Below are 56,402 nucleotides of genomic sequence, written 5' to 3'. Positions count from 1 at the left end.
ATGGTCCGTACGGGATCTCGTGAACCATGTGACCGTGGAGCAGCTCTGGGTCCCGCCCCTGGTCGGCGAGGGCCGCACCATCGCCGACGTCGGCGACGCCTTCGACGGGGACGTCCTGGGCGACCACCCCGCCGTCACCTGGGACCGCGCCGCCTCCGCCGCCAAGGCGGCCTTCAACGAACCCGGCGCGCTGGAGCGGACGGTGGAACTGTCGTACGGGGACAGTCCGGTCACCGCGTACTGCGCGCAGATGGTGGCCGACGCGGTCGTCCACGCCTGGGACCTGTCCCGGGGCATCGGCGCGGACGAGACGCTCCCCGACGAGCTGGTCGACTTCGTCCGGCGGGAGGTGTCGCCCTACGCCGCCGACCTTGTCAAGAGCGGGCTGTTCGCAGCCCCCGTGGAGCCCCCGGCGGGAGCGGACGCGCAGACGAAGCTGCTGTGCATGCTGGGGCGCCACCCCTGAGCCGGGTGAGTCGCGAAAGCCGCTGACGGGGCGGGCCGGGCGGCCTAGGATCGCGGCATGGTCGTCGACAGGCAGGACTCCGCCGCTGTTTCGCGCCGCCTTGTGCCGCCGCGCGGCTGTTGTCGCTGACGACCCCTCTCTTCTCTTCTCTTCATTCTTGTCTTCTTCCTTGCTTTGCCACGCCCTTCGAGGAGCGCCGTGACGATTCAGCCTGCCCGCATGCCCGACCGACGTTCATTGCTCAAGCTGTTCGCCGCCGCACCCGTGGCCGCCGGTGCCCTCGCCGGCGCGGCTGCCCCGGCGGCGGCCGCCGCCACCGGCATCGTCAAGCCGCTGCCGCCCGCTCTGTTCACCGTCCGCGGCACCAACGCGGAGTCGAACTTCGCGTCGTTCCACGACACCGGCCCGCTCACTCCCGCCGACCGTTTCTTCGTACGCAACCACACCTCCACCCCCGTCCTGAACGAGACGGACTGGAGGCTCACGATCTGGGGCAGCGGACTACACGGGAGCCGCCCGGTCGAGTTCAGCTACGGCCAGTTGCGCGCGCTGCCGTCTGTCACCCGCACCGCGTTCCTCGAATGCGCGGGCAACGGCCGCAGCCTCTACACCACCCAGCAGGGCGAGACCGTCAGCGGAACCGCCTGGACCCTGGGCGCGATCGGCGCCGCCCGCTGGCGCGGCGTGCGGCTCGCGGACGTGCTGCGACGCGCCGGGGTCGCCTCCGACGCGGTGGACGTGATGCCGCGCGGCCTGGACGACGAGTACGTCACGGGCGGCGTCAGCCTCGGCCGGGTCCGCCGCCCGCTGCCGCTCGGCAAGGCGCTGGACGGCGTGATCCTCGCGTACGAGATGAACGGTGAGCCGCTGCCGTACGACCACGGCTATCCGGTCCGGGTGATCGTGCCGTCCTGGATCGGGATCGCCTCCATCAAGTGGGTCGGCGACATCGAGGTCAGCACGGCTCCGCTGAGCTCGCCCTGGAACACCGAGAACTACCGGCTGTTCGGCGCGGCGTACCCGCCCGGGGGCAGCGCACCGCTGACTCGTCAGACCATCAAGAGCGTGTTCGAGCTGCCGTTCGGCGCGACGGTCGAGGCGGGGGAGCCGCGGCTGCTCACCGGCCGCGCCTGGTCGGGTGCGGCGCCCGTACGCCGGGTGGAGATCAGCACGGACGGTACCCGCTGGCGGCCGGCGCGGTTGCGGGACACCCCGCGTCGCGACGGCTGGGTGCGCTGGACGGCCCAGTGGCGGCCGCGGCGTGCGGGGGAGGCGGTGCTGCTCGCGCGGGCGACGGACGCGGCGGGCAACACGCAGCCGGTGCGGACCGTCCACAACACCCAGGGGTATCTGTTCGACGCGGTCGTGCGTCATCCGGTCACGGTGATCTGAGCGGCGAAACCTCCGGAACCTTCGTATAAAGGGCACAAGGGCGGGCCGGTACGGGAGGTGGACGCATGCGCAGGACGGACCCTGAGCGTCCGGATCCGGAACCGGCGGACCGGGAGCCGGTGGACCGGGAAGCCACGTACCGGGAGCCGGTGGAGCGGGAGCCGGCGGGCGGTGAACCGGTGCACGGGGAGCCGGCGGACGGTGGACCGGTGCACGGGGAGCCGGCGGACGGTGGACCGGTGGATCCGGAAGGCCGTGGTCCGGTTCGTTACGGTCCCCCCGCACCCGACCCCGGCCTGCCCGTGCTCCCCGAACTCGCCGACGTCCTCGCGGGCGCCGCGGGCCGTACCTCGCCCGAGCCGCCCGGCGGAGGACCGGTCCTGCGCCAGGCGGCCGGCGGGTACTGGCTGCGGCGAGGGCTGCACGGCCGCCCCGAGGACATCGTGGCCGCGCCCGGTGTGCAGCCCCTGCTGCTCGCCCTGCTCGCCGCGCACGGCGGCGACGTGCTCATGCCGCGCCCCTGCCCCGCCTGGTGGACACCGCAGGCCCGGCTGCTGGGCCGGCCCGCCTACCATGTGCCGACCCCGGCGGAGTGCGGCGGCGTGCCCGACCCGTACGCGCTGCTGGAGACCGTACGCCGGGTCCGCCACGAGGGCGGGACGCCCCACGTGCTGCTGCTGTCCGTCGCCGATGACCCCACGGCCACCGTCCCCCCGCCCGAACTCGTCCGCGAGGCCTGCGAGGCGGCGGTCGACGAGGGGATGCACATCATCAGCGACGAGACCTGGCGGGACACGCTGCACCGGCCGCACGACACGGTGCTGCTCAGCCCCGCCGAGATGTGCCCCGACGACGTGACCGTCATCAGCGATCTGTCGGGCGCGCTCGCCCCGGCCGCCTGGCCGGTGGCGATCGCCCGCTTCCCCGCCACCGAGAGCGCGGCGGGGCGGCGGGCCCGGGTCCTCGACATCCTCACCGCGCTCGGGGCGTTCGTCGCCGGCCCGGTCGCGGCCGCCGCCGCGCACGCGCTCGGCGAGCCCGCGCACGTCACCACCCGGTGCGCCGGGGCGGCCGCGCTGCACGCCCAGGTGGCGGCCGCGGCACACCGCGCGGTCCTCGCCGCCGGCGCCCTGGCCCGGCCCCCGCAGGCTGGCCGTCATCTGTACGCCGACCTCGGCCCGCTGCGCTCCCGCCTCGCGTCGCGGGGCGTGACCGACTCCATGGAACTCGAGGAGTACCTGAGCGACCGCCTCGGCACCCAGGTCCCCGGCGGCCACCGCTTCGGCGACGAACTCGGCGCACTGCGCGTCCGCCTGTCCACGGGCCCGCTCCTCGGGCACAGCCGCGAGGAGCGCCTGGCGGCCCTCGCCTCGGCCGCTCCGGTGGAACTTCCGCATGTCGCCCGGGCCTTGACATCCTTCGGATCGGCATTCGACGAACTCCGATGACCACCACCCGCGAACCGCGAACCGCGAGGAGCCGACCGCGCTGAACGGAGCCGCAGATGACGGATCAGACGGATCGAACCGACCGGACGTACCCGACGGGTCACCCCGGCCCACCGCAACGGCCCGCCCCGGCGCCGCAGCCACACGACGCGCGGGCCGAGCGGGCGGGCGCAGAGCCTCCGTCTGGCCATGCCGCCCATGCCGCCCATGCCGCCCATGCCGCGCACGCCGCGCACGCCGCGCACGCCGCGCACGCCGCGCCTGAGCATCCGGCCGTCCCACGGACGGCCGCACATCAGCCGGGACCCGTCCAGCCCGTCCCTCCGGCCGAGGGCGAGGCCGCGGCCTCGCCCTCGGCCGAGCGGGAGGTACCGATGGGCGTGCACGAGCCTCCGGCCGGGCCGGCGAGGTACGAGCCTCTGGCGGAAGGACCCGCGTCGGACCTGCCGCACGTGCCCCCGCTCGGGCCGACGGGGCACGGGCTCCCGGCGGAGCGGCCCGCGTCGCGCCCCCCGCACGAGCTCCCGGCGGAGCGGCCCGCGTCGCGCCCCCCGCACGAGCCCCCGGCACAGCGGCCCGCGGCCGTACCTCTGCCGCCCCGGACACCGCCCGCCCTGCGCCCCGTCGGGATGCCGCGGCGTTGGCCGAGGTCGTTCGCCGACCGGCTGAGTGCGCCGTTGCCCGGGGTGCGGACCATGGCCAGGCTGGCCAGGGAGGGGGCGCTCAGGCCCGCCGCCGCGGGGCTCGTGGGCATTCCGCAACTGCCGTTCGCGCCGGGGCCGCTGCCCGCCGCCGGGCCCGAGACCGTTGCCGTCACCTGGGCCGGGCACGCCAGCTGGGTGGTCACGATCGGCGGGCTGACCGTGCTCACCGACCCCGTATGGTCCCGCAGGATCCTCGGAACGCCGGCCCGGCTCACCCCCGTGGGCGTGCGCTGGGAGGATCTGCCGACCGTCGACGCGGTGGTCATCAGCCACAACCACTACGACCACCTCGACGCCCCCACCATCGCCCGGCTGCCGCGCCGCACCCCGCTGTTCGTCCCCGCCGGCCTGGGCCGCTGGTTCCGCCGCCGCCGTTTCACCCGGGTCACCGAGCTCGACTGGTGGGAGGCGGCCGTGCTGCCCGCCCCCGGTGGCGGGGCGGTCCAGTTCGCGTTCGTCCCCGCCCACCACTGGTCCAAGCGGTCCCTCACCGACACCTGCCGCTCGCTCTGGGGCGGCTGGATCCTCAGCGACGCGCGGCACCAGCAGGTCTACTTCGCGGGTGACAGCGGATACGGCCACTGGTTCAAGGAGATCGGCCGCCGCCACCCCGGCATCGACCTGGCGCTGCTCCCCATCGGGGCGTACGTGCCGCGCTGGTGGCTCAGCACCGTGCACACCGACCCCGAGGAGGCCCTCCAGGCCTTCGAGGACCTCGGCGCGCGCAACCTGGCCCCGATGCACTGGGCGACCTTCGTCCTGTCCGCCGAACCGGTACTGGAGCCGATCACCCGCCTGCGCGCCGCCTGGGAGCACACCGGCCGCCCGCGCGACGAGCTGTGGGACCTGCCGGTCGGCGGCTCACGCGTGCTGACCCCCGGATGAGCCGCGCCGCCGCACCCGGCGCCAGAGCATCGGCAACCCGCTGATCACCACCGTCAGTGCCACGGCCGCCACCACCCCTTCCCACGGCTCGTCGAACAGCGAGCCGCCGAGGATCCCGATCAGCTGGTACGTCGCCGCCCACGCCAGGCACGCCGGGGCGTCCGCGCGCGCGAACCGGGCCAGCGGCATCCTGGCGAGCAGGCAGGCCAGCATGACCGGGGTCCGCCCGGCCGGGATCAGCCGGGACAGCACGAGAACGGCCGACCCGTGCTCGTCGAGAGCGCGCTGCGCCCGCGCGAGCCGGTCCGGCGCCGCCCGCTCGCGCAGCCTCTCCAGCCACTTCGAACCGTTCTTCGAACCGACACCCCGCTGCCCGAGCCAGTACAGCGACACGTCCCCGAGGAACGCCGCCAGCGCCGCCACCAGAAAGACGAACAGCAGCGACATCGGCACCGTCTGATGGAGCGCCACCACCGCCGCCGAACTCACCACCGCTCCTGTCGGCACCACCGGCACCAACGCGCCCAGAGCCACCAGCAGAAACAGTGACGGATAGCCGACGGCCTGCTGCGTCGACTCCGGCGGCAGCTGCCCGACCATGTCGCCGACCACGCCCCCCACCACCTCCACGGCTGTCACCGCGGCCGCCTCCCCGAGCGCGAGCCTCACCAGGCGACCTCCGGCCGGACACTCTCGCCGTGCCCCAGCCGGTGCACCGCGACCTCCGGCGCCATCCGGGCCGCCTTCCGTACGAACTCGTCGCCGGGCGAGTGGAACTCGTGCGGCCGGACCGCGTCCATCCCGATCGGCCAGTACGTGCCGTAGTGCACCGGCACAGCCGCGCGCGGCGCCAGCGCGGCGAGCGCCCGCGCAGCCCGGTCCGGATTCAGATGCCCGTGCCCGAGGAACGGCCCCCAGCCGCCCACGGGCAGCAGTGCCACGTCCACCGGACCGACCGCGTCCGCCATGCCGTCGAACAGACCCGTGTCCCCGGCGAAGTACGTCCGCGCCGTACCCCGGATCACATAGCCCAGGGCGGGCGAGCGATGCCGCCCCACCGGGTGCCGCCGCCCGTCGTGCAGCGCCGGTACGGCCCGTACGAGCAGCTTTCCGACCGCCACTTCGTCGCCCGGCACCACCTCGGTGATCCGCAGCCCGCCCAGCCTGCCCAGCCCCGGCACGGCGACCGTCGCCCCGCGCGGCACGATCAGCCGCGTCCCCCGGGCGAGCCGCGCCAGCGACGGCAGGTGCAGATGGTCGCCGTGCAGATGGGAGACCAGCACCACCTCGGCGACCGCGGCGCGCGGCGGCGGCAGCGCGCCCCGCCTGCGCCGCAGATGCGCGAGCCGCCACACGAACAGCGGGTCGGTCAGCACCCGGACCCCGGAGTCCTCGACCGTGCAGGTGGCGTGACCCCACCAGGTGATCTCCACCGGCACGCACCCGCCTCCCGCTCGCTCCGAAGAAGCCGCCGTAAGGAGCCCTCGTAAGAAGCCCTCGTACGAGGGTAGGCGCCGCAGGGCCCGGCGGCCGTCCACCGGACACCCCCTGGCCCCCCGATACGCGCCTGTCTCGCGCCGTGCCCCCCGGAGTAGGGTCGGGTTCAGCAGCCGGACGCAGGGGGTTGGGGTCATGGACGACGTACGAGTGGCGGCGATCGCCAGCCTGACCCCTCTGGAGGAACTCGACAGCGACCCGTTCCTCGTCGACACCCGCAGCCAGCACGCCATGTGCGCACGCTGGGCCGCCGACAAGGGCTATGTCGTCACCCGGGAGCTGCTGTTCTACGGACTGCGCCCCGACCACGGCATCCTGTGGGCCGATGTCGAGGCCGGACTCGTCGACCTCTTCGTCGCCCCCAACGAACGGGTCCTCGCCCGCGCCCTGACCTCCGTGCCCGACTTCTCCGCCGAATGCGAACGGCGCGGTGTGCGCCTGGAGACCGCCGGGCTCGACGAGCCGGCGTACGACGCGGCGAAGAAGGCGAGCGTGCACCGCAGGCTCTCCATGCCGACGGCCGGATACGACGGCTGCTGAGCCCCTGCCCGGCCCGGCCCGACCGCCCGCTTTGTGCCACGCTGGACACGGAGCGACGCGAAAGGCAGTGACGGCGCGTGGGCGAACGGCGCGTGGGCGAACGGCGATGGCGGACCGCTGGCAGCGCCTTCCTGCGAGTGCTCGTGGTGTGGGCGGTGTCCACCGTCACGATGCTCGTGCTCGCCGTGATCCTCCCGGACTTCGAGCTCCAGTCGCACGGCGGTGACAGCGTCACCAGGACGGCGATCACCGCGGCCCTCGGTGCCGGGGTCTTCGGTCTGCTCGGCGCGCTGGTCTGGCCCGTGCTCGTCCGCGCGCTGCTGCTGGTCCCGGCCCTGGTCATCGGGCTGCTGGTGTTCTTCCTCAACGGCTCGCTGCTGCTGCTCGCGCTCTGGCTGATCCCCGACGGGCGCGGCGCCGCCGCGCCGGAGACCGCGGTCATGGTCGCCGCCGTCATGTCCGCCGTCGCCTCCGCCACCTCCACCGCGCTCGCCGTCCGCGACGACAACGCCTACCGCCGCAGGCTCTACCGGCTCGCCGACCGGCGCCGCCGCAGGCGCGGCGGGCTAATCGAGGGAGACGCCCCGCCCGGCACTCTGTTCCTCCAGCTCGACGGGGTCGGACACGCCATGCTCGTACAGGCCGTCAAGGACGGGCTGATGCCGACCGTGGCGCGCTGGCTGGACGAGTCGCACCGGCTCACCCGCTGGCGCACCGACTGGTCCAGCCAGACCGGTGCCACCCAGCTCGGCATCCTGCACGGCTCCAACCACGACGTCCCCGGCTTCCGCTGGTACGAGAAGGACACCGGCCGGCTGATGGTCAGCAACCGCCCCGCGAGCGCCGCCGAACTCCAGCGCCGCGCCGCCGCCCGCACCCGCGACGCCGGACTGCTCGCCCCGGACGGGGCCAGCCGCGGCAACCTCTTCAGCGGCGGCGCCGACCAGCTCGCACTGGTCCTCTCGATCACCGCCCGGCGCGGCCGCGCCAACCGCTCCCGGGCCGGCTACTTCGCCTACTTCTCCGACCCCGCCAACGCCGTCCGCACCGCCGTCTCCTTCGTCGCCGAAGTCGTCCGCGAGATCGGCCAGTCGGTCCGCTCCCGGCTGCGCGGCGACCGGCCACGGGTCTCACGAGGCGGCCTCTATCCCTTCATCCGGGCGTTCGCGACCGTCGTCGAACGCGACGTGGTGGTCGCCGCCGTGATCGGGGACATGCTCGCCGGACGCACCGCCGTCTACGCCGACCTCGTCGGCTACGACGAGGTGGCCCACCACTCGGGACCGCACAGCAGGGACGCGGCGAAGGTGCTGGCCCGGATCGACCGGGCCGTCGCGCTGATCGCCAAGGTCGCCGAGCACGCTCCCCGCACCTACCGGATCGTGCTGCTCTCCGACCACGGCCAGAGCCCCGGCGAGACCTTCGAGGCCGCGTACGGCCTGACCCTGAAGGACCTCGTACGAGCGGGCTGCGGGCTGCCGGTGTCCCGCAGGGCCGGTCATACCAAAAGCGGCGCGGAGGCCAGGGACGCGGCCCGCGACGCCGTGCGCAGCGCACTGCACCGGCCGCTGGAGGCGGAGGCCATGGCGGAGGGCGGGTCCGACCCGATCGTCCTCGCCTCCGGGAATCTGGGGCTGATCTCCTTCCCCGGGCTGCCCGGACGGCTCAGCCAGGAGCAGATCGACCGCCGTCACCCCGCCCTGCTGCGCACCCTGGCCAACCATCCCGGCATCGGCTTCCTGCTGGTGCGCAGTGAACGGCACGGCTCGGTGGTGCTCGGCAGGGACGGGGCGGAGCTTCCCGTGGACCGGCTCGACGGCTCGGGGCCGCTGGCGGCCTTCGGGCCCGGCGCGGCGGACGCCGTCCGGCGCACCGACTCCTTCCCGCACGTCGCCGACATCATGGTCAACTCGATGTACGACCCCGAAACGGGCCGGGTGCACGCCTTCGAGGAGCAGATCGGCTCGCACGGAGGGCTCGGCGGCGAACAGTCCTACCCGTTCCTGCTGTCACCGTGCGCGCTCTCTGAACCGGTGGCGGGCGGCGGGGACCTGGTCGGAGCCGAGCGGGTGCACGAGGTCCTGCGGCGCTGGCTCGGCGAGTTCCCCGGCGAGGCGGTGGGCCCGCAGGTGCCGCTCGGCGCCGCGGAGGACCCCCGATCGCCCAGCGCGGCCGATTCGGCGTAACGGGCGAACGGGCGTACTCCGGTCGAGCGGATCTCCGGTGCGGAAGGCCGGGGCGGAGCGCCGCGCGGGAAAGGGCATGTCCAGGAGGTCGTGCCCGTGAACCGTTGCGTCCTCGGCGGGTCTGCCGCGCATGCCGTGAGAACGGCGCTGATCGTGCTGCTGACGCTCGCCGCCGTACTCGGTCCGCATGCAGCCGCAGCGACCGCCGCGCCGGGCGCCGCGGAACCCCGCCCTCCGGCCTCCGCGCCCGCCGACCCCGGCGGTGAGGGCCAACAGGACACCGCCGAGACGGAACAGCCCGCGCCCGGCCGCGCGGAACGCCGGCGCGGGAGGGCGGCCCGGGGGTGCACCCCGGCCCGGCCCCCGGCCGCAGGCCCGGCCCGCGCCCGCGCCACGCCCGCGCGCACACCGCCGCCCGCCCAGCCGCACATGACGAGGTCCATGGTCCTGCGCTGCTGAGGAGCCGTGGTCCCCCACGACTCCTCACCCCCCCACGCGCACAAGGACCACAGCCATGCCCATCGACCCCTTCGCAGCCCTGAACGCCCTGATCCGGGCCGAGGCCGCCCGCACTCGCCCGTCGTCACCCGAGCCGCACCCCTCCCCGTCCGCCGCCCCGGAACCCGAACCGGAGGAGCCCCGGGAACGCCCCGGCGCGGAGTGACGGCCGCTTCCGTCGGCTCCCCGTGTGGCTCTCCAGGAGAGCCACACGGGGAGCCGCGCACGCGTGGATGTCGGGGTGGCGGAACCCTGGGGGTGAGCGCCACCGGGATGCCCAGGAGCGCACGGTCCGCGTGCGCCGCGCACCGCACCATCGCAGTCTGGACGCATGACCCATCGGTGTGCGAACGAAAGGTGACCCATGAAGTTGGCAGTCATCGGCGGTACCGGCCTGATCGGGTCGCGGGTCGTGAAGAATCTGAACGCGGCCGGGCACGAGGCCGTGCCGCACTCGCTGTCCACAGGTGTCGACGTGATCTCGGGGCAGGGCCTGGCGGAGGCGGTGGCCGGCGCCGACGTCGTCGTCAACCTGACGAATTCGCCGACCTTCGACGACGCCTCACCGGCGTTCTTCCGGACCTCGATGGACAACCTTCTGGCCGCCGCCCGGAAGGGCGGGGTGGGCCACGTCGTCATCCTCTCGATCGTCGGCGTGGACCTGGTGCCCGGCCTCGACTACTACCGGGCCAAGCTCCTGCAGGAAGACATCCTCAAGGCCGGACCGATCCCCTACTCGATCGTGCGCGCCACCCAGTTCATGGAGTTCATGGACGCGGTCCTGTCCTGGACCACGGAGGGCGACACCGTCCGCCTGCCCACCACCCCGCTCCAGCCGATCGCCGCCCAGGACGTCTCCGACGCCGTCGCCGAAGTCGCTGTCGGCGCCCCTTTGAACGGCACCCTCGACATCGGCGGGCCCGACGTCCTTCCCCTCGACGAACTCGGCCGGATCACCCTCAACGCCCGTCCCGACGGCCGCACGGTCGTCACCGACGACACCGCCGGCATGTTCGCCGTCGTTCAGGGCGACGCCCTGATCGCCAAGGGCGGCGCCCGTATCGCCCCCACCCACTACGGCGACTGGCTCTCCTGAACCAGCCGCCCCACCACCGGAGGCCTCACCATGTCGAACGACGAGCCGGCAGCGGACAGCACTGAGAGCCGACCACGCTCGGAAGCATGGAAGACGGCGCTCACTGTGCTGCAGTCGGTGAAACCGCCGTCCGTTCCGGAGGGGGCAGAGGCGATGACCGTCCTCATCGAGTTCCCTCCCGGCGACCCGGGCACCCCTCCGCACCGGCACTCGGGACCCGCTTTCGGCTACATGCTGGAGGGCGAGATGCTCTTCGAGCTGGAAGGCGAGCCCGAACGGGTGATCAAGGCCGGGGAGACGTTCTGGGAGCCGGGCGGCGATGTCATCCACTACCAGGACGGGAACAACCGGTCGGACTCCCGAAGCCGCTTTCTCGTCACCATGATGTGTGCGCCGGGGCAGCCCATGCTCACCCTGGTCGACGACGAGGAGCTGGCCCGGCGCCAACACCTGCGCGCTCCCCGCCCAGGCACCTGATCCGCCACTGATGCCGGATCAGACTGCCGAGAACCCGAGGTGCTGGACGGCCCGGAGCCGCGAACAAGCTTCGACCAGCGGCCCCGGCGACCTGCGCGCAGAGGCCCCACCGCCGCCATTACCTCCGCGGTAATCGACCCCTCCACGGCCGCAGGGCATCGTTGCGGTACCGGGACCCGGGCGGCGCACTCCGCCCGGGGGCCGGGATCCGACCAGCTCGTACGACCTCGATGGAGGCTGATCCGTCATGTCCCAGGCCCTGCTCGCCGGCATTTCCCGCACCACCGAGCCGCGGACGATGCTGCGCCGCTTCCTCGCGCTCGACGCCGTCGTGACGGGCGGCAACGGACTGGCATACCTCACGCTCTCCGGGCCGCTCGGGCGGCTCCTCGGCATCGACAGCGCGCTGCTGCTGGAGCTGGGTGTCTTCCTCAGCCTGTACGCGGCCGGCGTCGGCGTCCTCGCCGCGCGGCGCCGGCCGCCCGTCCTGGGCGTGAAGCTCGTCGTCGACGTCAACGTGGCCTGGGCGCTGCTCAGCGTGGTCGCCCTCCTGACGGTCCTGGAGCCCACCACCGCCGGGGCCTTCTGGGTGCCGATGCAGGCCATGACCGTCGCCGGGTTCGCCGCGCTCCAGTGGTCGGCCCTGAGGGGCACGACCACCGCTACCGCGTGAGCGACTGCAGGTACGTCGCCGTCGCCGGATCGGCCGGGAGCATCGTCTCGATGGCCAGCTCGGCGACGGTGACGTCCATCGGCGTGTTGAACGTGGAGATCGACGACACGAAGGACAGCACCTGCCCCTGGTGCTCGATCCGCAGCGGAAGGGCGAAGTACGGGTAGGGCTCCGGGTCCTCCCGGTCCTCCGGGTCGCCGCCCGGCGGCAGGGGATACGCGGAGACCTCCTCGTACAGCTCACGCAGCTCCTGCGAGCGGGCCAGGCCGATCTGGCGCTCCATCTGGGCCAGCAGATGCCCTCGCCACTCGCGCAGGTTGCGGATCCGCGGGGCGAGGCCCTCGGGGTGGAGGGTGATCCGTATCGCGTTCAGCGGGGGAGCGAGCAGGTGCTCCGCGACGCCCTCCAGCAGCATCGTGATCCCCCGATTGGCCGCCACCACCGAGTACGCGCCGTCGACGACGATCGCCGGATACGGCTCGTACCCTTGGAGCAGCCGTTCGATTCCCTCGCGCAGGGAGCCCATGGCCGGGTCGTCCAGCGGTGTCTGCGCGTACCGGGGCGCGTAACCCGCTGCCAGCAGAAGGGCATTGCGGTCACGGACCGGCACGTCCAGATGCTCGGAGAGCCGCAGGATCATCTCCTCGCTCGGCCGGGACCGGCCCGTCTCGATGAAGCTGATGTGGCGGGCGGAGGAGTCGGCACGCAGTGCCAGCTCCAGCTGGCTGAGCCTGCGCCGCTCCCGCCAGCCGCGCAGCAGTGGCCCTACTCCCGTGTCGGGCGCGACAGTTGTCATACGGAAACCGTAACGTCGCGGACAGACACCGTCGGAGGGAGCCCTGCTCATGGCCACAGAGCCGTTGTCGCAGAAGGAGATCGAGGACCGGCTGCGCGAGCTGCCAGGCTGGTCCCAGGAGGGCGACCGGATCGCCCGGACGTACCGGTTCCGCACGCACTTCGCCGCGGCCGCGCTGGTCGTCCACGTCGCGCAGATCCAGCAAGAGCTGAACCACCACTCGGATCTCACCCTGGGCTACAACACGGTCGAGCTCACCGTGAACACGCACGACGCGGGCGGCGCGATCACCGAGCACGACTTCGCCCTCGCGCACCGCGTGGAGGACGTCGCCCCGAGTCACGGTGCGAGCTGACCGTGCTGAAGGACGACGAATCCCCCGAAGGCCACGGCGGCACCGGCGTCACCACCGAGGTCCCCGCCGTGCGGGAGACGATCCTCGACTACGACATCGAGGCCGCCGTCTACGACGCCACGCGCGGCGGCGTTCCCCGCGCCGCGGCGGCCGCCGGCGCCGTACTGTCCCTGGTGCCCGCGGACGCCCGCTGTCTCCTCGACATCGGCTGCGGCACCGGTCTCGTCACCGAGCGGCTGAGCCGTCCGGGGCTGCGGGTGCTCGGCGCCGACGCCTCGCCCGGCATGGCCAGGGTCGCCGCGGGCCGGCTGCCGGCCGTCGTGCTCGCCGACGCCCGCAGCCTTCCGCTGCCCGACGCGTCGGTCGACGCGGTCAGCGCCGTATGGCTGCTGCATCTGGTGCCTTTCGCGAAGAGCGTCGTCGCGGAGGCCGCGCGAGTGCTGCGCCCCGGCGGGGTGTTCGTCACCACCGTCGACAAGGACGCCGCGCACGACGTGGGCAGCGACATCGGCGCCGTGCTCGCCCCGTACCGCACGTCGGAGGCCTTCGACCGGGCCGAGCGGATCGAGGCGTTCGGCGCGGCGCACGGCCTCGCCCCGGCCGGCCTGGGCCACTTCACGGGCCACGGCCAGGGCCGTTCCCCGCGCCGCACCGCACAGGCCCTGCTCCGTGGCGAGTACGCCTCCCGCCTGACCGCGCGCGGTCCGGTCGCCGAGAGGCTCGCCGCCGAACTGACCGATCTGCCCGACCCCGACGAGCCGCGCCCCGAGCCCCGTTACCGGCTCCTCGCGCTGCGGCGGGCAGGAGGCTCACCCGGACGCCGGTGACCGTTCGCCCGGTCCGGGGCGGTCACATACGGTCCGAAGTGATCACGCTGTGCCGTCGCCCGGTGGCGGGCGCAGACACCGATGGCTCGGAGGCCCGTATGACCCGTCACCGCTTCACCGTGCCCGTGCTGACCGCCGCCCTCGCGCTCACCCCGGTCCTCCCGGCCACCGGCGCCCACGCCGCCGCGGCCGCCGTGGCCACCTGCCTCGGCCGCCCCGCGACGATCACCGGCTCGGGCGCCGTCGTCGGAACCCCGGGCAACGACGTCATCGTCGGATCCGGCCTCGCCGACGTGATCGACGGCCGCGGCGGCCACGACGTCATCTGCGGCCTCACGGGCGAAGACGTCATCAGCGGTGGCCTCGGGAACGACCTGATCGACGCCGGGCCCGGGGACGACGTGGTCCAGGGTGATGTGGAGACCCTGGGCGACGGCGAACACGCGATCGGCGGCGGCAACGACGTGCTGATCCTCGGCGACGGCCATGACCGCGCGTTCGGTGACAGCGTCGCCTTCGGCGTGGGCGCGAACGCGACGGGGGGCGGCAACGACCGGATCATCGGTGGCCTCGGCAGCGACGGCGTGGCGGGAGACAGTACGTCGTTCGGGGGCTCCGCCTCGGGCGCGGGCGACGACGTCATCGACGGCGGGCCCGGCTTCGAGGATCTGCGGGGCGACAGCGAGGCGTTGGTGCACGTCAGCGGCTCGGGCGGCAACGACCGCATCGACCTGGGGCCGGACGGCGGTTCCTTCGCCATCGGGGACCACAGCACCCTCTTCTCGCCGGGGGGCAGGGCGACCGGTGCGGGCCACGACCTGATTCTCGGCGGCAGCGGCGGCGACCTGCTGATCGGTGACAGCTCCGCGGACGTCGTCACGGGCGCCGGTAACGACCGGATCGCGGCCCGGGGCGGCGACGACACCCTCTTCGGCGACAACGTCGGCTTCAACGCCGACGCGACGGCTCCCGGCTCCGGCGGGCGGGACACGCTCGCGGGCGACACGGGCAACGACACGCTGCGGGCGGGCCCGGCCGACGACGTACTCCTCGGGGGAGCGGACACCGACGACTGCGACGGCGAAGCCGGCACCCCCGACATCGCCGTCGCCTGCGAGACGGTGGCCGGCGTCCCGTAGACCGCTCCCGCCGTGCGCCGTGCGTCGTGCGCCGTGCGCCGTCCGCTGTCCGCTGACTGCCGTCCGCCGAGCCGCGACCCCCGACCCCCGAGCGTCGTCCGTCGTCCGCTGTCCGCTGTCCGCCGACTGCCGTCCGCGCGAACCGCCGTCGCGTGCCTCAGCCCGACCAGGCGCCCGACGCCGCCGCGTCCTTCGCGAAGGCGCCGAAGTCCTTCGGGGCGCGGCCGAGGACGCGCTCGACACCGTCCGTCAGTTGGGCGTTGTGGCCGTCCATGAGCATCAGGAACAGGTCCGTCAGCCACGCGGCGTCCGCGGCCGGGAAGTCGAACTGCCGGAGCATCGCGATGTACTCGTCCCGGGAGGTCGCCGCATAGCGGACCTCGCGGCCCGTCGCGGCGGCGAGCTCGGCGGCCGCGTCGTCGAACGTCAGCAGCCGAGGGCCCGTCAGTTCATGCGTCAGCCCCTCGTGACCGTCCTCCGTGAGCACCGTGACCACGACATCCGCCAGGTCGTCCACGTCGAGGAACGGCTCGGCGGTGGTGCCCGCGGGGAAGGGGATCTCACCGGCGACGACATCGAGGGCCATCACGCCCTCGCTGAAGTTCTGCGCGAAGAACGCGGCCCGTACGACCGTGACGGGGACCCCCGCGGCCCGCAGCGCGTCCTCCGCGTGCACCGCCTGCGGCTCGCCGCGCCCCGACAGGAGCACCAGCCGGCGCACCCCGTTCTCCGCCGCGAGCCAACCGAGGTCGCGCATCGCGTCCACCGCGCCCGGTCCCGCCAGGTCCGGGTAGTACGTCACGTACGCGGCGTCCGCGCCCCGCAGCGCGGGCCCCCAGGTCGCCCGGTCCTCCCAGTCGAACGGCACCTCTCCCTTGCGTGAGCCCGCCCGCACGGTCACTCCGCGCTGTGCGAGCCGCTCCGCCACCCGGCGGCCGGTCTTCCCGGTCGCGGCCGTCACCAGCACCGTCATCTGCTGCGTGCTCTGCGCGTTCGCGTTGTTCGCGTTGTTCGTTGTCATGACTCAAGATTCGCGGCCGAGAGCTGGACTCTCCATGCGTCAGAGACTCAGGGCCATACGTCTGCGTCTACGCTCGGCCGTATGGACGCACTCGCCGGACTGCTCGACGGACCACGCGCCAGAGGCGCGTTCCTGCTCCGCATGGTGATGGAGCCGCCCTGGTCGGTGCGGGTCGAGGACCACGCCCCGCTCTGTCTGATGACCGTCACGCGCGGCGAGGCGTGGATCGTGCCCGACACCGGCGAGCCCGTACGACTGCGCCCCGGGGACGTCGCGATCGCCCGCGGCCCGGAGCCGTATCTCGCGGCGGACTCCCCGACGACACCGCCGTACGCGCTGATCGGCCCCGGCGGCAACTGCACCACCCTCCAGGGCGAACCGCTCGCCCAGTCGATGAGTCTGGGCGTACGGACCTGGGGCAACGCCCCGGACGGCGCGACGACCGTGCTGATCGGCACGTACCAGATGGACGGCGAGGTCAGCCGGCGGCTGCTGGACGCCCTGCCCGGGTTGCTGCACCTGCCCGCCGATGTGTGGAACTGCCCGCTCATGCCGATGCTCGACGACGAGATATCCAAGGACGACCCCGGGCAGCGCGTGGTGCTCGACCGGCTTCTGGACCTGCTGCTGATCGCGGTCGTACGGGCCTGGTTCTCGCGGCCGGGCGCCGAGGCGCCCGCCTGGTACCGGGCGATGGGCGACCCCGTCGTCGGGCAGGCGCTGCGGCTGATGCAGAACGATCCGGCGCACCCCTGGACGGTCGCCTCGCTCGCCGCCAAGTGCGGGGTGTCCCGGGCCGGGCTCGCGCGGCGCTTCACCGAGCTGGTGGGGGAGTCCCCGATGGCGTACCTCACAGACTGGCGGCTCGCGCTGGCCGCCGATCTGCTCCGGGAGACGGATCGGACCGTCGAGGCGGTGGCCCGGCAGGTCGGCTACAGCGGCGCGTTCGCGCTGAGCGCCGCGTTCAAGCGGGTACGCGGAGTCAGCCCGCAGGAGCACCGGACCGGCGCGGCTGTTTTGCCGAAAGCGCAACAAAGCTCGCCGTGACGGCCTCCCTGCCCGCACCCTGTCGCCATGAGCCATCACCACCACCACGACACCACGCACATCGACTGGAACGACATGGGCCCGCAGCTGGAGCGCGGTGCCGAGCTGCACCGGCCGCTCTACGAGCAGGCCGCGGCCTGGATCGGTGAGCAGGTGCCCGCGGCCGCGGTGCGCCGGATCCTCGACATCGGCAGCGGGCCGGGGGTGATCAGCAGCATGCTCGCCGACGCGTTCCCGTACGCCGAGGTCGTCGCCGTGGACGGCACGCCCGAGCTGCTCGAACGCGCCCGCGCCCGCGACGGACGCCTCCACACCCGAGTGGCCCAACTGCCCGACGACATCGACGAGCTGGGCGAGGCCGACCTCATCTGGGCGGGCAACGCGGTGCACCATCTGGGTGACCAGGGCGCCGCCCTCACGACTCTCGCACGGCTGCTGCGCCCCGGCGGACTGATCGCTGTCGCCGAGGGCGGCCTGCGGCCGCGCCATCTGCCCCGGGACCTCGGCTTCGGCCGCCCCGGCCTCGAAGGCCGCCTCGACGTGGCCCACGCGGAGTGGTTCGCCCAGATGCGCGAGAGCCTGCCGGGCGCCACGGCGCAGACCGAGGACTGGCGTGCCCTGCTCGCCGCCGCCGGCCTCACCCCCGGCGCCACCCGGTCCTTCCTCCTCGACATCCCGGCCCCGGTGCCGGCGGCCGTACGCGAGCACGTGGTGGCCACGTTCGCCTGGCTGCGCGAGGGTCTGGCCGGTCAGCTGTCCGCCGACGACACCGCCGCCCTGGACCGCCTCCTGGACCCGGACGACAAGCAGGGCCTGACGCACCGCCCGGACTGCTACCTGCTGGCGGCCCGTACGGTGTTCACGGCGCGGCGCGCCTAGGCCGTGTCTGACAAATACCGCCGTCCGCCCGCAGGGCGGGGGCGGGATTTGTCAGACACGGCCTAGGCCCGTCACTTCCTGACCTATGCCGTCAGCAGCACGCCCGCGTACGACGCCGTGGCGATCAGCACCCAGGCGGTCAGCCCGACGGCGGCGACCCGCACACCGGTGCGGGTGAGGGACGGCAGATGGACCGCGCTGCCCAGGCCGAAGAGGGCTGCGGCGAGCAGTAGTTCCTGTGCCGTGCCGGCGGCGGTCAGGGCGGACGATGGCAGCAGTCCCGTCGAGCGCAGCGCCACCATGGCGAGGAATCCGAGGACGAAGAGCGGCACCAGCGGGGGGCGTCCGGTCGCGGGGGCGTCGCGGCCGCGGCGCCTGGCGGCGATCACGAAGCCCGCGACCAGCGGGGTCAGCAGCGCCACCCGCATGAGTTTGACCAGGACGGCCTCGCCCAGCGCGCCGCTTCCGGCGGTCTGGGCGGTGGCCACCACCTGCCCCACATCATGGACACCCGCTCCCACCCAGCGTCCGAACTCCACGTCGGTCAGCCCCAACGGGCCGTGCAGCAGCGGCAGTACGGCGATGGCGAGCGTGCCGCACAAGGTCACCAGCGCGACCGACGTGACGGCGTCCTCGTCGTCGCTGTCGCGTACGGCGCTCACCGCGCCGATCGCGGAGGCGCCGCAGATGGAGTAGCCGGTGGCGATCAGCAGCGGCTGGTCACCGGGCAGCCCGAGCCGGCGCCCCAGCCACCACGTGCCCCAGAACGTGGCGGCCACCACCGCGAGAACCATGCCCACCGTCGCCCAGCCCAGACCCAGGACGTCCGCCATGCTCAGTCGGAGACCGAGCAGCACGACTCCGATGCGCATCAGCCGCTTCGCGGCCAGGGTGAGGCCGGTACGGCACCGGCCGTGGACGCGGGTGCGCAGCCAGGGGCTGTGCGCGGCGGCGATGCCCAGCACGACGGCGGCGGTGAGCATCGGCACGGCGGGCAGTGCGGAGTGCACCAGCCATGCCGCGCCCACACCGGCGGCCGCCAGCCCGAGTCCCGGGCCCGGGCCGGTGGCCCGGGTGGCCCCGGCGGCCCTGCCGCGGGCCGCGATGCCGTGCGCGCGTGAACCGGCGCGGGCCATCACCGGTCGGCCGGCAGGCGGTAGACGCGCCGGATGCTGGTGCCCAGACGGGAGACGTCGGCGCCGTACACATGGAGGGACGTGGCGGTGCAGGTTCCGGCATTGCGTACGAGGTGGATGTCTCCGGGCGGGGCGAAGGCGGATACCGCGCCGCGCGGGTTCACCACGTCCTGCGTGGCCACCAGCCGGGCCGTCTCGCCATGCGGGATCAGCTGATAGCGGCGCTCGTGCTCCTCGCCTTCATGAACGCCGGTCACACACCAGGAGACGTGGTCGTGGATCGGTGTGACCTGCCCGGGCAGCCAGACCAGGGCCACGACGGAGAAGCTGCCGTCGTGCTCGGCGTGCAGCACATGCTGGCGGTAGCGCTCGGGGTCCCCCTCGCACTGCTCGGCGGTGAGCAGGTCGGGCATGCCCAGGTGCGGGACGAGCTGCTCCGCCACGAGCCGCGCCGTGGGATCCGGTGGCAGCCCGCGGCCCACGGTTTCGCGTATCTCCGCGACGAGGGCGCGCAGGCGTGCGGTGCTCCGGGGAGCGGTGGTCGTGGCTGCGTTCGGGGGGGTCATGGAGGCAGCGTCCGCCCGCCCGCTCGCGCGCGTCCAAGGAGGAATGCTTGCCGGGTATCCAACAAGCGCTTATGTATGGGGCGCGGCCGGCCCCGGCTCAGCAGCCGAGCTTCCGTTCAGCGGCGCAGCTTCTGTTCAGGAGCACAGCTTCCGTTCAGCAGCCGAGTTTCCTTTCTGCCACCGCCACGAGCCGGTCCAGCACGAGGGCTGTCGCGGGGATCCGCTGGTGGTCGCGGAGCACATACGCATAGACCTGACGGCGGGTGTGCGGCTCCAGGATCCGGCCTGTGACCTTCTGGTGGCAGAGGAACGACAGGACCAGCGCCGGCACCATGGCGATTCCGACCCCCGCCGCGACCAGGCTCTGCATCACCAGGTTGTCGTCCGTCGTGCACGCGACATCGGGCGAGAACCCTTCCTCGGCGCAGGCCTGCAGGAAGTTGGCACGACAGCGCAGACAGCCCGCGATCCACCGCTCGTGCACAAGATCGGCCAGGCGCACGGCGCGGCGCCGGGCCAGCGGATGCCCGGTGGGGAGCAGCACGGTCAGCGGGTCCTCCAGCAGCCGGATCTCCGACAGTTCGTCAGGAATCTCCGCCGACTGGCCCGGATATCTGAAGGCCAGGGTGATGTCGCAGGCGCCCTGAGCCACGAGCCGCAGCGATTCGGGGGGCTCGCTCTCCACCAACTCCACTCTGATGCCCGGGTGTTCGGCGGCCAGCCGGGCCATGGCCTCGGGAATGATGGTCGCCCCGGCGCTGGGGAACGCGCAGACCCGCACGCGCCCGGAGCGTAACCTCGCTATGCCGTCGATCTGCTGCTGAGCCGCCGTCAGACTGTCCAGGATCGTCCCGGCGTGCCGGGTCAGCGCCTCCCCGGCCTCGGTGAGCCGGATGCCCCGTCCGACCCGGGTGAACAGCGGTGTGCCGACATCCCGCTCCAGCGCCTTCATCTGCTGGCTGACGGCCGGCTGGGTGTAGCCCAGCGCGCGTGCGGCGGCCGAGTAGGAACCGGTCCTGACGACCTCGTGAAAGGTCTTGATGTACCGGGAGTCGAACACAGCAGAAAGCATAAGCGGAAATTGGGAGCGCAGAAGATTGTGCGGGCGCCGCTTTTGAGGTGACGTCGGCCAGGGAGCGACCGGTTCCAGCCGTCACCACGGGAAGGGCGAGTCGGTGTCCTCCCGCTGCCGGACGCGCCGGCCAACGATCTCGTCATCGGGCGCGGCGACGCGATCATGTGTGCCGCCCGGATCCCTCGGCCGGGCGGCACAGCGGCGGATCAGGCGCCCATGGAGAACGTCGCCGGGTCCGGGCCGAGCCGCCGGCCCTCGTCCAGGGCGCCGAGGGCGGCCAGGTCGTCCGCGTCCAGTTCGAAGCCGAACACGTCGATGTTCTCCCGGATCCGGGACGGGGTCACGGACTTGGGGATGACCACGTTGCCCAGCTGAAGGTGCCAGCGGAGCACGACCTGGGCCGGGGTCTTCCCGTGCTTCTGGGCGATGGCGACGATGGTCGGCACCTCCAGGAGGCCCCGGCCCTGGCCCAGCGGCGACCAGGCCTCGGTCGCGATGCCGTGCTTGGCGTGGAGGGCGCGCGACTCGGCCTGCTGGAGCTGCGGGTGCAGCTCGATCTGGTTCACCGCCGGCACGACGGAGGTCTCGCCGAGCAGCCGCTCCAGGTGTGCGGGAAGGAAGTTGGAGACGCCGATGGCCTTGGCGCGGCCCTCGGCGTAGATCTTCTCGAGGGCCGCGTACGTCTCGACATAGGCACCCTTGGCCGGAACCGGCCAGTGGATCAGGTACAGGTCGACGTAGTCGAGGCCGAGCTTGTCGAGCGAGGCGTCGAAGGCGCGGAGCGCCGCGTCGTACCCCTGCTCGCTGTTCCAGAGCTTGGTGGTGACGAAAAGCTCCTCGCGGGGGATCCCGGAGGCGGCGACGGCCTGGCCGGTGCCCCGCTCGTTCGCGTAGATGGCCGCCGTGTCGATGCTGCGGTAGCCGGCCTCCAGGGCCGTGGAGACTGCCGTCGCCGCCTCGTCGTCCGGCACCTGCCAGACGCCGAAGCCGAGCTGCGGCATGGTGACGCCGTTGTTCAGTGCGAGAGAGGGAACCGTGCTCACGAGCGGTCGATCCTTACGTCGTCGGTTGGTGCTCCTGTGGTCAACGATCGCTTCCGTGGGTGCATTCCCCGCCATTCATCCGGGGAAGTTGGCCCGAACAGCTCCGACCTCATCCGTCCGGAACCGGCCCGGAACCGGCCCGGAACCGGCCCGGAACCGGCCCGGAACCGGCCCGGAACCGGCCCGGAACCGGCCCGGAACCGGCCCGGACCATTGACCGCGTCCCGTCAGGGCGCAACTCTATTGCGCATCGCTGAACGTGGTGCATCCATGTGAACGGCAGTGAACGCGGCCCTGACCCCCACCTCTCAGGAAGGCAGGTACGGCCATGCAGGAAACGTCCGACGCACGGGAACCATCGGAGGAGACGGCCGGCTGGCAGACCCCCGAGTACGTGGTCGTCGACACCGCGCTCGAGGTCACCGCCTACGCCCTCACCGACCGGTAGGACCCACCGCCATGCTGCTGCAGGTGCTCGGCACCGCGGCGGGCGGTGGACTGCCCCAGTGGAACTGCGTGTGTCCCGGCTGCGCCGGGGCACACGCACACCCGCACCGGCGCCGCCGGCACGCCTCGCTCGCACTGCGCGCGGACGAGGGCCGCTGGTACCTCGCCGGCGCCACCCCCGGCATCGGTGACCAGATCGAGGACAGCCCCGTGCTGGGACGACCGGACGGTGATCGAGCTGTGAGCACGCAGACCAGTACGGAGATCCGGAGCCGGGAGGAGCTCACGGCCCGGCTGCGCGCCGTGGCCACCGAGCGCTACCACGACCGCCACCCCTTCAACGTACGGATGCACGAGGGCCGCCTCAGCCCCGCCGAACTGCGCCGCTGGATCATCAACCGCTTCCACTACCAGCGCCACATCCCCGTCAAGGACGCCCTGATCCTGGCCAAGTTCGACGACCCGGCACTGCGCCGGGCCTGGATCCGCCGGATCCAGGACCACGACGGGGAGAAGGACGGCGACGGCGGCATCGAGCGGTGGCTGCGCCTCGGCGAGGCCGCCGGGATCGAGCGCGGGCGCCTCGAATCGGGGGACGAGGTGCTGCCCGGCGTACGGCTCGCGGTCGACGGCTACGTCAACTTCTGCCGGCTCCGGGGCCCGCTGGAGGCGGTCGCCGCCTCGCTCACCGAACTCTCCGCGCCCACCATCATGCGCACCCGCATCGCCGCGTTCGAACAGCACTACCCCTGGATCGATACCGACGGCCTCACCTACTTCCGGCGCCGCATCGACCAGGGCGGCCGTGACAGCGAGGAGGCGCTCGCCCTGGTCCTCCGGTGGGCCGGGACCCGTGAGCAGCAGGACGCGGCGGTCGCGGCCCTCGGGTTCAAGTGCGACGTCCTGTGGTCGCTGCTCGACGCCGTCGACAACGCGGGGGAGCGGCCATGACGGCCGCGTCCTGGAAGCCGGTCCTCGCGCGATCGGTGATGCTCCGGTACGACCGGGTGCGTGACACGGATCTCCTCGTCCTGCCGGAGCGCGTCGTCGTCCTGAAGGGCAACGCCGGGGCCATCGTGCGGCTCTGTGACGGTGAGCGCGACGTGGACGCGATCGTTGCCGAGCTCGCCGCACGTCATCCCGGCGCGCCGGTCGCCGACGACGTGCCCGCCTTCCTCGGCCGACTCAGGAAGGAGGGGTGGCTGCGATGACGGCCGTCGATCCGCCGTGGGCGCTGCTCGCCGAGCTCACCCACGGCTGTCCGCTGCGCTGCGCGTACTGCTCCAACCCCGTCGAACTGATCGGTCCGTCAGCAGAGTTGACCACCACCCAGTGGATCGACGTCCTGCGCCAGGCCGCCGACCTCGGCATCGTCCAGATGCATGTCTCCGGCGGAGAGCCTCTCCTGCGCCGCGATCTCACGGCCATCGTCGCGGCAGCCGACCGCGCCGGCATCCACACCCAGCTCGTGACGAGCGGCGTCGGCCTCCACGAGAAGCGGCTCGGGGAGCTGATGGACGCGGGGCTGCGCAGCGTCCAGCTCTCCGTCCAGCACGCGGACGCCGCCGCCTCCGAACGCATCGCGGGCGCCCGCTCGTTCGCGGCGAAGGAGCGCGCGGCCCGGCTCGTACGCGCCGCCGGGCTGCCACTCGGCCTCAATGTCGTCCTGCACCGCGCCAACCTCGACGCCCTGGACGACATCGTCGAGCTCGGCCTCGCCTGGGGCACCGACCGGATCGAGCTGGCCAACACCCAGTTCTACGGCTGGGCCCTGGTCAACCGCGACACCCTGCTGCCCGGCCGCGAACAGGTCGACCGGGCCCGCCGCTCCGTCGCCGCCTGGCGGGACCGGCTCGGCGGGCGGCCGGAGCTCGTCTGGGTCGTCCCCGACTACGTGGACGGCACGGCGAAGCCCTGCATGGGCGGCTGGGGCTCCGTCTCGCTCACCGTCGCCCCCGACGGGACGGTGTACCCCTGTCCGGCCGCCGCCCCGCTGCCCGGTCTCGACGCGCCCAACGTCAAGGACCATCCGCTGGAGTGGATCTGGCGGGAGTCCAAGGCGTTCACCCTCTACCGGGGCGAGCAGTGGATGAGCGAGCCCTGCCGCAGCTGCGAGCTGCGCACGCGGGACTTCGGCGGCTGCCGCTGCCAGGCGTACGCGCTCACGGGGGACGCGGCGCGCACCGACCCGGCCTGCCGGCTCTCGCCCGACCACGGCCTCGTCCGCGCGCTGGTGGACGCGCCGCGCGAGGGCCCAAGCCCGGTCCCCGCGTACGTCTACCGCGACGAAGGCCATCGAGCGCCATGAGGCGATCAGTTGGCTCGGCGCATTCCTGCTCACGAACGAACAACTCCGGAAGAGGTGACGGACGAGATGACGCACGAGATGCCCGAGTTCCCTGCCCCCGGCCCGGCGCATCCCGCAGGGCCGTACCGGGCGCAGCCCTCGGCGGTGCCGTCGCCGCCGGACTGCCCATGGCGTCCGCCACGTCCGCCGCCGGTACCGCCGGGGCGGACAGGATCCTCCGGGTGACCATCGGGTAGATCGCCCCCGGCGCGGAGCCACCCCGTACTCCGCGCCGGGAGCCGTCCGTCAGGCCGCCGCGCCGAACGGGCGGTCCCGCCGGGCGTCGTGGAGGAGCGAACCCCACCAGTCCAGCTGGTCGAGCATGACCTTCGCCGTGCCGTTCGGGCCCTCGGGGGCGATGAGCGTCCCGTCGGGTCCGAACAGCTCGTAGTAGCGGGGGAAGGAGACGTAGTCGCGGACCGTGTGCGCGTCCAGCTCGTTGAAGACCTGCCGCAGCTGCTCGATCGCCAGCAGCCCGCCGCTCGCGCCGCTGTAGCCGACGAACCCGACGGGCTTCTTCTGCCACTGCGTGAAATGCCAGTCGATCGCGGCCTTGAGGGACGCCGGGAAGCTGCGGTTGTAGTCGGGCGTCACGACGACGAACGCGTCGGCCTCGTCGAGCCGCCGGGTGAGGTCCGCCATCCCGTCGGGGCGGGGCAGATCCGGCTGCAGCGCCGGCGGGACGGACGGCAGCGCCAGCGGCAGCTCCGTGTCCGCCAGGTCGATCACATCGACGGTGAACCGGCCGTGCTGCCGGGCCTGTTCGGTGAACCAGCTCGTGACGACGGGGCCGAAACGGCCCTCGCGGACGCTGCCGTTGATCACTGCGAGATTCAGGTTCTGTGAGGTCATGGCCATCAATCTGCCGGTCGGCGCGGGGAGCAGGAAGGCCGCGCCGAGACTGGTAGTGGCAGGGCCACGATCCGGGCGCGGGGCGGCTGTTACGTTCGACGGGTGAGCGACAACGAGCTGGGCCTCTTCCTGCGCACCCGCCGCGAGGCCGTCACCCCCGCCGAAGTGGGACTGCCCGCCGGCCCCCGGCGCCGTACGCCCGGTCTGCGCCGGGCCGAGCTGGCCACCCTCGCCGGTGTCAGCGTCGAGTACGTGACCCGGCTGGAGCAGGGCCGCGACCGCAGGCCGTCCCCTCCGGTGCTCTCCGCGCTGGCGGACGCGCTCCGGCTGACCCCGAGCGAGCGCGTCCATCTGCACCGGCTGACGAAGGCCGCCGACGGTAACTTCCGCTGCATGGGCGGTGCGGCCCCGGCCCGTACGGTACGACCCACCGTGCGGGCCCTCCTCGACCGCCTGGAGCCCACCCCCGCCGTGCTGCTCAACCGGCTGAGCGAGGTCCTCGCCTGCACGGGGGCGTACGACAGGCTCATGGGCCCGCTCGGCCTGCTGGACGACACCCCGCCGAACCTCGCACGGTTCGTCTTCACCGACGACCGGGCCCGCACCGCCTTCCCCGACTGGGACCATGTCGCCGACGAACAGGTCGCCGCGCTCAAGCAGGGGCCGTTCCGGGCCGACCCGGCCGTCGCGGTCCTCGCCGACGAACTGACGGTCACCGCGGGGACGGCCTTCGCCGGACGCGTGGACACCGTGCCGGGGCTCCCGAGATCCGGCGGGATCATGCGCCTGGTCCACCCCGAGGCGGACGACGCGCTGCGCCTGGCGTACGAAACCCTCGAACTGCCCGCGGAGGACGACCAGCGCCTCATCGTCCACCTCCCCGCCGACGACGCCACCGCGGCCGCGCTGGACCGCCTCACCGGACGTCGGCCGGGGGCGCTGCGGGCGGTGTCGGGCTGAGGGGCGCCGTACCGAGATAGGCGTCCCGCACCCTCGGGTCCGCGCGGACCTCGGCCGGGGTGCCCGCGCCGAGGAGCTCGCCCAGGTCGAGCACGACGACGCGGGCGCACAGCTCCATCACGAACGCCACGTTGTGCTCGACGAGCAGCACCGCACAGCCTTCCTCGTCCGCCATGTGCCGGACGACCGCGGCCAGTTGAGCGCGCTCATCGGCGGACATTCCCGAGGCGGGCTCGTCGAGCAGCAGCACGCGCGGGGGATCGGCGAGAGCGCGGGCGAGCTCGACCATGCTGGCCTGGCCGACGGGGAGCGCGCCCGCGTACGTCTCCGCGAGCGCGTCCAGCCCGCAGGTGCGCAGGACGGTCGCGGCGCGGCGGCGGCGCTGCGCGTACACGCCGCGCCGCACGCGGCCGCGCCACTCCTGCGCCACCAGAAGGTTGTCCCGTACCGTCAACTGCCCGAAGAGCTGCTGGCGCTGGAACGTACGGCGGACACCGTGGCGGGCCCGCCAGACGGGGGAGCGGCGCGTGATGTCCGCCCCGTCGAGGAGCACGCGGCCCTCGTCGGCACGCCGGATCCCGGACAGCACGTCGAACAGCGTGCTCTTCCCCGCCCCGTTGGGCCCGATGAGCCCGCAGATCTCGCCCGGGCGCAGGCCCACGCCCACCTGGTGCAGGGCCCGCACCCCGCCGAACCGGACGCCGATGCCCTGGGCCTCAAGCACGTACATCCCCCGACCTCTCCTTGATGCCCAGGTACGCCTCGGTGAGCCGGTCCTTCTCCACCTCGGCCCGCGGGCCGCACCAGGTCACCCGGCCCTGCGCGAGATACGCCACGGTGTCGGCGATCCCGAGGACCTCGGCCGCCTTCTCCTCGACCAGCAGCAGCGCGGTGCCCGCCGCGCGCAGCTCCGTCAGCAACCGGAACACCTCCTCGACGACGCGCGGAGCCAGCCCGAGCGACGGCTCGTCCGCGATCAGTACGGCGGGCGGGCGCTGGAGGAGCGGGGCGAGGGCGAGCATCTGCTGCTCACCGCCCGAGAGCGAACCCGCGTGCACGGCGCGTCGTGCGGCGAGCCCCGGGAACCGCTCGTACACGGCCTCCCGGTCCGCGCGGTCGCCGAGCCGCACGGCCAGGTTCTCCTCGATGGTGAGCCCGGGGAAGATCCCCCGCCCCTCGGGCGCCAGCAACACCCCTCGCCGCGCCCGCCCCACGGCCCCGTCCCGCGTGGCGTCCCGCCCGCCGACGGCCACGCTCCCCTCCTGCGCGGCCAGCACCCCGGCGGCGACCCGGCACGCGGTCGACTTCCCGGCACCGTTGGGCCCGAGCACGGCGAGGATCTCCCCGGGCGCCACGCGAAGATCCACACCCCGCAGCACGGCGGCGCCCCCGTACCCGGCGTGCACACCGCGCAGTTCGATCGCGGTGGGTGCCTTTTCCTCCGCCGCGCTCCTTCCCGTGGCTGCGGGCGAGCCCCCGGCCTCCCGGACCTCCGACGCGGGGCCTCCCCACGCACGGTGCCCCTGCGGGGGTGGTTCGCTGTCTCCACCCGAGCCCCCGGCTTGACGCGCAGGGTGTCCCTCCGGGGCCGGGGCGGGGTCCGCGACCTGCGGCACGGGGCCTCCCGGCGCCGGGCCTGTCTGTGGCGGCGCGAAGCTGCAGTCGTTGGGGGTGTGGGGGCGCAGCCCCCGCAGATCGTCCCCCCGCACGGCGGGGGGCTGGGGGCTCGCCCCCAGTTTCGGGAAGGGGCGGGGTGGGGGAATCCTCCCTGGCGGAGCACCACCAGCCGGGCGGTCGTTCGCGCCCTGCACCCCCGCCGGGGCCCCGCCGCTTCCGAGGGGCCGGGCGCCCTGCCCGGGCTGCCCGCGCGGCGGAGGCGCAGGCGCCCCGGCCGCCGGGGCGCCGGGTCCACGCCCCGGGCCACCTGCCCGCGCCGCCCGCCGCGCGTGCAGCCGCGTCGGGATCGCCGCCGCGTACCCGTCCGGGTCGTTCGCCAGTGCCAGCCCCGCCAGGCCGAACAGGATCACCGGAAGATGCGCGGACTGCGTCACGTACTCGGACATCACATGCGGGACCAGCGCGAACACCAGCCCCGCCACCACCGCGAACTGCGGCCTGCGCACGCCGGCCGCGACCACCACCGCCAGCCACACCAGACCCGTCATCGCGGTGAAGTCGGTCGCCGTGATGCGCGTGTTGTACGACGCGTACATCACGCCCCCGAAGCCCGCGAGCCCCGCCGACAGCGTGAACAGCAGCAGCTTCGTCCGCACCACCGACACCCCCGACGCCGTCGCCGCCGCCGGGGCCGAACGCACCGCCAGCATGGCGCGGCCCGCCGGGGAGTTCCGCAGCGCGCTGAGCGCGGCGACCGCGACCGACACCAGGACCACGAGCGCCACGCCCATCGCCCGGTCGTCGGTCAGGTCCACCGGACCGAACACCGGGCGCGGGATCTCCCACCCGGTGTCACCGTTGCGCAGCCACCGGAACTGGAACAGCACCTGGTCCGCCAGGAACGCCAGCGCGAGCGTGGCCAGCGCCAGCGACCGGCCCCCCAGCCGCAGCGCCGGGAGCGCCACCACCGCCCCCAGCAGCGCGGCCGCGCACGTGCCGACCAGCGCCGCCGCCACGAACGGCCACCCGTGGCTCATCAACAGCCCCGCCACCAGGGCCGCCCCCGTCACGAACGTCGCCTGCGCGAGCGACACCATCGCGCCGAGACCCGTCACCACGGCGAAGGACACGAACACCAGCGAGATCGCGAGCCCCTGCGCGAGGATCCCGCTCCAGAAGGGGGTCGTCACGGTGTAGAAGGCGGCGGCCAGCAGCACCGCCGCGCCCACCCACACGCCCCACCTGCGCCCCCACGACTTCCCCGCCAGATAGTCGACCGGCGGTGCGTCGACCGCCGCGGTCCCGGCCGCGCGCCGCCGCCGGTCCATCACCAGCAGCCCGCCGAACAGGATCAGGAACGGCACGGCCGTACGGAACCCGGTGATCCCCTCCGCGAACGACGCGTACCCGGCGACCAGGTTCTGCAGCACCCCCAGCGCCAGCCCGCCCGCGAAGGCGAGCGGCACCGACGCGAAGCGCCCGAGCACCGCCGCCGTCGCCGAGACGAAGAGGAAGAGCGTGTAGTCGTGGGCGGACAGGCCCAGCAACGGCGTGGCGAGGACGCCCGCGAGGCCCGCGAGCCCCGACGACAGCATCCAGGCGATCGACGACAGCCGGTCCGCGCTGATCCCGCGCAGCTCCACCAGGCCCCGGTTGTCGACGGCGGCCCGCAGCAGCAGCCCGAGCCGGGTGTGCCGCATGAGCACCCACAGCCCCACCGCCACGACCGCCGTCGCCACCCAGGTGATCAACTGGTCGGAGTCGATGCCGACACCGTCCATGAGCTGCCAGGACACGGCCGGACTCGGCCCGACCCCCGGCAGCCCGTACTGGTTCTCGGCGGGCACGACCGGTGCACCCGCCTCCGACAGCAGCTCCACCGCCCACAGTCCCGCCGCCGGCAGCGCGACGAGCAGGCCGATCGTCGCGACGATCTGCGCGGTCTCGCCGACCCGTGCCAGTTTGCGGAACATCAGCCGGTCGAGAGCCCAGCCGATGCCCGGCGCCACGACGAGGACCAGCAGCAGCGCCGTGGGCACGGCGGGCCAGCCGAAGCCCGAGTGGAGTTCGTAGAAGGTGAGCGCGCACAGATAGGCGGTGGCGCCGTGTGCGAAGTTGAACAGCCCGGACGCGGAGTACGAGAGCACGAGCCCGGTCGCCAGCAGCGCGTACAGAGCCCCCGAGACCAGCCCGCTCAGCACGAAGCCCAGCAGATCACCCACGGTCCGTGCCCCCTACGCGAAGGGGATCGGCGGGTAGCACTTGAAGGGCGACGACACCTCGTACCGCCCGTTCCTCAGCTGGACGAGCGCCCCGCAGCCGAAGGCCTGCTTCTGACCCTTGGGCAGGGCCCGGTCGCCGACCAGCGTCCCGGTGTCCGAGAAGGAGGAGGCGGCCTTCTGGAAGGACTCGACGGTCAGGTCCTTACCCGCCTTCCCCGCGATCGAGAGGAAGAGGTCCGCCGACATGTAGCCGGTCAGCATGTGCATGTTCAGGGGGACGTCCTTGCCGCCCGACGCCTTCTTGACGTCCTCCTTGAACTGTCGCATCGCCGGGCTCTCGCTCTCGAACGGCTCGAACTGCAGCAGCACGTGCACCCCGTCCAGCGCCTGCCGTGTCGCGTCCTTCGTCAGCAGCCCCGGGTCGTAGTCGGTCGGGTCGGAGATGACCCCCTTGAAGCCGGCCCGCTTCAGCGCCGTGAACAGCCCGATGTTGTACGGCGTCTGCATCACGGAGACCACGGCGTCCGGCGCCTTGCCGCCGTTCGAGCGCAGGATCTCCTTCGTGTACGCCGACCAGTCGTTCGGCGTCGATACGGCGGGCACGGCGGCCTTCGCGTACGAGACCTTGTAGCCGGCCGCGGTGAAGCCCTGGGTGAAGGTGCGGATGCCGAACTTGCCCGCGTCGTTGTCGGTGGCGATCAACGCGACCGACTTGCCCTTCGTCCCGCCGAGGACCGTCCCGAGGCCCTCCGGCCAGGTCTGGTTCAGGGTCCCGCCCGGCATCGGGACGAGGCAGCCGTTGAACCCGTAGATGTGCTTCGGTCCGCAGAAGGAGGGCAGCGTGCCCCAGCCGAACGTCGGCACCTTCTGCTGCTCCAGGAAGTCGGCTCCGGAGAAGGTGACCGAGCTCATCGGGGCGATCGCGAAGACCTTCTCCTGCTGGACCAATTTCCGTGCAGCGGCCAGGTTCTTGGCCGGATCCTGACCGTCGTCCTCGGCGCCCAGGTACTCGATCCTGCGGCCGCCCACGCCCCCCTCGGCGTTCGCACGGTCGTAGCGGGCTCTGGCTCCGAGGTCGGTGTCCTTCTTCGAGTAGCCGCTGGCGGTGGTCATCGAGACGATGCCCCCGACCTTGATGGAATCGGCGGTCACGCCACGCGTGAGGGCGCCTCCCCGCACGTTCGGTTCGCCGCCGGTGGAGGCGGAATTGCAGGCGGTGGTGAGCAGCAGCGCGGAGGCGGCTGCGGCTGCGGCGATGGTGCGGATCGGTCGCAACACGGTCGGATCCCTCCCTCAAGGTTCTGCATTTCCCCGGGGGACGCCCCCCGGACCCCCGGCGGGAATTGTGCGGTCGACCTGATGGACCGTCAATAACTGACGCGCCATCAATTATCGGTACAGCGCGTCGACCTCCGCCGCGTACGCCGTCTCGATCGCCTTCCGCTTCAGCTTCAGCGACGGCGTCAGCAGCCCGTGCTCCTCGCTGAACGGATGCGCCAGTATCCGGAACGTGCGGATGGACTCGGCCTTCGACACCAGCGTGTTGGCGGCGACCACCGCGCGCCGGATCTCCATCTCCAGATCCGGGTCGCGCACCAGGTCCGCCGGTGACATCGACGGCCTGTCGCGCATCGCCAGCCAGTGCGCGACCGCCTCGCTGTCCACCGTCACCAGCGCCGCGACGTACGGGCGGTCGTTGCCGACGACGATGCACTGCGCCACCAGCGGATGCGACCTGACCCTTTCCTCCAGTCCTGCCGGCGACACGCTCTTGCCGCTCGCGGTCACCAGGATCTCCTTCTTCCGCCCGGTGATCGTCAGATAGCCGTCCGCGTCCAGTGCGCCCAGGTCTCCGGTGGCGAGCCAGCCGTCGTTGAGCACGGCGTCGGTGGCCTTGGGGTTGTTGAGGTAGCCGCCGAAGACATGGGCGCCGTGCAGCCACACCTCCCCGTCCTCGGCGATGTGGACGGTCGTCCCGGGGATCGGCTGCCCGACCGTGCCGTACTTGGTGCGCTCCGGCGGGTTCGCGGTCGCGGCCGCGCTCGACTCCGTGAGTCCGTACCCCTCGAAGATGGTGACGCCCGCGCCCGCGAAGAAGAGCCCGAGCCGGCGGGCCATTCCGGAACCGCCCGACATCGCGTGCCGCACCCGGCCGCCCATCGCGTCCCGGACCTTGCCGTACACCACCTTCTCGAAGAACTGGTGCTGCACGCGCAGCGCCGCCGACGGCCCGGGACCGAGACGGAAGGCGCGGTGCTCCATGGCCTCCGCGTACCGCACCGCCACGTCCACGGCCTTGTCGAACGGCCCGGCCTTCCCGTCGGCCTCCGCCTTGCGGCGGGCGGCGTTGAAGACCTTCTCGAAGACGTACGGCACGGCCAGGATGAACGTCGGCCGGAACGCGGCCAGATCGGGCAGCAGGGCGGACGCCTGGAGCGCCGGCTGATGGCCCAGCTTGACCCGGCCGCGGATCGCCGCGACCTCCACCATCCGCCCGAAGACATGCGCGAGCGGCAGGAACAGCAGGGTCGCGGCCTCGTCGCCGGGCTTGGAGTGGAAGACCGGCTCCCAGCGCTGGATGAGGGTGTCCGTCTCGAACATCAGGTTGGCGTGGGTGATCACGCATCCCTTGGGGCGGCCCGTGGTGCCCGACGTGTAGATCACCGTCGCCACGGACTCCGGCGTGACCGCGCGCCGGTGCCGCTGCACGACGTCCTCGTCGATGTGCTCGCCCGCCTCCGTCAGCTCTGCGACGGCTCCCTTGTCGAGCTGCCAGAGCCGCTTGAGGCGGGGCAGCCGGTCGATGACGGAGCCGATTGTCATCGCGTGGTCCTCCTGCTCGACCATGCAGGCGGACACCTCGGCGTCGTGCAGCATCCAGAAGACCTGCTCGGCGGAGGAGGTGGGATAGACCGGCACGGACTGCGCGCCGACCGTCCACAGGGCGAAGTCGAAGAGGGTCCACTCGTAGCGGGTACGGCACATCAACGCGACCCGGTCGCCGAAGCGCACGCCGTGCGCGAGGAGCCCCTTGGCGAGGGCGAGCACCTCGTCGCGGAACTCGGCGGAGGTCACATCGCGCCACCGGCCCTCCGCGTCCTTCCGGCCGAGTGCGACGCGGTGGGGATCGTCCAGGGCGTGATCGAACACGGCATCCGCCAGTCCGCCGACAGGGGGTGCCGCCGCCAGGGGTGGAACCGTGAATTCACGCAATGACCTGCTCCTTGTGGCGCTCCGCACAGCGCCGGTGACGGTACCCCACGAGTCGTTCGCACGGGAGGGCCTTCAATGAGTCGGCACAAATCGCATCGGCGCTGGTCAGCACCCCATTTTCGGCCACGGCTGGATCCCTGCGGGCCCGGATCTGACTTCGGAGTAAGTAGGGGCGCGGGAATCTGCACCGAATCTGTACGCGGCGGACACGCACGCTCTACGCGGGGTCGGACGTTTGCGGTCCGGCGGAGACCGAACCTAGAGTCACCCGCGATCATGAACACGACTTTCGGGGGAGTTGTCGAACCCATGCGTACAAGAGCCATACGCGCCACAGTCACCAAGGCTGCCGCGGTCACCGCGGCCCTGCTGGTCCTCACCGCCTGTGGTGGGGGAGACGGCGACCAGCGGGCGGCCGACGAGGCGCTCGGGGTGAGCGCCGGACAGGGCGGGGACGATCCGAGCGACCCCAAGGAAGGCACGCTGGAGAACCCGTCGAAGAACGGCGGGGTCAACGGCTCGGCCCCCGACGACGCCACGGGCTTCGCGGGGCTGCCGGTGGCGGGCAGCATGAAGGCCGCGGCCGACTTCGTCTCCATGTACGCCGCCTGCGAGGACCTCGGCACGAATCCCGAGGACGAGCGCTTCTACGAGATGGACGCCGAGTACGACAGCAGCTGGGGCGTGACCGAACGCGGTGTGTGCAGTACGGGCCAAAGCGACCAGCGGACCAGGATCTTCATGGCCGCGGACATGAAGAAGTTCCAGTCGGCCTTCAAGGCGACGAACAAGGGCGCCGGTCCCCTCATCGGCCAGGACTTCGTGGTCAGAGCGGTCGGCGACGACGACCTCCAAGCGCTCATCGACGCCGGTCTCCTCCGGATCAACTGCGAGCCGGGGTTCGACGCCCCCAGCGGGTACAAGAAGGAGCCGGCGCTCGTCGAGGGCTGCGTGCTGACGGACTACTCCGAGAGCTGACCGGACGCGGGACCGGGGCGTCCGTACGGGCCGGGAGCGGGTCCGGCCCGGTCGGTGCGCGCCACCACCGCGCGTCCGGCGCGCTCAGTGCGAACCGGCCGACGGGCGGTGCAGCCGGTCGCCGCCCGCCAGGATCGCCGCCGCCAGGGCGTCCGCCGCCTCGCGGGCGCCGTGCGGAGCGCCCGTCCGGTGCCCGTGCAGCAGGACGAAGTCGACGGCGCCCAGCTCCGGCAGCCCGGCCCGGGGCGGGACGGGCGTCAGGCCCGGTGGGATCAGTCCCCGGGTGTGGGCCATCACGCCCAGGCCCGCCCGCGCCGCCGCGACCAGACCGCTCAGGCTCGCGCTCGTACAGGCGATACGCCACGCCCGGCCGTCCGCCTCCAGGACCTCCAGGGCGCGGGCGCGGGTGATCCCGGGGGGCGGGAAGACGATCAGCGGGACCGGCCGCTCCGGATCGAGTCGCAGCTGCGGGGCGCCGATCCAGGTCAGCGTGGACTGCCAGACGAGCTGACCGTGCGTGCCTCCCGGCGGCCGTTTCGCGAGCACCAGATCGAGGCGGCCCGCGTCCAGCTGTTCGTGCAGGGTGCCGGACAGCCCGACCGTCAGCTCCAGGTCGACCTCGGGATGGTCGCGGCGGAAGGACTCCAGGATCTCGGGAAGCCGGGTCAGGACGAAGTCCTCGGACGCGCCGAAGCGCAGGCGGCCGCGCAGCCGGGTGCCGGCGAAGAACGCGGCGGCCCTCTCGTGCGCCTCCAGGATGGTCCGGGCGAAGCCGAGCATGGCCTCACCGTCCTCGGTGAGCTCCACGCTGTGGGTGTCCCGGGTGAACAGCTGCCGGGCCGTGGCCTCCTCCAGCCGCCGCACATGCTGGCTGACGGTCGACTGGCGCACACCGAGCCGGCGGGCGGCCTGCGTGAAGCTCAGCGTCTGGGCGACGGCGAGGAAGGTGCGCAGCTGGGCGGGGTCGTACACACCCCCAAGCTATCGCGCATCGTGATGACAGTCAGAGTGGAGTGCGGGATTCCCGATCGCCGTCCTCGCCTGGAGGATAGGGACCCACGACAAGCGAAGCCGAGAACCCCGCACGGGTCGGAGAACCCCGCACGGGGACCGAGCACCCCGCACGGGCCGGAGAACCCCGCACGGGCCGGAGAACCCCGCACGGGCCGGAGAACCCCGCACGGGGACCGAGCACCCCGCACGGGGACCGAGTAACTCGCACGTCGACCTTGCACCGAGAGCACGTGGAGCACCGTGAGCCGCCGCATATCCCCGCGACTGCCGTCCTGGCTGCCGATCGACCCGTACATCATGGCGCTGATCGGCACAGTGGCCCTCGCGGCACTGCTGCCCGCGTCCGGGGCGGCCGCCGAGACCGTCGGCGGGGTGTCCACCGGCGCGGTCGCCCTGCTCTTCTTCCTCTACGGGGCCCGGCTGTCGACCCGGGAGGCGATGGACGGCCTGCGGCACTGGCGGCTGCATCTGACGGTGCTGGCCGCCACCTTCGTGATCTTCCCGCTGCTCGGGCTCGCGGCAGGGGGACTCGTCCCCTTCGTCCTCACCCCGCAGCTCTACGGCGGCCTGCTGTTCCTGTGCCTGGTGCCCTCCACGATCCAGTCGTCGATCGCCTTCACCTCGATGGCGCGCGGCAACGTGGCGGCGGCGATATGCGCCGGTTCCTTCTCCAGCCTGGCCGGGATCGTCCTCACCCCGCTCCTCGCGGCGCTTCTGCTCGGGCAGAGCGCGGGCGGGTTCTCCGGGGACGCGCTGCTGAAGATCGTGCTTCAGCTGCTCGTACCGTTCCTCGCGGGGCAGTCGCTGCGCCGCTGGGTCGGAGGATTCCTCACCCGGCACAAGAAGTTTCTGGGGTACGTGGACCGCGGCGCGATCCTTCTCGTCGTCTACACCGCGTTCAGCGAGGGCATGACCGCGGGCATTTGGCACCAGGTCACCCCCGCCCGCCTGGGGGCGCTGCTCGGTGTCGAGGCGGTGCTGCTCGCGGTGATGCTCGCGCTGACCTGGTACGGACCGAAGCGGCTCGGCTTCGGCCGGGCGGACCGCATCGCGATCCAGTTCGCCGGGTCGAAGAAGAGCCTCGCGGCCGGACTGCCCATGGCGAGCGTCCTGTTCGGCGCGCAGGCGAGCCTGGCGGTGCTGCCTCTGATGCTCTTCCACCAGATGCAGCTCATGGTCTGCGCGGTCATCGCCAAACGCCGCGCCGCCCAGGTGAGTCCGGTCACGTCCCGGCCCGTCGAGCATGCTCCGGGACGGGGTCCGCAGGAGGTCGAGGACGGGCACCCGGATGCGGACGCTGCGCTTCAGGGGCAGGCCGTCTCCCGCGCGGGCCGCGCGCCTGACAAGATCGCCGAGTGAGCTCGTACTCCATACGCCCCTTCGCCGCCCGCCGCCCCTGCACCCTCGTCGTCTGCCGCGGCTGCTGCTGCGGCAACGCGCGCAAGCACCCCGGCACCGATCACGACGCCCAACTCCGCCGGCTGCGCGAGTCCGCGGCCGCGTCGGACGGCCGGTTCGAGGTCCGTACGAGCGACTGCCTCGGACCGTGCGGGCAGGCGAACGTGGTCGTCGTGCAGCCCTCCACCGAGGCCCGCCGCCGGGGCGCCCGCGCCGCGTGGGTCGGGTGGGCGCTGGACGACGACGCGACGGACGACATCCTGGCCTGGGCCGAGGCCGGCGGCCCGGGTGTGGCCGAGCCGTCCACGACACTGGCCCTCCAGTTCGTCGCGCCACCCGAGCCCGGCAGGTAGCCGCCGCCCGTCGACCGCGCCCGGCAGTTGGCTGCCGCCCGTCGACCGCGCCCGGCAGTTGGCTGCCGCCCGTCGACCGCGCCCGGCAGTTGGCTGCCGCCCGCCGCCCACGCCCCGTAGGCAGCCGCCGCGGCAGTGCGTCACACCTCCGAATGAAGGGCGACGCGCTCCTCACCGGCGTACACGTTCATGTCGGGGCCGCGCAGGAACCCGATCAGCGTGAGCCCCGTCTCCGCCGCGAGGTCCACGGCCAGTGACGACGGTGCGGACACCGCCGCCAGCACCGGAATCCCCGCCATCACCGCCTTCTGCGCCAGTTCGAACGACGCCCGCCCCGACACCAGCAGGATCGCCCGCGACAGCGGCAGCAGATCCTCCCGCAGCGCCCGCCCGATCAGCTTGTCGACCGCGTTGTGGCGGCCCACGTCCTCCCGCACGTCCAGCAGCTCGCCGTCCTCGGAGAACAGCGCGGCGGCGTGCAGGCCCCCGGTCCGGTCGAAGACCCGCTGCGCCTCCCTCAGCCGGTCGGGCAGGCGGGACAGCAGCGCGGGCTCGACCCGGACCCGGGGAGTGTCGGCGATGGGGAAGCGGGTGGCGGTGCGTACGGCGTCCAGGCTGGCCTTGCCGCACAGCCCGCACGACGAGGTCGTGTACACGTTGCGTTCGAGCGTGATGTCCGGCACCGGAACGCCCGGCGCCAGCCGCACATCGACCACGTTGTACGTGTTCGCCCCGTCGTCCTGCGCGCCCGCGCAGTACACGATCGAGCGCACGTCCGCAGCCGCGCCGATCACGCCCTCGCTGACCAGGAACCCCGCGGCGAGTGCGAAGTCGTCGCCCGGCGTGCGCATCGTGATGGCCAGCGGGCGGCCGTTCAGCCGGATCTCCAGCGGCTCCTCGGCGACGAGCGTGTCCGGCCGGGCGGAGACGGCTCCGCCCCTGATCCGGATGGTGCGGCGGCGCTCGGTCACGCGTCCCATGTGATCGGTCCCGGTTCTGTAGGGGGTACTCATTGTCCGCCATGCGACCGCCACGGCCGACGGTGCGCCGGGGCGCCACTGATGGCAGCGTGGACACGGCGGCCCCGCCGACAGCACCGCCCACAGACAGGAGCCAGCGATGACCGGCGAGATCTCCTTCTTCGAGCTCGGCGTGGAGGACGCGGACAAGGCCCGTGCCTTCTACGGCGGGCTCTTCGGCTGGACCTTCGAACCGGTCCCGCCCGGGAGCGGCTACTCCGTCACGACGCCGAACATCCCGGGCGGGGTGCACGGCGGGGACTCCGGGGCGGGCGCGTACCTCTTCTTCGAGGTGGACGACCTCGATGTCGCGCTCGCCCGGGTCGTGGCGCTGGGCGGCATGGTCGAGGCCGGACCCGGCGGGCACGACGACCACGCCAATTCCACCGCGCGCTTCGGGCGCTTCCGCTTCTGCCGGGACGATCAGGGCTCACCGTTCGGACTCCACCAGCCACCCGCTTCCGAGGCAGGCTGACCGGGGGCGCCGAAGGGTGGGTCTCCAAGGAGTGAGGTGGGACTCTCCAAAGAGTGACGGGTGTTTCCTGTTGGTTTACCTGTCCGGTTACCCGTGAGTCGCTGACGACACTGGAAGGCTCCTGACGTCGACAGCAAAGGGGTCCCCGGGCATGACCGGCATGACCGGCACTACCGGCACTCGTATCGCCGCGCTCGGGCACTACCAGCCCGCCAAGGTGCTCACCAACAACGACCTGGCGGCGATGGTCGACACCAGCGACGAATGGATCGCGAGCCGGGTCGGCATCAGGACCCGCCACATCGCGGAACCCGACGAGCCCGTCGACGAGCTGGCCGCCCACGCCGGAGCCAAGGCGCTCGCCTCGGCCGGGCTGACGCCCGCCGACATCGACCTGGTCCTCGTCGCCACCTCCACCGCGACCGACCGCTCCCCGAACACCGCGGCGCGCGTCGCCGCCCGGCTCGGCATGGGCTCGCCCGCGGTCATGGACCTCAACGTCGTCTGCGCCGGGTTCACCCACGCCCTGGCCACCGCCGACCACGCCGTACGCGCCGGGTCCGCCACCCGCGCCCTCGTGATCGGAGCGGACCAGATGTCCGCCATCACGGACTGGACCGACCGCACCACCTGCGTGCTCGTCGGCGACGGTGCGGGCGCCGCGGTCGTCGAGGCCTGCCCGGAGGGCACGGAGCCCGGCATCGGTCCCGTGCTGTGGGGCTCGGTCCCCGAGATGGGGCACGCGGTACGCATCGAGGGCACGCCGCCCCGCTTCGCCCAGGAGGGCCAGACCGTCTACCGCTGGGCCACCACCCAGCTCCCGCCGATCGCCCGCCGCGTCTGCGAGCGGGCCGGGCTCGCGCCCGAGGACCTGGCCGCCGTCGTGCTGCACCAGGCCAACCTGCGGATCATCGAGCCCGTCGCCAAGCGGATCGGCGCCGTGAACGCGGTCGTCGCCCGCGATGTCGTCGACTCCGGCAACACCTCGGCCGCCTCGATCCCGATGGCCCTGTCCAAGCTGGTGGAGCGCGGCGAGGTCACCTCGGGCGCGCCCGCACTGCTCTTCGGCTTCGGTGGGAACCTCTCGTACGCGGGACAGGTCATCCGCTGCCCCTAGGCCGTGTCTGACAAATACCGCCAGGCGGGATTTGTCAGACACGGCCTAGGGCCTGTCCGGTGGACGGCCTGATCCACGAGCCGCCCTCGGGTCTTCTCCGAAGGTGCGGCGCGTGCGGACCCTGGCGCATCCTTGGCATGTGACCTGGTACGGAGCTGCCATGCCCGGCCCGGCACAGGAGAGCGGGCCGGAGCACGGAACGCGAGACGGCGCCGTCCCCGGCGAGGACGAGCTCGGGCTCGTGCTCGCCGAGGCCGCGGTCCAGGCCATCGGCGCGGTCGGCGGCCATGCCGGCGGGGTGTATCTGCGCTCCGAGACGGAAGGGCTGCTGCGGCTCGCGGTCCTCGTCGGGCTGCCGGGCGAGCTGATGCGCCCGTGGTGGCGCATGCACGTGAACCGGCCGTTCCCGGTCGCCGAGGCCTACCGCTCGGCCGAGGGCATCCACCTCGCCGACGCCGAGGAGGCCATGCGCCGGTTCCCGCAGCTCATGGCCGGAATGCCGTTCCCGTTCGGTTCGATGTACGCGCCCGTCCGCAGCAGCCCGGAGCGGTTCGGGGTCCTGGTGGTCCTGCGCCCCGCCACGCCGGGACACCCGGTCTCCGAGCCGGACCGCCGCCGGCTGAAGGAAGCCGCCCAGCGGCTCGGCACCACCCTCGGCGAGATGCAGACGGCCGGCGTCCGCGTCGAATGGCGCGACGAGCCCGTCGTCGCCCAGTCTGCCGACCCCGTCGGCAACCCGGTGCGCGTCGGCCACTTCGACTGGGACCTCGCGACCGGTGCGCTGGCCGCGGACGACGAGTTCCGCGCCATCATCGGCGCCGAGCCCGGCGGCTTCCCGGGCACCATCGACGCGCTGGCCGCGAAGGTGGCCCACGAGGACGCGCACCAGCTGCGGGCCATCGCCCACGAAGCGGCGTCGGGCGGCCTCCCGGCGGCCCGCAGGCTGCGGATGCGCGGCGCCAACGGCGCGATGACCTTCGTACAGCTCACGGGCCGGCCGGGCGCCGACCGCGACGACGGCGGGCATGAGGGGCGTCGGCTGACCGGGCTCCTGGTGGACCTCGGCAGCGAGGTCACCGCGAGTGAGGCCGACGACCGGCTGCCCGAAGGACTCTTCTCGCTCGACCGGGCGGGACGGATCACGTACGTCAACCGCAGGGCGCAGGAACTGCTGGGCGGCACCCGGTCCGAGCTGACCGGGCAGGTCCTGTGGGAGGCCGTGCCCTGGCTCGACCGGCCCGCCTACCAGGACTACTACCGGGCATCGCTCCTGGCCGGTGACCCCGTCCAGTTCAAGGCCTGCCGCTCCCAGGGGGACTGGCTCGCGGTGGCCCTCTACCCGGGGTACCACGGCGTGACCGGCAAGGTCTCGGCGACGGACCATCCCGTGTACGAGCCGGGCTCCGTCAGCAGGCCGGGCGCCGGCCTCGGGCAGTTCGACTCCCCGGCCGACCGCGCCACCGCGCTGTACCGCCCGGTCGCCCTGGCCATCGCGCTGACCGAGGCGGTCACCGCCCGCCAGGTCTCGGCGGTGGTCACCGAGGAACTGCTGCCCGCCTTCGGCGGCCGCCAGCTGGCCATCTACGTCCTGCACGAGGGGCACCTCTATCTGGCCTGGGAGACCGGCTTCCCCAAGGGGTTCCTCGCACCCTTCGACGGCGTCGGGCTCGACGCCCGGCTGCCCGGAGTGGAGACCCTCACCACCGGCCGCCCGCTCTTCTACGAGTCCATGGAACAGATGGCCGCCGCCTACCCCGGCATCCCCATGGACGCCTCCGTCGGCGCCCGCGCCTTCCTGCCCCTGATCGCCTCAGGCCGCCCCGTCGGCTCCTGCATCCTCGGCTTCGACCAGCCGCGCGGCTTCACACCCGAGGAGCGTACGGTCCTGACCGCGCTGGCCGGACTCATCGCCCAGGCGCTCGCCCGCGCCCAGCGCTACGACACGGAGGCGGCCCTCGCCCGCGGTCTCCAGGACGCGCTGCTGCCGCGCCGGCTGCCGTCGATCGAGAACCTGGAGACCATCGCCCGCTATCTGCCGGGCACCCAGGGGATGGACGTGGGCGGCGACTGGTACGACGTCATCGAGACCGACCGGGGCATCGTCCTGGTCGTCGGCGACGTCCAGGGGCACGGCGTCTCCGCCGCCGCCACCATGGGCCAACTCCGCAGTGCGGTACGGGCGTTCGCGCTCGCCGACCTGCACCCCCGGGAGGTGATGAGCGGCACCAACCGGCTCCTCATCGACCTCGACCCCGGCCTGTTCGCCACCTGCTGCTACGTCCGGCTCGACCCGGCGACCGGAGCCGCCCAGGCCGTACGCGCCGGGCACCCGCAGCCCCTGCTGCGCCACCCCGACGGCCGCACCGAGGTCCTGGACCTCCCCGGCGGTGTCTTCCTGGGCCTCGACGCCGAGGAGGAGTACCCCGTCAGCGAACTGACGGTGGAGCAGGGGGCGGTGCTCGCCCTGTTCACCGACGGACTGGTCGAACGGCCCGGATCGGACATCGACCTGGGCATCGAACGGGTGCGGACCCACCTCGCCGAATCGGGCGGATCCACCCTCGCGGACACCGCCGACCGGCTCGTGAGCGGGGCGCGGCAGACCGAGGACCGTGCCGACGACATCGCGCTGCTGCTCACGGCCCGCTGGTCGGACCGGGCCGGTGGCCGCACCCTCTCGGGCCCCGCGCAGCCGGACTGATCGACTCTTTGTCCTGGGTGTGGGGAAAGTGGTACTGGATTGCTGCGCAACTTCTTCCCCTTGAGGAAGCGCTGCTACGTTCCCCTCGAAAGCCCGACGGAGCAGGCCTACGAAGGCGGGGAGGGGCGCGTGAGACGTATGACGGCTCGACCCGCCAACGCGCACCAGGCGCGGCTGCTGCGGCTGCTGCGCGACGGCGGGCCCAACTCCCGGGCCCAGCTGGGCGACCAGGTGGACCTCTCCCGTTCCAAGCTCGCCGTCGAGGTCGACCGGCTGCTGGAGACCGGCCTCGTCGTCGCCGACGGACTCGCCGCATCCCGCGGCGGACGCCGCTCGCACAACGTCCGGCTGGCGCCCGCGCTGCGCTTCCTCGGCGCCGACATCGGAGCCACCTCGGTCGATGTCGCCGTCACCAACGCCGAACTGGAAGTCCTCGGCCACCTCAACCACCCGATGGACGTACGCGAAGGACCGGTCGCCGTCTTCGAGCAGGTCCTCGCGATGGCGGCCGAACTCAGGGCGTCGGGACTCGCCGAAGGCTTCGACGGGGCGGGCATCGGGGTACCGGGACCCGTGCGCTTCCCCGAAGGCGTCCCCGTCGCCCCGCCGATCATGCCCGGCTGGGACGGCTTCCCGGTCCGCGAGGCACTCAGTCAGGATCTCGGCTGCCCCGTCATGGTCGACAACGAGGTGAACCTGATGGCCATGGGGGAGCAGCACGCGGGCGTCGCGCGCTCGGTGGGCGACTTCCTCTGCGTCAAGATCGGTACGGGCATCGGCTGCGGCATCGTCGTCGGCGGCGAGGTCTACCGCGGCACGACCGCAGCGCCGGCGACATCGGCCACATCCAGGTCGAGGCCGACGGACGCGCCTGCGCCTGCGGCAACAAGGGCTGCCTGGAGGCCCACTTCAGCGGCGCCGCGCTCGCCCGCGACGCCGAGGACGCGGCCCGTGCCGGACAGTCGCCGGAGCTCGCCGCCCGGCTGGAGGTGGCGGGCAGGCTCACCGCCGCCGATGTCGCCGGGGCGGCCGCGGCCGGGGACGCCACCTCGCTCGACCTCATCCGCGAGGGCGGCAACCGCGTCGGCCAGGTCATCGCCGGACTCGTCAGCTTCTTCAACCCGGGCCTCGTGGTGATCGGCGGGGGCGTCACGGGCCTCGGCCACACCCTCCTCGCCGGCATCCGCACCCAGGTCTACCGCCCGTCACTGCCCCTGGCCACCGGCAACCTCCCCATCGTGCTGGGCGAATTGGGCCCCACCGCCGGAGTCACCGGCGCGGCCCGCCTCATCAGCGACCACCTGTTCTCCCCTGCCTGAACCTGAGGACGAAGTCCCAGGAGGAGGAACGGGTGGGCACGAACCACCGACCGGTCCGCACCCACAAGCGCACGAGCACCCGCACCTGGTACCACCCTGCCCCCTCACCGGCCGCACCCGCCCGCCGAGGAGATCCGCCATGGCGCCAGAACCACCGCTCCTCACCATGTCCCACATCACCAAGTCGTTCCCCGGCGTCCGCGCCCTCGACGGCGTCGACCTGGAGGTCAGGGCCGCCGAGGTGCACTGCCTGCTCGGCCGGAACGGCGCCGGGAAATCCGCCCTCATCAAGGTGCTCGCCGGGGCCCAGCAGCCCGACAGCGGGGAGATCCGCCGGCGCGGCGAACCCGCCTCGCCGAGGTCCCCCATCGCCGCCATGCGCCTCGGCATCGCCACCATCTACCAGGGACTCGACCTGGTCGAAGGGCTCTACTCACTGCGCAACAAGGTCTCCACGCTCGGCTTCGCCGCCGTCTTCGCCGAACTGGAGAAGTACGGCTACGACGAGGTCGAGTACGCCGGCTACACCCAGGGCTCCGCGGGCCCCATCACCCTTGCCCAGCTCCGCCGGCTCACCCGCGACCACGGGCTGCGCGCCATCGGCAGCCACGTCGGCTACTACTCCTCCGACCCGAACGCGTACACCTTCGCCCAGAACCTCGACAAGGTCCTCGACGACGCCCAGGCCCTCGGCCTCAGGCACATCGGCACCGCGTCGGGCCGCTGGCGCTACGGCGCCACCGTCGACGGCTGGAAGCGCTGCGCCGAGGAGTTCAACCAGTACGGCGCGGCCGCCGCGGCCCGCGGCATGAAGTTCTACCAGCACAACCACGCCGAGGAATTCTCCTTCGCCACGGACCGGCCCGACATCCGCCTCTACGACGTCCTCCTCGCCGAGACCGACCCTCGCCTCGTCCACCTGGAAATGGACATCTACTGGGCCTACGCGGGACAGTTCCGCTACTCCCGGCGCGCCGACGGCACGCCCGCCCCGTTCGACCCCCTGCGGTACGTCCTCGAGCAGCCCGAGCGCTACCCCCCCTTCCACGTCAGGGACGGCGAGCGCGACGACTCCGCCCGCGACGGCTACCGGATGGTCGACGTCGGGGACGGAGACATCGGCTACCAGCGGTTCATCTCCGAGGTGACCAGGACCCGCGGCCGCCACGACCACCACTGGCAGGCGGAGCACGACAACCCGGTGGAGTCCTTCGCCTTCGCCCGCAAATCCAGCGAGCACCTCCACTCGCTCCGGCAGAAGGACTGCTGGACGTACCCGGCCGGTCACGCACCGTGCCGCCGACGAGGAGATGCGGGCGGCGGCCCCGAGCGTGCCCGCACCAGGTCCGCCCCCACCCCACTGACCACGGAAAACGCGGTTCAGAGGCACCTCGAACCCCTGGTAGAGTTATCCATGTCGCCGCGGGGAACACCCCGGGAGCGGCGAAACACACCTAGTCCGGGTGGCGGAATGGCAGACGCGCTAGCTTGAGGTGCTAGTGCCCTTTATCGGGCGTGGGGGTTCAAGTCCCCCCTCGGACACTTCACGGAACCCCCTGGTTGATCTTCAACCAGGGGGTTCCTCGTTGTGGGCGTTCCGGTTCCGCTACGAGGTCACCTCCCCGACCAGGCACGCGAGCGCCGTCGCGAGTGCGGTGAGGCCCGGACCCGCCGGGCCGCCCGGCTCCTCCATGTACACGTCACGACGTATCTCGATCATCAGGGCGCTGACCCGTTCGTCCACGCCGTAGTAGTCCAGAGGCACGTACGTGCCCGCGAACGGGCTGTTCAGCCCCGTGCCGCCGAAACCCGCGAACGCCGCCTCGGCGAGGGCGACCAGTCCCGCCGGCGTATGGAAGGGATCGGTGCCGAGACAGATCGGCGGACGCGGGCTGTCGCCGTGGAGCTCGTACGGCAACGCCTTCGTCGGATACGAGTGGACGTCGATGACGACCGCCCGCCCCACAGCGGCCAGCCGATCGGCCACCGCCGCGGCCATCGCCCCGGCGTACGGATGGAAATAGCGGTCGATCAACGGCTGAGGGTCCACGTCCGCGGCGCGCAGCCGCCGGCGGTCCGTGGTCCGCGTATAGACCGCGCCCATGCCGACGGCCAGCATCTCCTCGCGCTCGTCGGGGAACCGCTCGGGGTCGACGACCAGTCGCGAAAGGCCGTTGACGAACCGCCAGGGAGTGACGGGGGATGCCGCGGCCGCGGCGGCGGCCAGCTCCGCGGTGTGGGCATCGGTGATGTGGTCGAGTTCGCGACGCAGATCGGGCTCGTCCAGCTCGATGCCGGCGCGCACCGCCTCGGGTACGGTCCGCGAGGAGTGCGGGACATGAAGGATCACCGGTGATTCCTCCGCGCCGGGCAGGAACTCGAAAAACTGGGGCGTTTGGTTCATATTCGTCCTCGCTGTGGTGGCATTCTGAGAAAGACATGCGGATGCTCATCCTGGCAGTCGTGGTGATCGCGGCCGCGAATGTCCTCATCAACCGGCTTGGGCACGCGCTTTACGTGCCCGTCTGCGTCACCGCCGCCGCCGCGCTCCTGCTGATCGCCCGGCGGTCCGGGATCACCTGGGACGAGCTGGGGCTCGGCCGCTCCTCCGTGAGGCGAGGTCTGCGCTGGGGCCTCTGTCTGATCGCGGCGGTCCTGGTGGTCTACCTGGTGGGCCTCGCGGTGCCGTTCACCCGCGCGGCCTTCCACGACGAGCGCGCCGTGGGCCTGCCGGGCGCGCAGTTGGCGTTCCGCGTGCTGGTGCGCGTACCGCTCGGGACCGTGCTGCTGGAGGAGATCGCGTTCCGCGGTGTCCTGTGGGCGATGCTCCGGCGTCGGTGGGGAGCCGCCTGCGCCACCACCGTCTCCTCGGTGCTCTTCGGGCTGTGGCACATCCAGCCCTCCCAGGGCCTCACACGTGCGAACGCGGCGGTCGGGGCGGTCTTCGGTACGGGCGGCCACGCGGTCGCGGTCGCGGTCGCCGCGGCGGTCGTGGGCACCGCCCTCGCCGGCGTGGTGTTCTGCGAGCTGCGGCGCCGGTCGGGGAGCCTGATCCCGCCGGTGGCCCTGCACTGCGCGCTCAACAGCGTGGGCTACGCCCTGGCGTGGGCGGTCGGCCGCTGATGGGGTGGTACCCGATCGGGCGCCTCTTCGGGTCTCGCTTCGGGACCGCTTCGGACCCGCTTCGGGCCCGCCTTCGGGCCCGCTTCGGGCCCGCTTTCGGGGGCCCGGGTCCCGAACAGGCGCCTCATCAGGGTCTCATCCGCTGAACTGCCGCCGCACCAGCTCGTGCAGCTGCCCGCCCGCGTCCGCCAGCAGCTGCGCCGGCGGGCCCTCCTGCACCACGCGGCCGTCCGACATGACGATCACGCGGTCGGCGTCCATGACCGTGGAGAGGCGGTGGGCGATGACGATGCGGGTGGCCCGCAGGGAGCGGGTGCTCTCGATGACGGTGCGCTGCGTCGCGTTGTCCAGGGCGCTCGTGGCCTCGTCGAAGAAGAGGACGCGGGGGCGGCGTACGAGGGCCTGGGCGATCATCAGGCGCTGGCGCTGACCACCGGAGATGGCGCCGCCGCCGGCGATCATCGTGTGCATTCCCATCGGCATGCGCCGGATGTCCTCGGCCAGGCCCGCCATCTCGGCGGCCTCCCAGGCCTCTTCCTGGGAGAAGACCTCGGCGCCGCAGATGCAGTCCAGGATCGACCCCGTCAGCGGCTGGGCGTTCTGCAGGACGACGCCGCACTGGCGGCGCACCGCCGCCTGGTCGAGGGCGGCCAGGTCCTGGCCGTCGTAGAGGACACTGCCCGAGGCCGGCTTGTCGAAGCCGATCAGCAGGCGCAGCAGGGTCGACTTGCCGCAGCCGCTGGATCCGACGATCGCCACGAACTCGCCCGGCCGGATCGTCAGTGACACGTCGTCGAGGACCAGCGGCCCGTCGTCGGTGTAGCGGAAGGAGACCTTCCGGGCCTCGATCGCGCCGGACAGGGCCCCGGGCTGGGTGCTGATGCCGCGCACCTCGGGAAGCTCCTGGAGGACCGGCTTGATCTGTTCGAACATCGGCAGTACGGCGGCGGCCGAGACGAGTGCGCCCGTCAGCTGGGTCACCGACGCCAGCATCATCGTCACGGCCGTGTGGAAGGTGAGGAACTCACCGGCCGTGAGGCTCCCCCGGGCCGGGCCCGCCAGGAGCATGAACATGATCAGGGAGCAGAGGGGCAGATAGACCGCGTCGAGGACCGTGGTCGCGTTGCGGATCCGGCCCGCCCGCCGCTGGAGCTCCCGGCTGCGCGCGAACTGCCCGGCCCAGGCCGCGTACGCGAAGCTCTCGGCCGCCGCGACCCGCAGCTTCGGCAGCCCGCGCAGGGTCTGGAACGCCTGGTTGTTGAGCTTGTTGCCGAGCTCCACCAGCCGCCGCTGCCAGCGCAGCTGCCACAGCCCCAGGCTCAGGAACACCACACCGATCACGATCAGCATCCCGATCGCCGCCAGCGTCAGCGGGACGCTGTAGGCGAGCAGCAGCACGATGTTCATCGCACCGACCGTGCTCGCCTGGACCACCACCGGGCCGACCCCGGACAGCAGCCGGCGGATCGAGCTGATCCCCATCGCCGCGCTTGCCAGCTCTCCCGTGGACCGCTCGGCGAAGAACCGCGTCGGCAACCGCAGCAGCCGGTCCCAGACCGCCGGTTGCAGCGTGCTCTCGATCCGGCCCTCCATGCGCAGGATGGTGAGGTTCTGCAGGAGCATGAAGGCGGCCGAGACGATGCCCGTGACCATGACGGCGAGGGAGACCTGCACGATCAGCCCGGTCTCGGCGTTCGGTACGTACACCCCGAGGACCTGCCCCGTGGCGATCGGCACCAGCGCGCCGAGCGCGACGGTCACCAGGCCCGCGATCACCAGATTGCGGACATCGGGCCGCGTGCCGTGGAGGCTGAAGCGCAACAGCCGCCAGGCGCTCATCGGCCGCTCGGGCAGCGGCCGGTAGAACATGACGGCCCGCGGCTCGAACTCCTCCGCCGTGTCCTCGTCGATACGGCTCCGGCGGCCGCTCGACGGGTTCACCGCCTCGTATCCGCCGCGCCGCCACAGCAGCGCCACCGGTGCGCCGGACGCGGCCCGGTGGCCCACCAGGGGACCGGAGTTCTCCCGCCACCAGGCCCCGTCGAGCCGGATGTCGCGGGTACGGATCCGGGAGGCGACCGCGACGCGCTCGACCGGGGTGATCCGCTCGTCGACGGCGCCACTCGTCGAGGGCTTCGTGGGCTCCGCGAGCGTGATTCCGGCGGCGGACGCGACCAGCCGGCAGGCCGCGTACGTCGCGTCGTCGGACGCCTCCTTCCGGGGCGCACCACGCCGGCCGCCACGGCCCATCGAGGCCACCAGCGCCTCGTCGGCCCGCGCCCGGACCGCCTCGCCGGCCTTCATGCCGGCCGCCGCACGGTCCTCGTGGGCGCGCTCCAGCCGCTCGATCCAGCGGTCGAGCGTCGACAGCAGCCGGAACTGCTGGTTGACCATCTGCTGCCACAGCGCGGCGTCCACGAGCAGGTCGGCGGCCGCCTCGGCGCTGAACGCGGCTCCGTACTGCACACTGCCGGGGAAGACCGGCAGCCACAGGATGTCGTCGTCGGCCACCATCTCCTCGTCTGCCGTCCGGCCGTCGAGCGGTGCCTCGAAGAGCACGCGCTGGCCGCGTCCGACGCCCAGCGCGAAGGCGTGCTCCAGCAGGCTGAGGGTGCCGTCCTGGCTGTCGTACTGGCTGAGATAGCCGTGGTACGGGTCGGCGTACTCCTGCGGCCGGTACAGCTCCCGCAGTGGGATCCGGCGCAGCAGGCACCCCTGCGACGGCCGCGCGACCAGCGTGTGCCGGGGGCCGTCGACCGGACCGAGCAGCAGCCCGCCCCGCTCCAGCCGGCCGAGGAAGTGCCAGTGCCCCTGCTGGGCCGCGTCGACCGCGAACAGGTCCAGCGCCCCGTCGACGACGAGCCACAGCACGTGCGGCCCCTCCAGCGGGAGGCTGCGCAGGCCGGTGCAGTCCACCGGCGCGCCGAGGCCGCCGAGGGCGGCGAGCACCATGTCGTCCGCGCCCGCTCCGGCGACCGACTGCTGAACGGGGATCACCTCAGTGCTCCTTGACCAGTTCGGCGTACGCGCCCCCGCGCGCGACCAGTTCCTCGTGCCGCCCCCGCTCCACGACCGCACCATGGTCGAGCACCACGATCTCGTCGCTGTCGCGCACCGTGCTCAGCCGGTGGGCGATCACGACGCACGCACAGCCGCGCCGCCGCAGATTGTCGATGATCACCCGCTCGGTCTCGGCGTCCAGCGCGCTGGTCACCTCGTCGAGCACGAGAATGCTCGGCCTGCGCACCAGCGCGCGGGCGATCTCCAGCCGCTGCCGCTGCCCGCCCGAGAAGTTGCGGCCGTCCTGCTCCACGCGCCCGTGGATGCCGCCGGGCCGCCGGGCGACGACGTCGTACAGGGCGGCGTCGCGCAGCGCCTCCACGACGTCCTCGTCCGGGATCGACGGGTCCCACAGCGCCACGTTGTCCCGCACCGTCCCCTCGAAGAGGAAGACGTCCTGGTCGACGAAGGAGACGGAGGCCGAGAGCGCCCCGCGCGGGATCTCCTCCAGGCGCTGCCCGTCGATGCGGATCGTACCCTCCCAGGGGCTGTACAGCCCGGAGATCAGCCGGGAGACGGTGGACTTCCCGCTGCCCGAGCCGCCCACCAGCGCGACCTGCTGCCCCGGCCCGACCGTCAGCGAGAAGCCGGTGAGCAGCGGCTTGTCGAGCGGGCTGTAGCCGAACGTGATGTCCTCCAGCGCCACATGGCCCATCAGCCTGCGCGTGCTGCTCCCGGGCTCGCGCCGGGTGTAGAGAGTGTCCACCGGGAAGTTCTCGACGTCCTTCAGCCGGGCCACATCGGCCGCGAAGTCCTGGATCCGGCCCGCCATTCCGTTCAGCCGGGTGATCGGCGCCGTGAAGCGGGTCACGAGCGCCTGGAAGGCGACGAGCAGGCCGATCGAGATGTGGCCCTCCACCGCACGCAGACCGCCGATCCACAGGATCAGCGCGCTGTTGAGCGTCGCGAGGGCCGGCGCCACCACCGCGAGCGCCGCGCTCGGCACGCCGAGGCGCTGCTGCTCCTCCAGCGTGGTGGCGTGCTGTCCGGCCCAGCGGCGGAAGTATCCGTTCTCGCCGCCCGTCGCCTTCATGGTCTCGATCAGCTGGATGCCGGTGTACGAGGTGTTGGTGAGCCGGGCGCTGTCCGCGCGCAGCTTCTGGGTACGGGTGGCGCGCAGCCGGACCACGATCCGCATCGCCACCACGTTGAGCAGCGCGACCCCGATGCCGATGACGGTGAGCTGCGGATCATATGTCCACAGCAGGACCGCGTAGAGGACGACGACGATCCCGTCCACCCCGAACGCGGTCAGATCACGGGCCAGCGTCTCGGCGACCGCGTCGTTGGACTGGAGCCGCTGGACGAGGTCGGCCGGGCTGCGCTGGGCGAAGAACGTCACCGGGAGCCGGAGCAGATGCCGGAAGAACCGGGCGCTGCTCAGCGTGGACGAGATGATCCGCCCGCGCAGCAGATTCGCCTGCTGCAAGCCGGTCAGTACGGCGGTGAGCGCCACCATCGCACCCATCGACGCGAACAGGACGTCCAGCAGCGAGGTCTGACGGCCGACGAGGAACATGTCGATGTACGTACGGCTCAGCGCGGGCAGCGCCGCACCGACGGCGACGAGCAGCAGGCTGGCGAGCAGCGCGGCCAGCAGTGTGCCCGTGGTGCCCCGCAGCCGGGCCGGGACGGTCCCCAGCACCCCTGGCTTACGGCCGCCCCGGCGGAACCCGCCGCCCGGCTCGAAGACCAGCACCACACCCGTGAAGCTGGTGTCGAAGTCCTCCGTCGATACGAACCGGCGGCCCTTGTCGGGGTCGTTGATGTGCACGCCCCGGCGGCCGAAGCGCCGCCCCATGCCGTCGTAGACGACGTAGTGGTTGAACTCCCAGAAGAGGATGGCGGGCGCCTGCACCCCGGCGAGCGCCGCCGGTTCCATCTGCATGCCCTTGGCCTGCAGCCCGTAGCCGCGCGCCGCCTTCAGGACGTTGCTCGCGCGCGAGCCGTCGCGGGAGACACCGCAGGCGATACGGAGCTCTTCGAGCGGTACGTGCCTGCCGTGGTGGCCGAGCACCATGGCGAGCGCGGCGGCGCCGCACTCGACGGCCTCCATCTGGAGCACGGTGGGGGTGCGGACGCTCTTCTGCCTGGCGGGCTTCACGGGCTTCGCGGCCCGCCTCGGGTTCTGGGCGCGGCGGCGGTTCGGGGCCGGTGCGGTCGTCACGGGAGCAGCCAATCGATCGGACGCTGGTCGGCGAGGTGGACGGAGCCGGTGGTGAGCGTCATGGAGTCGATCGCGTACGGCGGCCCGCCCGCCGAGGACCACGCGTAGCCGGACTCCGTACGAGGTGACCGCTCCAGCTCCACCAGCACCGGCACGGGCCGACCCGGCCGCGAGAACTGCTCGCCCAGCTGGCTGTCGCCGAGGAACCCGGTGATCTGCTGCCGTGTCTGGGCGGTCCGCCCGATGGCCTTCACCCGGCCGCGCAGCACTCCGTACTGCTGCGACGGCACGGACTGCACGGTGAGATCGACGCGCGCGCCGGCCGGTACCGTCGAGCCGCCCTCGGCCGGCAGGTACAGCATCGCCATCAGGGGAGCGGACGCGTCGTCGACGCGCTCCAGGACCGCCACGTCCGCGCCGGTGGTGACGACGGCGCCGATCGTGGCGACGAGGGCGGTCACGCGGCCCGCAGCGATGGTACGGATGACGGTGTCGTCCGCCGACTCGTCGCCCTGCTCGCCCTGTCGGTCCTCCGGCCGGTCCTCCGGCTGGTCCTCTCGCGTCGCCGTACGCACCTTCAGCAGCGGCGCCCCCGCGGGGAGCCGCTTGCCCTCCGCAGCGAGCACTTCGGTCACCTGGCCCGCGACCGGACTCTGCAGGACATAACTGCCCTGAGCGTGCGTGAGAATGCCGGGTGCGCTGAGCGTGGACGAAACGGATCCGGTAATCGCCCAGAAAGATGCCGCCGCCATCGCGACAACCGTCACGGTCAGGACAAGCCAGCCCTGCGGCCGGGCGAATCGCACCGGCAGATCGATTTCTTCCGGTGATTGCAGCTTGGAAAGGGCCTTTTGGCGGAACTGCACGAAACTCTTCCCTCGGCTGCGAATGTCCGAATCCGGATGTTAAGGGTGCGGTGATCGCAATGAGCCCCGGAACAGGTAATGTTCCGGGGCTCATTCACACGGTCTCAGAGACCGGCGACCAGGCCGGTGACGGCCGAGGTGTTCAGGCCGGTGGCCGACTCGACGGTGCCGACGACGGAGCCCACGACGCCGGAGACCGGGACGATGCCGTCGAGCGTGCCGGTCACACCGGCGACGGCGCCGCTGGCCACGGCGCTGTGCAGGCCACCGGAGACGTTGTCGAGGTCGGCGTCGGAGATCTCGGCGGTCTCAACCTGGGGGGTGAAGTTCATGACGAGGGCTTCCCTTCATATGCAATTTCTCAAAGACCGCGGTGCAACTCCCGCAGTGCGCAGGATCAAAGCACGTGATCGCGCCCAACAGCCAGTCGGACAACTGTCCGTCAGGTGGGCGACCCGTCACTCGATTAAGCCCTCGTGCAGAGGTGTCCACGAGGTGGTGGCCACTTCTTCACAAGCTTCACCGGCTCGGTTCCGGATGGGTGAATCGGCGGGCCGCATACGAATCGGACACTCCTGCCCCAATGGCCAGGCATGCGGATTGGTGGGGCGGGTGGACGGCTGCTGCTGTGCATTGGTTGGGTGTCAGGTGTGCAGGTTTGCGGAAGACGGGATTCCGTGGGGGTGTGCGAAGGGGCCGTACCCCTGCGGGTACGGCCCCTTCGCGCGCCGGGCGGGATCTGTCAGGTCCCCGCGCCCCGCGGTACGTGCGCGGGCCGGCCGTTGCCACGGGTGAGGGTGTAGCCCCAGATGCCGGCCAGCGCGGCCAGGGCCGCGCCCGCGGCCGTCCACAGCCAGCGCGAGGACCACCAGCCGGACGACCAGCCGCCGTCCGGCTCGGCGGACGGGCCGGAGGAGGGGACGAGCGGGGCGGACAGGGAGCCGTCCACAGCGGCGGCGCCGCCGGCGTCGGACATGGTGATGTCGAGCGTCGCGTCGACCGGCTGGCCGAGGTCCCCGGCAGCGGCGCCGACGACCGTCAGACGGACGTAATAGACCCCGGGCAGAGGGTCGTCGGCCCATGGCTCGGACCAGGCGCGGACCGTGCGCAGGGCGCAGGACAGGTCGACGGCGGCGGCGTCCGCCGGGGCGGTCCGGGTGTTGGCTCCGTAGCGGCAGGCCTGGTGGCGGCGCAGTCCGTCGTACACGTCGAGCTGCCAGGTCTGGGCGGCGCGGCCGGCGGTGGACTCGGGGAGCTTCACGGAGGCGCGCACGGTGGCGCGTTCACCGGCGTCCGCCGGGAACTGCCAGTACAGGTAGTCGCCGGTGGACGCGCTCGCCGTGGCCCGCTGCCCGGGTCGCACCACGGTGGCCGTCCGGAAGGACGTACCCGCCTCGGTGGGGCCCGTGGCGGCGGAAGCGGACGGGGAAGGGGTCTCGGCGGCAGCCGCGCCAGGGAAGGCGAGCAGCGCGGCGCAGGCCAGGAGCAGGCTCGCGCAGGTCCGTACGGTACGCATCAGTTGGTCCTCCAGACGGAGACGCGCCAGCGCGACAGCCAGCCCCAGAGCAGTCCGGCGGCGAAGCCGGCGAGGACGAGAACGGCGAGCAGCCACCAGCCGTGGCCCAGGCCGAAGAACGCGGCGTCGGTGGCCTCGTCGGGGCCGTCGACGACATCGATCGTCAGTTCCACGGGCAGGCCCGGAGCCGTCTTCACCGAGGCGGGGGCGGAGAAGGAGTTGCTCACGCGCAGGCATACGGTCTCGGCCGCGGGCTTGTCCGTGTCCGCGTCGTCGATGTCGGCCCTGGGATAGCGCAGACCGGTCGAGACGACGTCCGTACGGCCGTCTCCGGCCGCCTCGCCGCGGACGATCTCCCGGCCGTGCACGGTCGACGCGCGCAGCAGCACGCCGTAGTCGCGGTTCACGTCACGGTCCGCGGCGATGCTCACCGACGCGCGCAGCTCCTGGCCGGGCAGCACGTCGACCCGGTACCAGCGGTGCTCGCCGAAGGTCTCGCGGTCGCTGTAGAGCCCGCCCGTCAGCCGCGGCGCGTCCGCGCAGCGGTCCGCGCCCTTGACCGCCACCGGGGTGACGACCGGGTCGGCCGCGCGGTCCACCAACTGGTTCACCCGGTCGGACAGTTCGTCCTTGTGGCGGATCGACGTGTACGTACCGCCGGTCGCCTCCGCGATGCACATCAGCTGCTGCTGCATCTTGGCGTTCGGCACCAGACCCAGCGTGTCGATGGTCAGGCCGATGCCCTTGGCCGCGATCTCGCGGGCCACCTCGCACGGGTCGAGCGGTGCGCAGGTGTCCTCGCCGTCCGTGATGAGGACGATCCGGCGGCTGGCGGCGGAGCCCTCCAGGTCGTCCGCGGCGCCCAGCAGCGCGGGCCCGATCGGCGTGAAGCCGGTGGGCACCAGCGTCGCCACGGCGGTCTTCGCCTCGGTCCGGTCCAGCTTGCCGACCGGGTACAGCTGCCGGGTGTCCTTGCAGCCGGTCTCGCGGTCCTTGCCGGGGTAGTCCGCGCCGAGGGTGCGGATGCCGAGCAGTACGTCGTCGGGTACGGCGTCCAGCACGTCGTTGAACGCCTGCTTCGCCGCGGACATGCGCGTCTGTCCGTCGATGTCGCGGGCACGCATGGAACCGCTCACGTCGAGGACGAGTTCGACCTTGGGCGGTTGTTTCGCGGGCTCGGAATCGTCCGCCCATGCGGCGGTTGGGGCGAGGCCGCCGGTGAACGTGACCAGCAGGCCGCAGACTCCGGCCGCCAGTCGCTTGCTTATGATCATCGGCGGATCATAGTGATCACGTCGGACCTGCCCCAAACCCGCAGCTGTCTGTCAGAGGGCCGTGCCGAACGCCTGGGTCCACCACGGGCCGCCCACCGCGTGGTGCACGCCCACACCGATCTCCTTGAACGCGCAGTTGAGGATGTTCGCACGGTGACCCGGGCTGTTCATCCAGGCGTCCATCACGGAGATCGGGGTCTGCTGGCCCCTCGCGATGTTCTCGCCGTATCTGCGCCACTGGTAGTCGGCCGCGTCGATACGGTCGCCCGGGTCGGCGCCGTCCGGGTTGGTGTGGTCGAAGTAGCGGCGCGCGGCCATGTCGGTGGAGTGGCTACGGGCAGCCCGCGCGAGCTTGTGGTTCCCGCGCACCGGGCCGCAGCCCGCCTTGTCCCGCTCGGCGTTGACCAGGTCGACGACCTGCTGGACGGTGAAGCTCGGCGGTCGGAGCGGAGACTGCGGGGGCCTCGGGGGCTGCTTCTTCCAGGGCTTGTGCGGGTGCTGCTTGGGCTTGTGCGGGTCGTGCTTGTGCGGGTGCTGCTTGGGCTTGTGCGGGTCGTGCTTGTGCGGGTGCTGCTTGGGCTTGTGCGGGTCGTGCTTGTGCGGGTGCTGCTTGGGCTT

Annotated in this window: 52 protein-coding genes, 1 tRNA gene and 1 pseudogene (1 of these 54 only partly in view); 31 read left to right on the top strand and 23 right to left on the bottom strand. The window is 72.6% G+C overall.

All coding sequences use genetic code 11. The features are described from left to right. The 4 genes from ABT342_RS08155 to ABT342_RS08140 form a co-directional block, all read left to right on the top strand. Nucleotides 1-466: the 3' portion of a TIGR03086 family metal-binding protein gene (locus ABT342_RS08155; RefSeq protein ID WP_351568740.1), read on the top strand. Its footprint begins 125 nt before the window's first position; only the last 466 of its 591 coding nucleotides appear in the window; the start codon falls outside the window, past its left edge; it ends in the stop codon at nucleotides 464-466. Between the two features lie 219 nt (nucleotides 467-685). After that, complete coding sequence (locus ABT342_RS08150) at nucleotides 686-1,858, top strand: sulfite oxidase (protein WP_351568738.1); 1,173 nt, start codon at nucleotides 686-688, stop codon at nucleotides 1,856-1,858. A gap of 65 nt (nucleotides 1,859-1,923) precedes the next feature. Continuing rightward, nucleotides 1,924-3,306, top strand: a complete 1,383-nt coding sequence (locus tag ABT342_RS08145) for an aminotransferase class I/II-fold pyridoxal phosphate-dependent enzyme (RefSeq protein ID WP_351568736.1) — start codon at nucleotides 1,924-1,926, stop codon at nucleotides 3,304-3,306. A 374-nt stretch (nucleotides 3,307-3,680) separates the two neighbouring features. Continuing rightward, nucleotides 3,681-4,895 (top strand): MBL fold metallo-hydrolase, encoded by a 1,215-nt coding sequence (locus tag ABT342_RS08140; protein ID WP_351568904.1) that lies wholly within the window; start codon nucleotides 3,681-3,683, stop codon nucleotides 4,893-4,895. Here the strand turns inward: ABT342_RS08140 and ABT342_RS08135 are convergent. After that, on the bottom strand, nucleotides 4,872-5,495 hold the full coding sequence (locus ABT342_RS08135) for a DedA family protein (protein WP_351568901.1): 624 nt from the start codon (nucleotides 5,493-5,495) through the stop codon (nucleotides 4,872-4,874). The two genes, ABT342_RS08140 and ABT342_RS08135, sit on opposite strands and share 24 nt — an antisense overlap. Nucleotides 5,496-5,560: 65 nt before the next feature. Next, a complete protein-coding gene (locus tag ABT342_RS08130) occupies nucleotides 5,561-6,334 on the bottom strand; it encodes an MBL fold metallo-hydrolase (RefSeq protein WP_351568733.1) in 774 nt (257 codons plus the stop codon). A gap of 193 nt (nucleotides 6,335-6,527) precedes the next feature. On the opposite strand from ABT342_RS08130, the gene ABT342_RS08125 reads away from it, so the two are divergent. The 7 genes from ABT342_RS08125 (at nucleotide 6,528) to ABT342_RS08095 (ending at nucleotide 11,862) form a co-directional block, all read left to right on the top strand. After that, nucleotides 6,528-6,932 (top strand): hypothetical protein, encoded by a 405-nt coding sequence (locus tag ABT342_RS08125; RefSeq protein ID WP_351568730.1) that lies wholly within the window; start codon nucleotides 6,528-6,530, stop codon nucleotides 6,930-6,932. A 92-nt stretch (nucleotides 6,933-7,024) separates the two neighbouring features. Next, nucleotides 7,025-9,118, top strand: coding sequence for a phage holin family protein (locus ABT342_RS08120; RefSeq protein ID WP_351568899.1), 2,094 nt, complete (start codon nucleotides 7,025-7,027; stop codon nucleotides 9,116-9,118). 96 nt (nucleotides 9,119-9,214) lie between these two features. Next, complete coding sequence (locus tag ABT342_RS08115) at nucleotides 9,215-9,577, top strand: hypothetical protein (protein ID WP_351568728.1); 363 nt, start codon at nucleotides 9,215-9,217, stop codon at nucleotides 9,575-9,577. Nucleotides 9,578-9,632: 55 nt separating this feature from the next. Then, complete coding sequence (locus tag ABT342_RS08110) at nucleotides 9,633-9,782, top strand: hypothetical protein (RefSeq protein ID WP_351568726.1); 150 nt, start codon at nucleotides 9,633-9,635, stop codon at nucleotides 9,780-9,782. A gap of 198 nt (nucleotides 9,783-9,980) precedes the next feature. Continuing rightward, nucleotides 9,981-10,712: an SDR family oxidoreductase gene (locus ABT342_RS08105; protein WP_351568723.1), complete on the top strand. Its 732-nt coding sequence runs from the start codon at nucleotides 9,981-9,983 to the stop codon at nucleotides 10,710-10,712. Nucleotides 10,713-10,742: 30 nt separating this feature from the next. Beyond that, nucleotides 10,743-11,189, top strand: coding sequence for a cupin domain-containing protein (locus ABT342_RS08100; RefSeq protein ID WP_351568721.1), 447 nt, complete (start codon nucleotides 10,743-10,745; stop codon nucleotides 11,187-11,189). Between the two features lie 247 nt (nucleotides 11,190-11,436). Further along, a complete protein-coding gene (locus tag ABT342_RS08095) occupies nucleotides 11,437-11,862 on the top strand; it encodes a hypothetical protein (protein WP_351568719.1) in 426 nt (141 codons plus the stop codon). On the opposite strand, the gene ABT342_RS08090 is transcribed toward ABT342_RS08095, so the two are convergent. Then, nucleotides 11,852-12,658 (bottom strand): helix-turn-helix domain-containing protein, encoded by an 807-nt coding sequence (locus tag ABT342_RS08090; protein ID WP_351568716.1) that lies wholly within the window; start codon nucleotides 12,656-12,658, stop codon nucleotides 11,852-11,854. The genes ABT342_RS08095 and ABT342_RS08090 overlap by 11 nt on opposite strands. A gap of 49 nt (nucleotides 12,659-12,707) precedes the next feature. Between ABT342_RS08090 and ABT342_RS08085 the strand changes: the two genes are divergently transcribed. The 3 genes from ABT342_RS08085 (at nucleotide 12,708) to ABT342_RS08075 (ending at nucleotide 14,979) form a co-directional block, all read left to right on the top strand. Beyond that, nucleotides 12,708-13,013, top strand: coding sequence for a 4a-hydroxytetrahydrobiopterin dehydratase (locus ABT342_RS08085; protein ID WP_351568714.1), 306 nt, complete (start codon nucleotides 12,708-12,710; stop codon nucleotides 13,011-13,013). A gap of 80 nt (nucleotides 13,014-13,093) precedes the next feature. After that, nucleotides 13,094-13,840 (top strand): class I SAM-dependent methyltransferase, encoded by a 747-nt coding sequence (locus tag ABT342_RS08080; protein ID WP_351568896.1) that lies wholly within the window; start codon nucleotides 13,094-13,096, stop codon nucleotides 13,838-13,840. Nucleotides 13,841-13,938: 98 nt separating this feature from the next. Next, nucleotides 13,939-14,979: a calcium-binding protein gene (locus tag ABT342_RS08075; protein ID WP_351568711.1), complete on the top strand. Its 1,041-nt coding sequence runs from the start codon at nucleotides 13,939-13,941 to the stop codon at nucleotides 14,977-14,979. A 157-nt stretch (nucleotides 14,980-15,136) separates the two neighbouring features. Here ABT342_RS08075 and ABT342_RS08070 read toward each other — a convergent pair whose 3' ends face one another. After that, entirely contained in the window at nucleotides 15,137-16,000 is an 864-nt protein-coding gene (locus ABT342_RS08070) for a Rossmann-fold NAD(P)-binding domain-containing protein (RefSeq protein WP_351568709.1), read from the bottom strand. 81 nt (nucleotides 16,001-16,081) lie between these two features. On the opposite strand from ABT342_RS08070, the gene ABT342_RS08065 reads away from it, so the two are divergent. Beyond that, nucleotides 16,082-17,047: an AraC family transcriptional regulator gene (locus ABT342_RS08065; protein ID WP_351568706.1), complete on the top strand. Its 966-nt coding sequence runs from the start codon at nucleotides 16,082-16,084 to the stop codon at nucleotides 17,045-17,047. 27 nt (nucleotides 17,048-17,074) lie between these two features. Further along, complete coding sequence (locus ABT342_RS08060) at nucleotides 17,075-17,926, top strand: class I SAM-dependent methyltransferase (protein ID WP_351568703.1); 852 nt, start codon at nucleotides 17,075-17,077, stop codon at nucleotides 17,924-17,926. Nucleotides 17,927-18,009: 83 nt separating this feature from the next. Here the strand turns inward: ABT342_RS08060 and ABT342_RS08055 are convergent, their stop codons facing one another. From ABT342_RS08055 to ABT342_RS08040, 4 genes are all read right to left on the bottom strand, one after another. Further along, the gene (locus ABT342_RS08055) at nucleotides 18,010-19,062 is read right to left on the bottom strand and encodes a YeiH family protein (protein ID WP_351568700.1); all 1,053 of its coding nucleotides are present in this window, start codon (nucleotides 19,060-19,062) and stop codon (nucleotides 18,010-18,012) included. Continuing rightward, nucleotides 19,062-19,628, bottom strand: coding sequence for a cysteine dioxygenase family protein (locus ABT342_RS08050; RefSeq protein ID WP_351568697.1), 567 nt, complete (start codon nucleotides 19,626-19,628; stop codon nucleotides 19,062-19,064). The genes ABT342_RS08055 and ABT342_RS08050 overlap by 1 nt, the downstream gene beginning before the upstream one ends. A 154-nt stretch (nucleotides 19,629-19,782) precedes the next feature. Then, on the bottom strand, nucleotides 19,783-20,688 hold the full coding sequence (locus ABT342_RS08045) for a LysR family transcriptional regulator (RefSeq protein WP_351568694.1): 906 nt from the start codon (nucleotides 20,686-20,688) through the stop codon (nucleotides 19,783-19,785). A gap of 221 nt (nucleotides 20,689-20,909) precedes the next feature. Beyond that, complete coding sequence (locus ABT342_RS08040; RefSeq protein ID WP_351568691.1) at nucleotides 20,910-21,746, bottom strand: aldo/keto reductase; 837 nt, start codon at nucleotides 21,744-21,746, stop codon at nucleotides 20,910-20,912. A 328-nt stretch (nucleotides 21,747-22,074) separates the two neighbouring features. On the opposite strand from ABT342_RS08040, the gene pqqA reads away from it, so the two are divergent. From pqqA to pqqE, 4 genes are all read left to right on the top strand, one after another. Beyond that, entirely contained in the window at nucleotides 22,075-22,194 is a 120-nt protein-coding gene (gene pqqA, locus ABT342_RS08035; protein ID WP_351568688.1) for a pyrroloquinoline quinone precursor peptide PqqA, read from the top strand. A gap of 239 nt (nucleotides 22,195-22,433) precedes the next feature. Then, nucleotides 22,434-23,144: a pyrroloquinoline-quinone synthase PqqC gene (gene pqqC / locus ABT342_RS08030; protein WP_502965490.1), complete on the top strand. Its 711-nt coding sequence runs from the start codon at nucleotides 22,434-22,436 to the stop codon at nucleotides 23,142-23,144. Next, nucleotides 23,141-23,404: a pyrroloquinoline quinone biosynthesis peptide chaperone PqqD gene (gene pqqD / locus ABT342_RS08025; RefSeq protein WP_351568683.1), complete on the top strand. Its 264-nt coding sequence runs from the start codon at nucleotides 23,141-23,143 to the stop codon at nucleotides 23,402-23,404. The genes pqqC and pqqD overlap by 4 nt, the downstream gene beginning before the upstream one ends. Next, nucleotides 23,401-24,501 (top strand): pyrroloquinoline quinone biosynthesis protein PqqE, encoded by a 1,101-nt coding sequence (pqqE, locus tag ABT342_RS08020; protein WP_351568680.1) that lies wholly within the window; start codon nucleotides 23,401-23,403, stop codon nucleotides 24,499-24,501. Before pqqD ends, pqqE begins: the two co-directional genes overlap by 4 nt. A gap of 285 nt (nucleotides 24,502-24,786) precedes the next feature. Here pqqE and ABT342_RS08015 read toward each other — a convergent pair whose 3' ends face one another. Continuing rightward, a complete protein-coding gene (locus ABT342_RS08015) occupies nucleotides 24,787-25,392 on the bottom strand; it encodes an NADPH-dependent FMN reductase (protein ID WP_351568677.1) in 606 nt (201 codons plus the stop codon). Between the two features lie 102 nt (nucleotides 25,393-25,494). Between ABT342_RS08015 and ABT342_RS08010 the strand changes: the two genes are divergently transcribed. Next, the gene (locus tag ABT342_RS08010; protein ID WP_351568674.1) at nucleotides 25,495-26,352 is read left to right on the top strand and encodes a helix-turn-helix domain-containing protein; all 858 of its coding nucleotides are present in this window, start codon (nucleotides 25,495-25,497) and stop codon (nucleotides 26,350-26,352) included. Here the strand turns inward: ABT342_RS08010 and ABT342_RS08005 are convergent. The 4 genes from ABT342_RS08005 to ABT342_RS07990 all read right to left on the bottom strand — a co-directional run bounded on the left by ABT342_RS08005 (nucleotide 26,309) and on the right by ABT342_RS07990 (nucleotide 33,380). Beyond that, entirely contained in the window at nucleotides 26,309-27,082 is a 774-nt protein-coding gene (locus tag ABT342_RS08005; RefSeq protein WP_351568671.1) for an ABC transporter ATP-binding protein, read from the bottom strand. The genes ABT342_RS08010 and ABT342_RS08005 overlap by 44 nt on opposite strands. Next, complete coding sequence (locus tag ABT342_RS08000) at nucleotides 27,069-30,191, bottom strand: ABC transporter permease subunit (RefSeq protein WP_351568668.1); 3,123 nt, start codon at nucleotides 30,189-30,191, stop codon at nucleotides 27,069-27,071. The genes ABT342_RS08005 and ABT342_RS08000 overlap by 14 nt, the downstream gene beginning before the upstream one ends. Before the next feature lie 12 nt (nucleotides 30,192-30,203). Beyond that, on the bottom strand, nucleotides 30,204-31,469 hold the full coding sequence (locus tag ABT342_RS07995; RefSeq protein WP_351568665.1) for an ABC transporter substrate-binding protein: 1,266 nt from the start codon (nucleotides 31,467-31,469) through the stop codon (nucleotides 30,204-30,206). 111 nt (nucleotides 31,470-31,580) lie between these two features. Next, entirely contained in the window at nucleotides 31,581-33,380 is a 1,800-nt protein-coding gene (locus tag ABT342_RS07990) for an AMP-dependent synthetase/ligase (RefSeq protein ID WP_351568893.1), read from the bottom strand. A gap of 333 nt (nucleotides 33,381-33,713) precedes the next feature. On the opposite strand from ABT342_RS07990, the gene ABT342_RS07985 reads away from it, so the two are divergent. Beyond that, nucleotides 33,714-34,382 carry a hypothetical protein gene (locus ABT342_RS07985; protein ID WP_351568662.1) on the top strand — a complete coding sequence of 223 codons (669 nt, stop codon included), beginning with the start codon at nucleotides 33,714-33,716 and terminating at the stop codon, nucleotides 34,380-34,382. 84 nt (nucleotides 34,383-34,466) lie between these two features. Here ABT342_RS07985 and ABT342_RS07980 read toward each other — a convergent pair whose 3' ends face one another. Next, nucleotides 34,467-35,354 carry a LysR substrate-binding domain-containing protein gene (locus ABT342_RS07980; RefSeq protein WP_351568659.1) on the bottom strand — a complete coding sequence of 296 codons (888 nt, stop codon included), beginning with the start codon at nucleotides 35,352-35,354 and terminating at the stop codon, nucleotides 34,467-34,469. A gap of 339 nt (nucleotides 35,355-35,693) precedes the next feature. Here ABT342_RS07980 and ABT342_RS07975 point away from each other — a divergent pair, with 339 nt between their 5' ends. Next, nucleotides 35,694-36,755, top strand: a complete 1,062-nt coding sequence (locus ABT342_RS07975; protein ID WP_502965489.1) for a bile acid:sodium symporter family protein — start codon at nucleotides 35,694-35,696, stop codon at nucleotides 36,753-36,755. Then, the gene (locus tag ABT342_RS07970; RefSeq protein ID WP_351568654.1) at nucleotides 36,752-37,147 is read left to right on the top strand and encodes a (2Fe-2S) ferredoxin domain-containing protein; all 396 of its coding nucleotides are present in this window, start codon (nucleotides 36,752-36,754) and stop codon (nucleotides 37,145-37,147) included. Before ABT342_RS07975 ends, ABT342_RS07970 begins: the two co-directional genes overlap by 4 nt. Nucleotides 37,148-37,287: 140 nt before the next feature. Here ABT342_RS07970 and fdhD read toward each other — a convergent pair whose 3' ends face one another. Continuing rightward, entirely contained in the window at nucleotides 37,288-38,127 is an 840-nt protein-coding gene (gene fdhD, locus ABT342_RS07965; protein ID WP_351568651.1) for a formate dehydrogenase accessory sulfurtransferase FdhD, read from the bottom strand. Nucleotides 38,128-38,266: 139 nt separating this feature from the next. Between fdhD and ABT342_RS07960 the strand changes: the two genes are divergently transcribed. From ABT342_RS07960 to ABT342_RS07935, 6 genes and pseudogenes are all read left to right on the top strand, one after another. Then, nucleotides 38,267-38,641, top strand: coding sequence for a VOC family protein (locus ABT342_RS07960; RefSeq protein WP_351568648.1), 375 nt, complete (start codon nucleotides 38,267-38,269; stop codon nucleotides 38,639-38,641). A 151-nt stretch (nucleotides 38,642-38,792) separates the two neighbouring features. Beyond that, nucleotides 38,793-39,758 carry a beta-ketoacyl-ACP synthase III gene (locus ABT342_RS07955; protein ID WP_351568645.1) on the top strand — a complete coding sequence of 322 codons (966 nt, stop codon included), beginning with the start codon at nucleotides 38,793-38,795 and terminating at the stop codon, nucleotides 39,756-39,758. A gap of 160 nt (nucleotides 39,759-39,918) precedes the next feature. Beyond that, nucleotides 39,919-42,459: a SpoIIE family protein phosphatase gene (locus tag ABT342_RS07950; protein WP_351568642.1), complete on the top strand. Its 2,541-nt coding sequence runs from the start codon at nucleotides 39,919-39,921 to the stop codon at nucleotides 42,457-42,459. A gap of 138 nt (nucleotides 42,460-42,597) precedes the next feature. Continuing rightward, nucleotides 42,598-43,778 (top strand): annotated as a pseudogene (locus ABT342_RS07945) (ROK family transcriptional regulator). A 139-nt stretch (nucleotides 43,779-43,917) separates the two neighbouring features. After that, nucleotides 43,918-45,270 carry a sugar phosphate isomerase/epimerase family protein gene (locus ABT342_RS07940; RefSeq protein WP_351568639.1) on the top strand — a complete coding sequence of 451 codons (1,353 nt, stop codon included), beginning with the start codon at nucleotides 43,918-43,920 and terminating at the stop codon, nucleotides 45,268-45,270. Then, a tRNA-Leu gene (locus ABT342_RS07935) sits at nucleotides 45,236-45,320 on the top strand. The genes ABT342_RS07940 and ABT342_RS07935 overlap by 35 nt, the downstream gene beginning before the upstream one ends. 64 nt (nucleotides 45,321-45,384) lie before the next feature. Here ABT342_RS07935 and ABT342_RS07930 read toward each other — a convergent pair. Continuing rightward, a complete protein-coding gene (locus ABT342_RS07930; RefSeq protein ID WP_351568636.1) occupies nucleotides 45,385-46,182 on the bottom strand; it encodes an N-formylglutamate amidohydrolase in 798 nt (265 codons plus the stop codon). Nucleotides 46,183-46,223: 41 nt separating this feature from the next. Between ABT342_RS07930 and ABT342_RS07925 the strand changes: the two genes are divergently transcribed. Next, on the top strand, nucleotides 46,224-46,901 hold the full coding sequence (locus ABT342_RS07925; protein ID WP_351568633.1) for a CPBP family intramembrane glutamic endopeptidase: 678 nt from the start codon (nucleotides 46,224-46,226) through the stop codon (nucleotides 46,899-46,901). Nucleotides 46,902-47,036: 135 nt separating this feature from the next. Here the strand turns inward: ABT342_RS07925 and ABT342_RS07920 are convergent, their stop codons facing one another. From ABT342_RS07920 to ABT342_RS07890, 7 genes are all read right to left on the bottom strand, one after another. Continuing rightward, nucleotides 47,037-49,853 (bottom strand): NHLP bacteriocin export ABC transporter permease/ATPase subunit, encoded by a 2,817-nt coding sequence (locus tag ABT342_RS07920; RefSeq protein WP_351568890.1) that lies wholly within the window; start codon nucleotides 49,851-49,853, stop codon nucleotides 47,037-47,039. A gap of 46 nt (nucleotides 49,854-49,899) precedes the next feature. Then, the gene (locus ABT342_RS07915; protein WP_351568888.1) at nucleotides 49,900-52,065 is read right to left on the bottom strand and encodes an NHLP family bacteriocin export ABC transporter peptidase/permease/ATPase subunit; all 2,166 of its coding nucleotides are present in this window, start codon (nucleotides 52,063-52,065) and stop codon (nucleotides 49,900-49,902) included. A gap of 59 nt (nucleotides 52,066-52,124) precedes the next feature. After that, nucleotides 52,125-52,994 carry an HlyD family efflux transporter periplasmic adaptor subunit gene (locus tag ABT342_RS07910; RefSeq protein ID WP_351568630.1) on the bottom strand — a complete coding sequence of 290 codons (870 nt, stop codon included), beginning with the start codon at nucleotides 52,992-52,994 and terminating at the stop codon, nucleotides 52,125-52,127. A 104-nt stretch (nucleotides 52,995-53,098) separates the two neighbouring features. After that, nucleotides 53,099-53,326 (bottom strand): type A2 lantipeptide, encoded by a 228-nt coding sequence (locus ABT342_RS07905; RefSeq protein ID WP_351568627.1) that lies wholly within the window; start codon nucleotides 53,324-53,326, stop codon nucleotides 53,099-53,101. 410 nt (nucleotides 53,327-53,736) lie between these two features. Further along, complete coding sequence (locus tag ABT342_RS07900) at nucleotides 53,737-54,510, bottom strand: hypothetical protein (RefSeq protein ID WP_351568624.1); 774 nt, start codon at nucleotides 54,508-54,510, stop codon at nucleotides 53,737-53,739. Further along, nucleotides 54,510-55,784, bottom strand: a complete 1,275-nt coding sequence (locus ABT342_RS07895; protein WP_351568621.1) for a VWA domain-containing protein — start codon at nucleotides 55,782-55,784, stop codon at nucleotides 54,510-54,512. The genes ABT342_RS07900 and ABT342_RS07895 overlap by 1 nt, the downstream gene beginning before the upstream one ends. 51 nt (nucleotides 55,785-55,835) lie before the next feature. Then, nucleotides 55,836-56,402, bottom strand: a 567-nt coding sequence (locus ABT342_RS07890; RefSeq protein ID WP_351568618.1) for a CAP domain-containing protein, incomplete at its 5' end; no start/stop codon positions are given.

It is taken from the genome of Streptomyces sp. NPDC000410 (assembly GCF_040300305.1).
Classification (GTDB): Bacteria; Actinomycetota; Actinomycetes; order Streptomycetales; family Streptomycetaceae; genus Streptomyces.
Note: the sequence above shows the minus strand (reverse complement) of the source record. Positions and strands in the feature narration are given on the sequence as shown.

Coding starts and splice junctions, on each gene's coding strand:
- ABT342_RS07900 (WP_351568624.1), bottom strand. CDS start 54,510: ATGCGTACCGTACGGACCTGCGCGAGCCTGCTCCTGGCCTGCGCCGCG.
- ABT342_RS08090 (WP_351568716.1), bottom strand. CDS start 12,658: ATGACAACTGTCGCGCCCGACACGGGAGTAGGGCCACTGCTGCGCGGC.
- ABT342_RS07930 (WP_351568636.1), bottom strand. CDS start 46,182: ATGAACCAAACGCCCCAGTTTTTCGAGTTCCTGCCCGGCGCGGAGGAA.
- ABT342_RS07940 (WP_351568639.1), top strand. CDS start 43,918: ATGGCGCCAGAACCACCGCTCCTCACCATGTCCCACATCACCAAGTCG.
- ABT342_RS08015 (WP_351568677.1), bottom strand. CDS start 25,392: ATGACCTCACAGAACCTGAATCTCGCAGTGATCAACGGCAGCGTCCGC.
- ABT342_RS08070 (WP_351568709.1), bottom strand. CDS start 16,000: ATGACAACGAACAACGCGAACAACGCGAACGCGCAGAGCACGCAGCAG.
- ABT342_RS08135 (WP_351568901.1), bottom strand. CDS start 5,495: ATGGTCGGGCAGCTGCCGCCGGAGTCGACGCAGCAGGCCGTCGGCTAT.
- ABT342_RS07925 (WP_351568633.1), top strand. CDS start 46,224: ATGCTCATCCTGGCAGTCGTGGTGATCGCGGCCGCGAATGTCCTCATC.
- ABT342_RS08055 (WP_351568700.1), bottom strand. CDS start 19,062: ATGGCCCGCGCCGGTTCACGCGCGCACGGCATCGCGGCCCGCGGCAGG.
- ABT342_RS08150 (WP_351568738.1), top strand. CDS start 686: ATGCCCGACCGACGTTCATTGCTCAAGCTGTTCGCCGCCGCACCCGTG.
- ABT342_RS08100 (WP_351568721.1), top strand. CDS start 10,743: ATGTCGAACGACGAGCCGGCAGCGGACAGCACTGAGAGCCGACCACGC.
- ABT342_RS08110 (WP_351568726.1), top strand. CDS start 9,633: ATGCCCATCGACCCCTTCGCAGCCCTGAACGCCCTGATCCGGGCCGAG.
- pqqA (WP_351568688.1), top strand. CDS start 22,075: ATGCAGGAAACGTCCGACGCACGGGAACCATCGGAGGAGACGGCCGGC.
- ABT342_RS07920 (WP_351568890.1), bottom strand. CDS start 49,853: ATGGTGCTCGCCGCCCTCGGCGGCCTCGGCGCGCCGGTGGACTGCACC.
- ABT342_RS08050 (WP_351568697.1), bottom strand. CDS start 19,628: ATGACCCCCCCGAACGCAGCCACGACCACCGCTCCCCGGAGCACCGCA.
- ABT342_RS07985 (WP_351568662.1), top strand. CDS start 33,714: ATGCGTACAAGAGCCATACGCGCCACAGTCACCAAGGCTGCCGCGGTC.
- ABT342_RS08140 (WP_351568904.1), top strand. CDS start 3,681: ATGGGCGTGCACGAGCCTCCGGCCGGGCCGGCGAGGTACGAGCCTCTG.
- ABT342_RS07950 (WP_351568642.1), top strand. CDS start 39,919: ATGCCCGGCCCGGCACAGGAGAGCGGGCCGGAGCACGGAACGCGAGAC.
- ABT342_RS07975 (WP_502965489.1), top strand. CDS start 35,694: ATGGCGCTGATCGGCACAGTGGCCCTCGCGGCACTGCTGCCCGCGTCC.
- ABT342_RS08105 (WP_351568723.1), top strand. CDS start 9,981: ATGAAGTTGGCAGTCATCGGCGGTACCGGCCTGATCGGGTCGCGGGTC.
- ABT342_RS08095 (WP_351568719.1), top strand. CDS start 11,437: ATGTCCCAGGCCCTGCTCGCCGGCATTTCCCGCACCACCGAGCCGCGG.
- ABT342_RS08065 (WP_351568706.1), top strand. CDS start 16,082: ATGGACGCACTCGCCGGACTGCTCGACGGACCACGCGCCAGAGGCGCG.
- ABT342_RS08125 (WP_351568730.1), top strand. CDS start 6,528: ATGGACGACGTACGAGTGGCGGCGATCGCCAGCCTGACCCCTCTGGAG.
- pqqE (WP_351568680.1), top strand. CDS start 23,401: ATGACGGCCGTCGATCCGCCGTGGGCGCTGCTCGCCGAGCTCACCCAC.
- ABT342_RS08060 (WP_351568703.1), top strand. CDS start 17,075: ATGAGCCATCACCACCACCACGACACCACGCACATCGACTGGAACGAC.
- ABT342_RS07905 (WP_351568627.1), bottom strand. CDS start 53,326: ATGAACTTCACCCCCCAGGTTGAGACCGCCGAGATCTCCGACGCCGAC.
- ABT342_RS08005 (WP_351568671.1), bottom strand. CDS start 27,082: ATGTACGTGCTTGAGGCCCAGGGCATCGGCGTCCGGTTCGGCGGGGTG.
- fdhD (WP_351568651.1), bottom strand. CDS start 38,127: ATGGGACGCGTGACCGAGCGCCGCCGCACCATCCGGATCAGGGGCGGA.
- ABT342_RS07960 (WP_351568648.1), top strand. CDS start 38,267: ATGACCGGCGAGATCTCCTTCTTCGAGCTCGGCGTGGAGGACGCGGAC.
- ABT342_RS07895 (WP_351568621.1), bottom strand. CDS start 55,784: ATGATCATAAGCAAGCGACTGGCGGCCGGAGTCTGCGGCCTGCTGGTC.
- ABT342_RS08075 (WP_351568711.1), top strand. CDS start 13,939: ATGACCCGTCACCGCTTCACCGTGCCCGTGCTGACCGCCGCCCTCGCG.
- ABT342_RS07955 (WP_351568645.1), top strand. CDS start 38,793: ATGACCGGCATGACCGGCACTACCGGCACTCGTATCGCCGCGCTCGGG.
- ABT342_RS08145 (WP_351568736.1), top strand. CDS start 1,924: ATGCGCAGGACGGACCCTGAGCGTCCGGATCCGGAACCGGCGGACCGG.
- pqqD (WP_351568683.1), top strand. CDS start 23,141: ATGACGGCCGCGTCCTGGAAGCCGGTCCTCGCGCGATCGGTGATGCTC.
- ABT342_RS08085 (WP_351568714.1), top strand. CDS start 12,708: ATGGCCACAGAGCCGTTGTCGCAGAAGGAGATCGAGGACCGGCTGCGC.